Here is a 53,619-nt window from a genome sequence, read left to right as displayed (position 1 = left end):
CTTTGGGGTGGCCCCCCCAAAGGAACACAACGTGCGTTTTCCCCTTCTTCCAAAGAGGCAACCTCCCGCCGTCGTGCTTCAAAACTGTCAGAAGAAGGGAAGACTATGCGTCTTCGTCTTCCTCATCCTTCTTGTACGGATCCGCTTCGCCAGCGAACTCCGCATTGGCGGAGATCTCAGCAAGCTTGGCGTCGCGTTCCTTAGCTACCCGCAGGAGCGCTTCCAGGTTGGAGGCGTTCTCGGGGATAACGTCAGCAATGAACTCCAGCGTGGGCGTCAGGCGCACGGTGATGTTCTTGCCAACCTCGGCACGCAGCACGCCCTTAGCGCGCTCCAGACCGATCTTGGCTTCGGAGCTAGCGGTCTCGTCACCGAAAACCGTGTAGTAAATGGTGGCGTGCTGCAGATCGTTGGTGACGCGTGCATCGGTGACAGTAATGCCCTCGACACGGGGGTCCTTGACCCTGGAGCGAAGACCCTCGGCCACCACAACCTTGATGCGCTGCGCCAACTTGGACGCGCGGGCTGAATCAGCCATGATGTTCTCCTTCAAACTTCTAAGACGTGAGACGGCGGTAAAACCATCTTAGGGAAAACAAAGCCGGTTGGGTGCCCAAGTGGACACCCAACCGGCTATGCAGTGCTATACGCGGGGCTTCTCGCGCATTTCGAACGTCTGGATGATGTCCTCGGGCTGCAGATCGTTGAACGATCCCAAACCGATACCACACTCGAAGTCGGTACGGACTTCAGTTGCGTCATCCTTGAAACGCTTGAGCGAGTCAATGGTGAGGTTGTCACCAATGATCTTGCCGTCACGGAGCACACGAGCCTTGGAGTTACGGCGGATGATGCCGGAACGTACGATCGAGCCGGCGATGTTGCCATGCTTGGAGGAGCTGAATACTTCGCGGATTTCCGCGGTACCCAACTGAGCCTCTTCGTACTCAGGCTTGAGCATGCCCTTGAGAGCCAGCTCAATGTCATCGATGGCGCCATAGATGACCGAGTAGAAGCGCATATCAACGCCTTCGCGGTCAGCCAATTCAGCAACACGCTCAGCAGGCTTGACGTTGAAGCCGATGATGATGGCGTTATCAACGGTGGCCAAGTTGACGTCGTTCTGCGTGATGGCACCCACACCGCGGTGGATAACGCGCAGCTGCACGCCTTCGCCAACATCGATCTTGAGCAACGAGTCTTCCAGTGCCTCAACAGCACCGGAGACGTCACCCTTGAGGATGAGGTTAAGTGTGTCAACCTTGCCGTCAGCAACGGCCTGGTCGAAGTCTTCCAGGCTGATGCGCTTGCGACGCTTGGCCAGTGCTGCGTTACGGTCCGCTGCTTCACGCTTTTCAGCGATCTGGCGGGCCGTACGCTCGTCTCCGGTAACGAAGAACGTGTCACCTGCACGGGGAACGTTGGACAGACCCAAAACCTGGACCGGACGGGAAGGTCCGGCTTCGGAGATGACGTCACCGTTCTCATCGAACATGGCACGAACACGGCCATGGGCGGTACCGGCAACGATCGTGTCACCGACGCGCAAGGTACCGGACTGAACCAGAACAGTTGCCACGGAACCGCGACCCTTATCCAAGTTCGCTTCGATGGCGATGCCTCGAGCGTCCTTGTTCGGGTTGGCACGCATGTCCAGTGCAGCATCAGCAGTCAACAGCACAGCTTCGAGGAGTTCCTCGATGTTGATGTTGTTACGTGCGGACACGTCAACGAACATGGTGTCGCCACCGTATTCTTCCGGAACCAGACCGTACTCGGTCAGCTGGCCACGGATCTTCTCCGGGTTGGCGCCGTCCTTGTCAATCTTGTTCACGGCGACCACGATCGGCACACCAGCAGCCTGAGCGTGGTTGAGTGCTTCAACGGTCTGAGGCATAACGCCGTCGTCCGCTGCAACAACCAAGATGACAATGTCAGTGACCTTGGCACCACGAACACGCATGGCGGTGAACGCCTCGTGACCGGGGGTGTCAATGAAGGTGATCTTGCGATCTGTACCTTCGTGCTCGTGGAGAATCTGGTAAGCGCCAATGTGCTGGGTGATGCCACCGTGCTCGTCGGCAACAACGTCCGACTTACGGATGGCGTCGAGCAAGCGAGTCTTACCGTGATCGACGTGACCCATGACGGTAACAACCGGCGGACGAACCTCAAGGTCCTCGTCGCCTTCTGCTTCGAGTTCGGCCTCAAAGTCGATGTGGAAGCTGCTGAGCAGTTCGCGCTCTTCGTCCTCGGGGGAAACGACCTGGACCTTGTAGCCCAGCTCAACACCCAAGAGTGCGAAGGTCTCTTCATCCAGTGACTGAGTAGCGGTAGCCATTTCACCGAGGTGGAACAGAACCGTCACCAGTGCTGCAGGGTTGGCTTCAATCTTGTCGGCGAAGTCGGTGATGGAAGCACCGCGGCGCAAACGCACCACAGTCTCGCCGTTACCGCGGGGTACCGATACGCCACCAAGTGAAGGAGCGCTCATCTGCTCTAGCTCTTGGCGCTTGGCACGCTTTGACTTACGCTGCTTGCCACGGCCTGCGCCGCCCTTACCGAAGGCACCCTGGGTACCGCCGCGACCGCGACCACCCTTGCCGAAGCCACCACCGGCGGGAGCTCCGCCTGGAGTTGCTCCGGGAGTTGCGCCCGGAGCACCGGGGCGTCCACGGCCGGGAGCACCCGGACGATCGTTGCCGCGGCCGGGCGCAGCGGGGCGCTCGGTGCGGTTAGGCATCATGCCGGGAGTGGGGCGGGCGCCACCGGGACGCGGAGCGCCCGGACGGGGACCACCTGCACCTGCAGCACCTGCCGGACGCGGAGCGCCCGGACGGGGTGCGCCTGCCGGCGGACGGGGACCACCGGGACGGGGTCCTGCAGCGCCAGCTTCGGCACTGCGCGGAGCACCCGGTCGGGGCATGCCCTGAGAGGTTGCAAACGGGTTGTTTCCGGGGCGGGAGGCACCGGCACCAGCGGGACGCGGAGCACGGTTGTCACCGCCGCGGCTTTCGCCACGGTTGTCATTGCTACGGTTGTCGCTGCCACGGTTGTCGCTTCGCTCGGTGCGTGCACCGGAGCGGGGCATACCCTGTGAGGTTGCGAAGGGGTTGTTTCCGGGGCGCGGAGCACCAGGTGTTGCGGCCTTCGGAGCCGGGGCAGCCTGCGGTGCCGGGGTTGCTGCAGCAGCCTCGACGGGAGCCGGAGCTGCCGGGGTTGCTTCAGCGGCCGGGGCAGCAGGTGCAGCCGGAGCTGCGGGTGTTGCCTTGGCGCCGGGCTTTGCAGCGGCCTTAGGGCCGGGCACTGCTGCTCCGGGAGTTGCTGATGCATTGGGGGCCGCAGTAGCTTTGGGAGCGGCCGGGGCAGCATCTGCCTTCGGCGCTGCTGCCTTTGGCGCTGCTGCCGGGGCAGCTTCTGCAACCGGGGTTGCCTGAGGGAACGCGTCGCGAAGTTTCTTCACGACGGGGGCCTCAATGGTTGAGGAAGCTGAACGAACGAATTCGCCCATTTCCTGAAGTTTACTTACTGCCTCTTTCGAGGTGATGCCGAGCTCTTTTGCAAGCTCGTGTACGCGGGCCTTGGCCACATTTCTCCTGTCTCGGCCCGCACCGGACAGGTACGAACCGCTTAATTCTTACTGCGACGTTCCATGTCGGAACGCGCGGCGTGAGAGCACATGAAATTGCTCATTTTTGGGCACTCATCGCTGGGTACTCATCGGGTTTCCATCGGTTTTCTGACCCGCTTTCACAAAAGGGACAATTGGTTCGTAACTTAATTACTCTGCCGAAGGTGGCAAATTCTCTTGCGCAAACGCCTCGACGTCGGACAATTTAGTGACCCCCGGAAGGGCCCTGCCAACGGCTCGTCGTCTAAGCGCTAAGTTCCAGCATTCAAGGTTAGGGTGCAGCCATGCTCCCCGTCCAGGCATGCGACGAGCAACATCAACCAACGCTTCCAGTTCACCGGAAGTGTTGCTTGACCTCACTAGACGCACTAGTTGGAGCCGGTCTGATGTTTTCCGGCACCCGATGCATGTCCGCACAGCAATTTTTGACTCAGTAAACTTAGAGTCAGTTGCATCGCTGTGCGCTGCCACTGCTTTCTGAGCCAATTTCTACTATGCCTTCACACTATTTGGGTGTCGGGGCCAATTCAGGCCCGGTTCTCTTCATTCTAACGCGCAGCCTGACTGCTTACCTAAACCGCCGCGGCGTCAGAGACGATGTCGATGCGCCAACCAGTGAGCTTGGCGGCCAGACGTGCATTCTGGCCTTCCTTGCCGATAGCCAAAGACAGCTGATAATCAGGGACAACAACCCGTGCGGAGCGTACAGCCTCATCGATGATGGTGACTGAAATCACCTTCGATGGGGAGAGTGAGTTAGCGATGAAAGTTGCCGGATCTTCATTGAAGTCGACGATGTCAATCTTCTCGTCGTTGAGCTCAGTCATGACGGCCCGTACGCGCGAACCCATTTCGCCAATGCATGAACCCTTGGCGTTGACGCCGGCCTTGTTGGCCTGCACGGCAATCTTGGTGCGGTGTCCTGCTTCACGAGCTAGGGCAACGATTTCTACGGTGCCGTCAGCAATCTCGGGAACTTCCATTTCGAAGAGCTTGCGGACCAGTCCCGGGTGTGAACGGGACAAGGTGATAGCAGGGCCCTTGGTGCCGCGGTGGACATCCACCACAAAGGTGCGGATGCGGTTTCCGTGGCGGTAACTTTCGCCCGGAACCTGCTCGTTCGGAGGCAGTACACCTTCAACAGCACCCAAATCGATCTGGATCATGTTGGGATTGTTGCCCTGCTGGATCTGGCCAGAGACCAGCTCGCCTTCCTTGCCGCGGTATTCACCCACCACGTTGTCATCTTCGGCGTCGCGGAGACGCTGCAAGATGACCTGGCGTGCCGTGCTCGCTGCAATGCGACCGAAACCCTTGGGTGTGTCATCAAATTCGCCAATGGCAGCACCGTCGTCGTCGAGCTCTGCAGCCCAAATGGTGACGTGTCCGCTCTTGCGATCAATCTCGGCACGGGCGATATCGTGGCAGCCCGGTGACTTGTGGTAGGCCATCAGCAGGGCCTGCTCAATGGTGGGGATTAGCACATCCACGGGAATTTCCCGTTGGCGCTCCAGCTCCCGCAGCGCACTCATATCTATGTCCATAGTCAGCTTCCCTCTCCATCGACGACGTTGCCGCCGGTCGCTTCAAATTCCAAGTCCAGCTCTGCCTCGTCCAGGCGAGCAAATTCAAGTTCTACAACACCGCGGCGGATGGCTGAAAACAGTACTTTTTCAGGTTCGCCTTGCTTGGCCTTCATACCCTTTTTGACGGGTAGTTCGGGCTTGAACAACACGCCCTCGTCGTCCACGTCTAGAACGCGTCCCATGAAGTTCTCCCGATCCACGGCGTTGACTTTGACCATGCGGCCCAAAGCCCGTCGCCAGTGGCGGGGCTCAGTGATGGGTCGGGTGGCTCCGGGGGAGGAAATTTCCAAGTCGTAGGCTTGGCCGTCGTCGTTGGGGTCTGCATCCATGGCGTCGGAAAGCACTCGGGAAACGGCGGAGATAGCATCCAGGCCCACACCGCCGCTTTCTCCGTCAGCTAGATCGACGACTACGGAGACTGTGCGGTGGGTGCCAGCAAAGTGAACCTTGATTTCTTCAAGGAACAGTCCGGCGGCAGCCACTGTGGGGGCGAGAAACGCGTGCAGCCTCTGGGCTTCAGCTACTGAGTCCATGGCTGAGGGCGTGTTCCCTGAGCGTGCGGCCATTTTGGGCCTGTCCGGCTTCGTCATAAAAACGCACGCCTCCCTATTGATGATGTTGTAGATATACAGACTACCGAGTTTCCAGTGCCTCCGCTGAACGGAAGAGGTGTGAGTATGGACGCATTTTACGAGAGTAGACCTGGCCTCTAGCAACTGGGAAGGACCTTGGAGGTTGGTGACGCTGGCTCCCGACGCATGATGGTAGGGAGGACAGCTGGCCGCTGGCGGACGGAAGTGTGCACGGTAATGGGCAGTCATGAGATGATCAAAGGTTGTGACCCATCCCAATCCCCCGGCTGAGCCTAAATCTCCGACTGAGCCCGAAAGCACCCTTGAACCCGTTGCCTCCGGAGCTACTAAAGCCCGTGAAGCTACTGGCAAGCCAGCCCGCAAAGCTCCCCGCCGTGTCACAGCAGCGGCAGGTGCCCCAGCTTCGACGCGCTCCTCGGCTCCAGCCATTCTGGTGTTTGATGCCAATGGGATGATGGTGCCAGCCACTGCGACTCCCACAGATGAGCAACCAGCCAAGCCACAGGACCCCTCCGACGCCGAGAACTCCCCTGCCGCCGATGCCGCACCGCTTGAGGTGGCTGAGTCAGAATCACCAGCGCCGGAGGCTGTGCCCGTACCAGTACCAGTGGACGCATTGCCCATCGCGGTCACAGACAGTGCGAGTGACACCGAGAGTGCAATCGAAACTCTAAGCACATCGGTGGAAGCCGTGGAAGTTCCTGCCTCACAATCTCGCCGCGAACGACGACTGGCGGAGCAACAAGAAGTGGACGGCACGACGTCGGCCGCGGTTGTGCCGACTGATTCGGGAAGTACGGCCTTAGACACTACGGACTCAAAAACTACCGATACAGATAGTCCAAGATCCAGGGAAGAAACAGCTCATCACGCGGAGCTGAACAGCTCGGCGAAGCCGCCCAGGAAGCGCAATCGTTTGATAGCTTTCTTCCGGGGATTATTTTTCCTCGTGGTCATTTCAGCGCTTGTGGTGGCCATGGGTACGGTTCTGTCGGGGCCGGATGTGAATGCTGGTGACCAGTCGCCGACCCAGGCCCAACGCCAGGTGGCATGGGAAACAACAACCAAGTTACACAGCGAAGCCCTCCTGTTGGCCGATGCAAGCAACTCATCTCAATTACAGAAGGCACTGTCCACTACCGCTGAACACTTGGGACTCCAAGCTGCAGCACTCAGTGATGGTCTCCCCGCCCCTGCTCCCACCGCAAGCTCCACCTCCACAGCAACAGAACTTGCATCAGCACCGTTATCCATCACCGGACTGGTGCAGGATCTTTCCGCCAATGCCGAGACATTGCTGGGCAACGCGTTGACCGCCGAGCACTCCATGGGCCGCGTTTTTGCTTCCGTGGGCACTAGCCAACTCCTGCAGTCAGCCGAGCTGGCAGCCGCGGCCGGGAGCGGTGCTCCCACATCGAAATATGTGCCAGCACTCGTTGACTTCCCCTCTGCTTCAGGCCCCTCCTGTACCTCGACACTTGAACCACGCCCGGGTGTCACCGTTGATTCCGCGTTGAGAGCCGTCGCTGTGGCCGAGCAGAAAGCCGTTTACGCCTACCAAGTCGCTTCAACTCGATTCGCCGAACCGCAATTTAGCAAGGCCACAGGATTCTTGGCCCGGCATCAGCAAAAGTTGGACCTGCTCAACGCAGAGTTGCGCCTTCGTTGTCTTCCCCTGGCAGATCCCGTGGCAGGCTTCGACCTGGACTCCACCTTCACCACCTTGCCGAAACAAGCACTCAGCATCCTGGAAGTTCAGCTGAGCTTCATCTATGGTGAGCTGGCTGCTTTGAGTACCGCCCCGGAGGGAACCGCCCCGGACGCGGATCGAAGCGCCACCGCCGCGGAGTCGGCAGCACTGTCCTCCCCGGCACCCGTATCCACTGAAGATCCACTCAAGGGCAGCCGGCTTCGTGAACTTGCGGTTCTGTGGCTGTTGGACTCCACCCAGGCGCATACCTCGTGGGGTGGAGCTGTGGAGGCTTTGCCTGGCATCGCACCAGTGCCGGTAATCTCCCCAGCTCCTGCGGGCTAACTGAGGGCAGGCATGCCTTCGCGAGGACATCCTTTCCTTGCTAGCGGAGATTTTCAGTCAGTGATTTGCTTGAAACATGAAGCAAACGCCAGAGCTGGTACTACCCCGGGAGCTCTCTAAAACAGGGGAAATCGCACAGCGCCTGAATTGGTTGCGGGCCGGGGTACTCGGCGCCAACGACGGCATCGTTTCGGTGGCCGCAGTCGTCGTCGGCGTGGCCGGAGCCACCCAAAGTACGGGCCCCATCCTTACCGCCGGGATGGCAGCTCTAGTAGGTGGAGCCGTCTCCATGGCCTTGGGCGAGTACGTGTCCGTCAGCAGCCAAAGTGACAGCCAAAAGGCCCTGATCGCCGCCACCGAAGCCTCACTCCAACAGGCGCCGGAACAGGGCCGGGCTCAGCTGGTCAAGACGTACGAAGATAAGGGGCTCTCCCCCGCCACAGCTGCTCTTGTAGCGCACGAGCTCAGCGAACACGACGCCCTCGGAGCGCACCTATCGGCTGAACTCAACCTCCATTTCGATGACGTAGTCAGTCCGTGGCATGCAGCTTTCGCCTCAGCCATCGCCTTCACCCTCGGCGCCATTTTGCCGATGCTGGCCATCATGCTGCCCCCTGAGTCAGTGAGGGTCCCGGTGACGTTCGTTGCCGTGCTGTTGGCCCTGGGCATCACCGGCTGGATCGGTGCCATGATCGGCGGCGGCTCCCGGGCCAAGGCCGCTGTCCGGGTGGTCCTTGGTGGCGCGCTCGCCCTCGCAGCCACCTTCGTAATCGGTACCCTACTGGGCTCAAGCGGTTTAGTGGGTTGACCGGTTGCTCTGGGGCTCGTACTGATCTGTGCTTTTTTCACCACTGAAAAGTGCTATGGCGATGGGCTGGCCTAGCGTCAGAGGCTAGGCTCAATGCTGTGAGCATCAACCTAGAGATTCCCGAGCCGCTGTTGCGGCGGTACCGCCAGAGCCATGAAGGCCGGGCGTGGCTGGGGCATCTTCCCGGCTTCCTCAACGAGTCCTTGGAACAGTGGCAGCTTCTTGTAGACCTACCCTCTGGCGCGACGCCTTGGTACGGGCACACGGCTGTGGTGGTTCCTGTGTTCACCAGCCATGGAACTCAGGCTGCACTCAAGCTAGCTTTCCCGAATGATGAATCCATCCAGGAACCTCTGGCGCTGACCTTGTGGAACGGGCGAGGCGCGGTGGCATTGTTGGACAGTGACGCCACCCGCGGAGCGTTGCTGTTGGAACGTCTGGATCAGACGCGCGCCCTTTTGGATCTGCCCATGGATGAGGCCATCGCTGTGTGGGGAAAGCTGGCTCAAGATCTGGCAATTCGCCCCGACGCTCGCCCCGAATGGCGGCTTCTTCCACACATCGCAGCCACCGCCGAACGGTACTGCGACGAACTCCCCCAGCGCTGGAGCGATCTGGCTGAACCATTTCCTCGATGGCTGCTTGAAGCCGCGCTGGAAGTCTGCCAAACCCGGGGAGCGGTGTCCCTCCGCAGCAGCAATGACGTTTTGGTCCACACAGACCTGCACTACCTGAACATTCTTGCCAAGCCTGGAACCGGCAACTATGTGGCCATCGATCCTCAAGCCCAAGTGGGTGACGCGGAATTTGCCGTGGCTCCGTGCTTGTGGAACCGGCTGCAGGCTTTACCGCACCGAAACGCCGAAGCCGGGCTCCGGCGTCGTGCTTCAGAGCTTGCCCAATCCGCAGGGCTCGATGAAGATCTAGTGGCGAGCTGGACAGTGGTCCGTGAAGTGGAAAATGCGCTGTGCTATTTGGAGGAGGTTGGGCACAGTGGCGATGCCCAACGATCGCTCTGGGTGGCGAGCACCATGGCGGGTAAGACGTTGCCGGATCTGCCCGCAGCGCATGATCTCAAAACCCTCCACTGACGGGCAGCGCTAGGGGTTGAGGAAATTCTCGTTGACCACGTCGAAGCCGAGTTTCACGATGAGCACGGCGACGACGGCGAGGAAGACGATTCGGATGAATTTACTGCCCTGCTTCACAGCCATACGTGCGCCGAGGTAGCCGCCGGCCATGTTGGCTCCGCCCAAAATCAGGCCGATCCCCCACAGCAGTGAGCCGTGCGGGAGGAAGAACATCAGGGCGCCGGCGTTCGTGGCTAAGTTCACGATTTTCGCTTTGGCGCTGGCTTCCAGGAATGCGTAACCCATGAGGCTGACCATGGCGATAACGAGGAAAGATCCGGTGCCGGGACCGATCAGGCCGTCGTAGAAGCCGATGATTCCACCGATGCATGCGGCGACAATGTAGTGTTTTCCGCCATCATGTCGCAGGGCCGTTAGCTCGCCCATGCTCGGTTTGAATGCTGTGAACGACAGCACCGCAATGAGCGCAACAACAATGATGGGTTTGAACACCGAGCCCGGCAAACTGACCGCCACCACGGCACCGCCCACGCTGCCCAGCAGCGCCACCCCCGCCATGGGCAAGGCTGTGCGCATGTCCGGTTTCACGCGCCGGTAATACGTCACGGAGCTGGTGGCGGTTCCAAAGATGGAGCCCATTTTATTGGTGGCCAGCGCCTGCACTGGCGTAATCCCGGGGATCATCAACATGACCGGCAGCTGAATTAGCCCACCCCCGCCCACCACGGCATCGATCCAGCCCGCAGCGAATCCGGCCACAATGATCAATAAAATGGTGGCCATCGTGATGTTCTCAAAACCGGAAATCATGGGGTCCTAAATTAAAGTCGACGCGCAGGAGACGGCCCTGAGGTGAGCACGGTCGGAGCCGAACCCCTCGCGAGCAGAAAGATTTTTTGGCGCTCGTTCCTCGCGGAAAAATCCGTGCTCACTCCGGGGCACGACTCCCGACCTAAGCTCATCTGGACACCAGCAGAGAAGCCTTAACGCTGGTGAGGGGCTGCGCTCCGCAGCCCCTCGCGTCGAGCGGTGTTACTGCTGGTCGAGGATGTACTGCACGGCCTCGGCTACGGCGATGTTTTCGGCGACGCCGGTTGCACGGTTCTTGATTTCCACGACGCCGTCCACGAGTCCGCGGCCAACGGCCAAGATGGTGGGAACGCCAATGAGCTCAGCATCGCCGAACTTCACGCCGGGGGAAACCTTAGGGCGGTCATCGTAAATGACCTCCAATCCCTTGGCTTCCAGATCCGCGGTGAGCTGCGCAGCTGCCTCAAAGATTTCATCGCCACGGCCAACGGCCACAACATGAACATCGGCGGGGGCCACCTGAGCGGGCCAGATCAGGCCCTTGTCATCGTGGTTGGATTCGGCCAGGGCCGCAACGGCGCGGGTAACACCAATGCCGTAGGAGCCCATGGTGACAACGGAGAGTTTGCCGTTCTTGTCCAGAACCTTCAGGCCCAAGGACTCGGCGTACTTGGTGCCCAGTGCGAAGATGTGGCCCATTTCGATGCCGCGGGCGGCTTCCAGGGGACCGGAACCGTCGGGTGCGGGATCGCCTTCGCGAACCTGTGCAGCCTCAACGGTGCCATCCCAGGTGAAGTCGCGACCGGCTACGAGGCCAAAGACGTGCTTGCCTTCTTCGTTGGCGCCAGTGATCCAGGTTGTGCCGGAGACCACGCGGGGGTCAACCAGGTACAGGATCTTGGTGGCCGATTCCGTGCCGAGCACAGCAGCATCCGGGCTCAAGCCTGGGCCAATGTATCCCTTGACCAGCAGAGCGTGCTTCTTCAGGTCAGCTTCACCGGCGGCTTCGACGCCCACTTCTCCGCCGATGGGAAGGTGTGCGCCAATGTTGGCTTCAATGCGCTTGAGGTCAACGTCGCGGTCGCCGGGCAAGCCCACCACCACGATCTGGCGTTCACCGTTGGGCAGGTCCACAGCCAGCACCACGTTCTTCAGCGTGTCAGCAGCACTCCATTCACCTTCGGCGCGCGGAGCGAGCTGGTTGGCTGCAGCTACCAAAGTGGCAATGGTTGCAGTGTCAGGGGTGTCAAGAACCTGAGCCGCCGGAGCGTTGCTGAAATCAATATCTGCAGGGACCACGGTGGTGACGGCTTCAACGTTGGCAGCATAGCCTCCGGGTGAGCGCACAAAGGTGTCTTCGCCAACGGCCATGGGGTGCAAGAACTCTTCGCTCTTGGAACCGCCCATGGCGCCGGCAGTGGCGGCGACGGGGATAATTTCTAGGCCGAGGCGCTCAAAGATACGCACGTAGGCACCACGGTGAGCCATGTAGCTGGCGTCCAGTCCGGCGTCGTCCATGTCAAAGGAGTAGGAATCCTTCATGATGAACTCGCGGCCACGCAGCAGTCCGGCGCGCGGACGAGCCTCGTCACGGTACTTGTTCTGAATCTGGTACAGGCTCAGCGGCAGGTCCTTGTAGGAGGAGTACAGGTCCTTGACCAGTAGCGTGAACATTTCCTCATGCGTGGGGGCCAACAGGTAGTCGGCGCCCTTGCGGTCCTGCAGGCGGAACAAGTTATCGCCGTATTCCTGCCAGCGGTTGGTGGCCTCGTACGGTTCGCGGGGCAGCAGTGCCGGGAAGTGCACTTCCTGGGCGCCGATCGCGTCCATTTCCTCACGCACAATGGCTTCGACCTTACGCAGCACGCGCAGGCCCAACGGCAGCCACGTGTAAATGCCAGGTGCCGCGCGGCGGATGTAACCAGCGCGCAGAAGCAGCCGGTGGCTGTCTACCTCGGCGTCTGCGGGATCTTCACGCAGGGTTCGTAGAAAGAGGGTGGAAAGGCGAAGTGCCACGCGAAAATTTCCATTTCTTGAAGAGGGTGGGCGCCGTCCTCATTCAGGACGAACAGGTACTAATCTACCGGTTCAGGTGGAGCACTGACACACCGGGCGTGACAGCGGGGATGGGCGGCTTTGCTGGAGCCTGCCCCGCGGACTTCCTCACGCTCATCACCAGGGCCCACCCCACGGTCATCACCAGGCTGGCGGATGGATGCTGGACAGGGCATCACTGCGGGTCTAGTTTGAAGTCAAACGTCCACGAACCCGCAGGCCAGGAGCAGCTGATGTCCCACCGAGCAGCTATGCCGGAACTTCCTCCGGCCCCGGTCCCGGCTGATCCAACTGGTGCGGCCGGCCCTATCTGCGTCAACATTGAGGGGCTCTGGGTGCACCGCGGGAAAGTCACGGCTCTGGCCAATATCACCGCCAATATTCCCGAAGGGCGCATCACAGGGTTACTGGGCCCGTCCGGCAGCGGCAAGACCACGTTGATGCGGGCCTTGGTTGGGGTGCAGAAAATCACTGCCGGGACGCTGACCGTGCTGGCCCGTCCAGCAGGGTATCCCCTCAACAGGCACGACGTCGGCTACGTCACCCAGGCGCCCAGCGTCTACAAAGACTTGAGCGTCGTGGAGAACGTGCGCTATTTCGGCTCCGTCCACGGCGCGAGCCGGGCAGACGCGCAGGCGGTGCTGGCCGCCGTCGGACTTTCTGATTTTGCCAAGCGCAAGGCTGGAACTTTGTCCGGTGGACAGTTCAGTAGGGTCTCCTTGGCTTGTGCTTTGGTAGGAAAACCACGGCTGTTGGTGCTGGATGAGCCCACAGTGGGCCTGGACCCGGTATTGCGGGCAGATCTGTGGGGACAGTTTGCCGCGCTGGCTGCCGAGGGCACCACACTCATTATTTCCAGTCACGTCATGGAGGAAGCTAGCCACTGTGATTCGTTGCTCCTGCTGCGTGAGGGGATGCTGTTGGCGCAAGTGACCCCTGATGAGTTACGGCACAAAGGTGAAACGGACGATCTTGAATTGGCGTTCCTGCGGCTAATCCAGTCGGCCGGTTCTGAGGGGAGGACGGCCTCATGAACCTTGCCATGATGTGGTCCACGTGTCGGCGAGTTCTGCTTCAACTGCGCGGCGATCCCCGGAGCATCGCGATGATTTTGGTGGTGCCCGCCGTACTGCTCTCGCTAGTTTATTGGCTGTACCAAAATGAAACGCTGACTCCAGGGATGCCACGCACCTTTGACCGGGTGGGGCTCATGATGCTGGGCATCTTTCCCTTCGTAGTGATGTTTCTGGTCACCTCCATCACCATGTTGCGTGAACGCACCTCCGGAACCTTGGAACGGTTACTGAGCACTCCTCTCCACAAGGCCGATCTCCTCGTTGGCTACGCGCTGGCGTTTTCAATCATGGCCACCGCGCAGGCCTTGGTGGCCACCGGAACCGCGTATTGGGTTTTTGGCATGAAGATTACTGGTAATACTGGCTGGGTAGTGCTGATCTCGGTGCTGACAGCTGTCCTGGGCGTGGTGCTGGGCCTGCTCTGTTCAGCCTTCGCCACCACCGAATTTCAGGCGGTGCAATTCATGCCTGTTGTGGTGATCCCACAGATTCTGCTGTGCGGCTTATTCGTTGCCAGGGATCAGATGAACGGTGCCATGGAAGCGGTCTCCAATGTTCTGCCGCTCAGTTATGCCGTTGACGGCTTGCAACAGGTAGCCGCTTATGCCAGCCCAACGTCTCAACTGATTCAGGATCTTATGGTGATCGCCGGTTTTGTACTGGCCGGGCTGCTGTTGGCATCTTTGACCTTGCGCCGGCGAACTCCCTGAAACCAGCTCATGGGTACCTCTGTCCATCGCTTGCAGGAGATCCGATGAGCAACACCCTGCATGGCGGGGACCCGGACGAGTTGCGAGATTTTGCCCGGGAATTCGAACACGCGTGGCGTTGCTCCTATTCGCCGGTCATCACCCAGACCGCCACGATGCTCGAAAAAACCGCCGCCGCTATTAAGGCCCAGGCCGCTGGGCGATGTCGGCCAGCGACTGCTGGCACCATGCCAACCACGACTTCTCATAGGCGATACCCGCCCGCACCACGGCCAGCTGCAGTTCTTCCGCCGTCGACCGCGACTGGCCTGATTGAGCAGATTGGCCTGATTCGACAGGATCTGATTCGACGGCGCCTGATTCGACAGCCGCAAAATCCCGTTTCTCAATGGCCTCGTAACGCCGTAAAACCTGCTCGTGAAGCACACTATGACGCCGCATTTGATCCATGACGGCCACAGAGTCCTGCTCTGTTCCAAGGATGGCGGCAGCCCGCATTCGCACGAGCAATGAATCCCGGATGGGGCGTATCTCCCCTTCCTGCGCGCACCAGCTGGCTAATTCCTCGCGGCCATCCACCAACACCTCAAACTGACGTTGTTGGCCACGGGAGGTGGGCAAGCCGTGAGCCTGAATCAGGCCAGCGCCCTCCATCTTTCCCAGCTCCCGGTAAATCTGCTGATGCGTGGCCTGCCAAAAGAAGCCCAGAGACTTATCAAAGCGTCGCGCCAATTCAGCCCCGGTGCACGGCTTTTCCAACAGCGAGGTCAGGATGGCGTGAGTGAGCGACACTAGAGCCGCGCAGCCAAACGTGTCCCCTGATCGATGGCCCGCTTGGCGTCCAACTCGGCAGCCACATCTGCCCCTCCAATGAGATGGACGACGGCGCCCCCAGTTTCCAAGGCCTCTTGCAGTTCACGCCGGGGGTCCTGACCGGTGCACAGGATGACCGTGTCTACGGGGAGGACCGTGTCGGTGCCGTTGACGCGCAGGTGGAGTCCGGCGTCGTCAATCTTTTGGTATTCCACGCCGGGAACCATCTGCACACCCTTGTATTTCAGGGCGGTGCGGTGGATCCAGCCGGTGGTCTTACCCAGCCCGGCACCAACTTTGCTCTCTTTGCGCTGGAACAGGCCGACGCGGCGCAGGGGCTTCTCGGGGGCGGGATCAGTGATGCCGCCGGCGTTGGCGTAGTCGGTGTCGATACCCCACTCCCGGTAGAACTTCTCGGGGACGAGCGTGGCACTGGGAGCGCCGGCTGTGATGTATTCGGCCACGTCAAAACCGATGCCACCGGCTCCTAGGATGGCGACGTTGGCACCCACCTCCGCCTTATCGCGGAGCACATCGAGATACGTCAGGACGCTGGGATGATCCACACCGGTAATCGCCGGAATGCGCGGGGTGACGCCGGTAGCCAGAATAATCTCGTCAAATCCGCCGTCCAGCAGCTTCTGGGCGGTTGCTGTGGTGTTTAGCGCAACGTCCACCCCCAGCAGCTGAAGTTGGCGCTTGAAATAGCGGATTGTTTCCTGGAATTCTTCTTTTCCCGGAATCTGTTTGGCGATGTTGAACTGTCCGCCAATCTCCCCGGAGCTTTCCATGAGGGTGACTTGATGGCCTCGCTGTGCCGCTGTGACGGCGAAGGCCAAGCCGGCCGGACCTGCTCCGACCACGGCGAATTTCTTGGTTGCGGGCGTCGCTTCGATGAGGATTTCTGTTTCATGGCAAGCCCGCGGATTCACCAAGCACGAGGATGTTTTACCGACGAAGGTGTGGTCCAGGCAGGCTTGGTTGCAAGCGATGCAGCTGTTGATTTCATCGCTGCGGCCATCGTAGGCCTTGCGCATGAAGAAGGCATCGGCAAGGAATGGCCGGGCCATGGAAACCATGTCAGCTGTGCCGTCGGCGAGGAGCTGCTCGGCGACGTCGGGGGTGTTGATGCGGTTAGTAGTGATCAGCGGAATGTTGACCGAACCCATGACCTTCTTGGTGACCCACGCGTAACCGGCGCGTGGCACCGAGGTGGCGATGGTGGGGATGCGGGCTTCATGCCATCCAATGCCCGTGTTGATAATGGTGGCGCCTGCCGCTTCCACGGCCTGGGCCAGAGTGATAACTTCGGGCAGTGTAGAGCCGTCTTCAACGAGGTCCAGCATGGAGAGCCGGTAGATGATGATGAAGTTCTCGCCTACGCGTTCGCGGACGCGGCGGATGATCTCCACAGGGAACCGGATGCGTTTTTCATACGATCCGCCCCATTCGTCGCTGCGGTGATTGGTTCTCTTGGCAATGAATTCATTGATCAGGTAGCCCTCTGAGCCCATGATTTCCACGCCGTCGTACCCGGCCGATTGCGCTAGTTGGGCTGCAACAACGAAGTCTTCGATGGTTTGCTCCACTTCCTCGCCCGAAAGCGGGTGAGGGGTGAGTGGGCTGATGGGTGCCTGCACCGCACTGGGCGCGACCAGGCCACGCTGCGATGCGTAACGGCCAAAGTGGAGTAGTTGCAGGGCGATCTTTCCGCCCTGGGCATGCACAGCTGCTGTGACAACCTTGTGCTGTTCTGCCTCTTCTTGCGTGGAAAGTTTGGCACCGCCCTTCATAGGCCGGCCTGCCTCATTAGGTGAGATGCCTCCGGTGACCATCAGGGCCACTCCCCCGCGGGCTCGTTCGGAATAGAACGCCGCCATACGGTCGAACCCACCCGGAAGTTCTTCCAGGCCGACGTGCATGGAACCCATCAACACACGGTTGGGCAGCGTGGTGAATCCTAAATCAAGTGGGGTAAAGAGATTGGGGTATTGGCCAGCGTTCATCAATGCACTCCTTTGCGCAACAAGTTGCATAAGCGTAGCGCAGGTTTCGTGGCAATGGGAGGTGCATCACACTCGAGGGGAGCGACCCATTACAACGACAATGATCCGAAGGCACGGCTGACAGGAACCAAGTGAGCCCTATAACAGGACTGTGGCGAAGGTGCCGACTTGTTCAAAACCCACACGTTCGTACAACGCCCTAGCCGCAGTGTTGTAATCGTTGACGTAGAGGCTGGTCACCGGCGCATGCTTTTGTGCCAAAACCACCACAGCGGCCATATATCCGGCACTCAAACCACGGCCCCGATAGCGCGGATTCATCCACACGCCTTGAACTTGAGTGGCGTGTTCTGTCACGACGCCCAGATCGGCCTTAAAGATGACTTCTCCGTCAGGCTCGACATCGCTAAAGGAGTAGCCGCTGCTGATCAGCCAGGCAACCCTTCGACGATAGTTGGCCTCGCCTCCAAGGTATGGCGAGTACCCAACTTCCTCTTCAAACATGGCCGCAGCAGCCACTAGAACTTCGTTGAATTGTCCGCTTTGACTGGCCGCCAAGGCCAGATTGGGCTCGATCCGAGGTGGGCCGGCAATAGTGAGCAAAGGCTGGTTCGCTCTAATCTCTTGGACTGAGATACCAGCATTGTGGAGCACACCCACAATGCCCAAAGTGGATTCTGCTGGACCAAAGATGGAGGCATGCCGCTGCCAATGATCCACAATCCAATGCCCGAAGGCTTGGGCATGCTCAGCCGTGGCCTCTATCGGGACCACATTGGAACCTACCCAGCAAGCGGCAGCCAAGCTCACGCCGTCGTCCGCGAAAAAACCCAACATGACGGCGCCTTGAATGCCCGGCACCGCACTGTTGTTCTGAATGAGGAGCGATTCCGCGAACACATTAACTACTCGGTCGCGCGCAATCAAGGCCCGGAGCGCGTCCGTGTCGGCGTGGCCGAGGACGCGCACCGGCTCGTGGCGGGCTCTCCTAGGAGACGCTAACCACGGGGCCACCCTGGAGAGTCGTGTCATCCGCGTCGGACTCCATCTCTTCGGCAATTTTCATGGCTTCTTCAATGAGTGTCTCAACAATTTGATCCTCAGGAACAGTCTTGATGACTTCTCCCTTCACAAAGATCTGCCCCTTGCCGTTTCCGGAGGCAACGCCAAGGTCAGCCTCACGGGCTTCGCCGGGACCGTTGACAACGCAGCCCATGACGGCAACGCGCAAGGGAACTTCCATTCCCTCCAAGCCGGCAGTGACTTCTTCGGCCAACTTGTACACGTCAACCTGGGCACGGCCACAGGAGGGGCAGGAGACAATTTCCAGCTTGCGCGGACGCAGGTTCAACGACTGCAGAATCTGGTTGCCGACCTTGATTTCCTCAACCGGCGGAGCGGAGAGAGAAACACGGATGGTATCGCCAATGCCCTTGGAGAGCAGGGCACCGAAAGCAGTGGCGGACTTGATGGTGCCCTGGAAGGCAGGCCCGGCCTCGGTGACGCCGAGGTGCAAGGGCCAGTCACCCTGTTCAGCAAGCATCTCGTAGGCAGCAACCATAATGACGGGGTCATTGTGCTTGACCGAAATCTTGAAGTCGTGGAAGCCGTGCTCTTCAAAGAGTGAAGCCTCCCAGACAGCCGATTCCACGAGCGCTTCAGGAGTGGCCTTGCCGTACTTCTTCATGATGCCCGGCTCCAGCGAACCGGCATTGACGCCAATGCGAATGGAGGTGCCGTGGTCCTTGGCAGCCCGTGCAATTTCCTTGATCTGGTCATCAAATTTGCGGATGTTGCCAGGGTTCACACGAACCGCTGCACAGCCAGCTTCAATCGCCGCAAAGACGTACTTGGGCTGGAAATGAATGTCAGCGATCACGGGGATCTGCGACTTGCGGGCAATGATCGGCAAAGCGTCTGCATCGTCCTGCGAAGGGCAAGCCACGCGGACAATGTCGCAGCCCGACGCCGTCAGTTCAGCTATCTGCTGCAACGTCGCGTTGATGTCAGTAGTGGGGGTGGTGGTCATGGACTGCACGCTGATGGGCGAATCCGAGCCCACACCCACGGGGCCGACCTTGATTTGCCGGGTCTTGCGGCGGGGCGCAAGAACGGGCGGTGGCAACGGCGGCATGCCGAGACTGACGGAGGTCAAAATATGCTCCTAGGAGTTCTTTATATTCAAATGGTGCGGCAGTAGCGCCGTTGATTGGCGTCACTAAAGGAATCTCGCAGCATCTACCTTCGATTGTAGGCTCGATGGCTGCTTTTCACGCTCTGGCGGAGATTGGTTATCAGTGAGGTTTATCCCAAGTAACCGCTGAGCTTGCCAATCCCCGGGTTCCAGCCGGAGATCTTCAATCCCGTAACACCGCCGCCAAGGGTTATCGGATCCTGGGCGACCAGTTCCTGAACGACTTCTTGACTCTCGGCGCGGAAGATCAGCAGGGCGCCTGCGCCATCGGCGTAAGCGCCGGATGCGAGTACCACCTCAGCCGCGGCCAATTCAGCCAACCATTCGCGGTGCTTGGGGCGGTGCTCAATGCGGGCTTCTTCAGCCTCTGGGCCATAAACGTATTCGACAGCAAAGATAGACATGCGTTCACCCTATAACAGGAGAGCTTTCGCGAGCACCGCAACACTGGCAGCCCACAACATTGAGGTCAAGGTGCCAATGATGAACCGTTCACTTGCAGCGGGCGTGTCCTTCAGCTCCGGATACCGCCCCAACCCTTTGATGGCGACCACGTACGCGATCGCCACAGGCTGGCCGGCGAGGATCGCAACAGCCACAGCCGCACGTTCCAGACAGCCGATCAGCAGGCCTCCACGGAGCACCTCGGTTTTCGGCGTAGGCGACGTCGGCGGCGACGCTGGCGTCTGTGCTGGTGGCTCCGCTGCTGGCTCCGCCGGTGAGATGGACTGTGCGACGAGTTCGACGTCGGGCTGGCTCTGCTCTGCATTTGAGGCTGAGGCTGCAGCTCGCTCTGCTTGCTCGGCTTGCTCTGCTTGCGCAGTTTGCTCTGCTTGCGCAGTTTGCTCGGCTTGCTCTGGGGCCGGGCTTACGCTTTCAGTTCCATCTCCGCGCGTAGCTTCTGCCGCATCTGCGGCACGCACGGTCTTGGATCTGGCGAGTTTGAGAATGCCAGCTGTCACAGGCCAGCCGCCCACAACAGCAACCAACAGTGCCGCAGCTATCCATAGGGCTTCCATCTAACCTCCTCAGCGTCAGCAGCCATCCGCTGACATGTCCATAGCTAGAATCTAGCCTCCAGCACTGACATTGACGGCGTGTTGGGCTTCCCGAAGAAGAAGGGCGGCGGCACGCCGCCCGGCCATCTCTTCCTGCCGGCCCGAGCGGTATATTGCCTTGCTGACAGCTTGAGGGCTGATCTGAAGACGCTTCGCGATTTCCTTTTGAGCTAGGCCAGGTGCGGCCTCCAACGCATCAAGGACCCGCCACTCGGCCTCTGAGCGTTTGCGAACCACATCGCCAAGGAGTACCAGGACCCCCTCCGCCCCAGCAGTCCATTGCATTGCTGCCGGAACGGGGGTGCGAACACGCAGCGGCACCCGCTCGCCCGTCTTCTTGGCTAATTCAACGGCCTCCCGTGCCGCAATAAAGGCATCGCCGGAGGCTTCTCGGGAATTTTTTGGTAACGGCAGATCGACCGCAGCGATTCCAATGCCGATATACCAGTCCTGATCGCGAAGTACCCGCGCAACAGCTTCGACAACCACATCAGGATCAGTGAGCACGCCTTGAATTTCATCGCCCACGGAACGCTCGAATTCCAGCACAGAATCCAGATCAGACAGTAGGCTCAGCAGTTTTGGAACCCTGTCGCCATGAGTGCGGCTGCCGCGTTGGTCAATGGTCAGTACAAACATAACTAAACCATATTTGATTGTTTGGGATATATCAACCATTTTAAGGTGCTACGCGGAGGGTGGCAGGATCAGGCTTGGAACCGACTCACAACCAAGCCCGGCATCTTCCCAGCCTCAGAAGGTTCCTAGCCGAACAGATTTACCGGCTTTACAATATCGGCGTAGATCAATAGCGCACCCATGGCGATCAGTGCCACTGCGGCCACGTAGGTCACGGGAAGCATCTTGGCGATGTCGAACGGTCCCGGATCCTTGCGTTTGAAAACCTTGGCAACAAAGCGCCGCACCCCTTCATAAAGCGCACCGAGGACGTGCCCGCCGTCGAGCGGCAACAGCGGGATCAAGTTAAAGACGAACAGGGCTAGGTTTACCCCGGCCATCAGGCTGATCAGGGTGGCAACCCGAGAACTCAAAGGAATCTGCTCCATGGCAGCGACCTCACCGGCTACGCGTCCAACTCCAACCACTGAAATGGGCCCATTGGGGTCACGAGGTTCAGCGCTGAACGCCGCCTGGGCCACGCCCACCAGCTTCTGCGGCAGCTGGAAAACAACGCCGCCAATCTGAACAATGTTCTCCCCCACCGTAGGAAGAACGCTCGATGCCGGTTGGGGAACCATGGCTGAGGTGGGCCCAACGCCGAGGAAGCCAGCCTGAACCGTGACTGCGGTCCCTGAATCGTCAACTTCAGCCTGGCCGTTGGAGCCAATGACGGGGCGGGCTGTCAAGACCGGAGTAATGGTCGTGGCCACAGATTCGCCAGCGCGTTCGTAGACCAGCGGGACCGTCTTGCCAGCGGAAGCACGCACGTGGTCGGTGAACGCATTCCATTCGGTGACTGCCTTGCCATCAAAGGAGGTGATGACATCTCCGGGTTGCAGGCCTGCTGCGGCGGCAGGAGTCTTGGTGCAGTTAGTCAAGTCCTCGGGAACCGGGTCACCGTAGGCAACTTGGCAGGCGTTGACTGATGACACGGTTGTGGTTGGCTGGGCCATGCCAAATCCCATGAGCAAGACGCCCATCAGCACCACCCCGATCAGCAGGTTCATGAACGGCCCGCCAAGCATGATGATGATTTTTTTCCACACGGGAAGCTTATAGAAGACTCGGTTTGAATCCTCCGGACCTACTTCTTCATGGGCGGCACTGCGGGCCTCGGTGGCCAGCGTCTGGAACATGCCCGTACTGGAAGGCCGCACGCTACCGTCGGTGGGATTCGGCGGGTACATGCCCACCATGGCCACATAGCCTCCTGCCGGAATGGCCTTGACGCCGTACTCGGTTTCGCCTTTTTTCCGTGACCAGATGGTGGGGCCAAAACCGATCATGTACCGGGTGACCCGGACCTTGAACAGCTTGGCAGGCAACAAGTGCCCCACCTCGTGGAGCGCGATGGAAAGGGCAATGCCGACGACGACAAAAAGCACTCCGCCAATGAAAAGCAATACAGTCACAATTTACTTCCTGCGTTGAATAATTCTTGGGCACATCCGCGTTCTAACCTTTAGCGGCGAGCAGCTCGTTGGCGCGTTCGCGGGCCCACACTTCAGCTTCCAACACAGTGTGGAGCGTCAGCTGCGAACTGGGTGTGTGTTCACTGAGAACTTGCGCAATAGTATCCACAATGTCCAAGAAGCCTATCCGCCCTGCATGAAAGGCATGGACAGCCTCTTCATTGGCGGCGTTGTAAACGGCGGGGCAAGTGCTCCCCCGCCGGGCAGCCTCCTTGGCAAGTTCGACGGCGGGAAACGCCACGTTATCCAGTGGTTCAAAAGTCCAAGTGGCTGCCTTGCTCCAGTCGCAGGGGTGAGTGGCACCGGGAACCCGATCCGGCCAGCCCATTCCCAAAGCAATAGGTAAGCGCATATCCGGCGGAGATGCCTGCGCAATGGTGGAACCATCGGTGAACTGCACCATGGAATGAATCACCGATTGGGGGTGGACCACTGCTTCGATCCGATCCAGCGGAACATCGAAGAGCAGGTGGGCTTCGATGATTTCAAGGCCCTTGTTGACCAGCGTTGCCGAGTTAGTGGTGACCATCTTGCCCATGTCCCAGGTGGGGTGCTTGAGCGCCTGCGCCGGCGTCACATCCGCAAGTTCGTCCCGGTTACGGCCACGGAACGGTCCACCGGAAGCGGTCACAATGAGCTTGTCCACCTCGCCGGCCGTCCCGGAACGCAGCGCCTGGGCCAGCGCGGAATGCTCGGAGTCAACGGGCACCAACTGCCCGGCCGAGGCCGCATCTTTGACCAACGCACCACCCACAATGAGCGATTCCTTATTGGCCAGCGCCAAAATGGCGGGCGTCCCCAGGGCTGCGAGTGTGGGCGCGAGACCAATGGATCCGGTGATCCCATTAAGCACGACGTCGGCCGCGTCGCCTGAGCCCGCGCCCCAAGCCGCGATCACGGTTGAGGCATCCGGACCGGTAAAAATCTCGGGCTTGAAATCACCCAAGCCAGCGGCGGTGGCACAGGCCTGGATCTCCGAACGCAAGGTCCCGGCGTCGTCCGCGGCAGTTCCCACAGCTAAAACCCGCAGGTGGACGGCTTGCTGGGCCAGTAATGGCAGATTCCCTCCGCCGGCGCTGATGGCTGTGACGCTGAAGCGCGGGGTGCCGTCGGGGAGCGTGGCGCGGTCGACGACGTCAATGGCCTGCGTGCCGATAGAACCTGTTGAACCGAGGATGATCACTTTTCGATGTTGCATACCTGACAGTATTCCGCACTTGCGCCGTGATGGGGGTAGCCGTTCGCTTCGCCGGCCGCCGGTTTCCCGCCTTCACGTCACTTACCAGAGGCCGCGTTCGATGGCGGCGTCGCGGATTTTGCGTAGGGAGGTGCGTAGTTGCACTTGCTCCTCAGCGGTGAGCGGATCAAAAACTACTTCGCGCACCATGGCGACGTGCCCCGGCGCCGCGGCCCTGACAACGTCCCAACCCTGCGGCGTGAGCGTAATCTCCTGCCCGCGTCCGTCGGCACTGGCAGCGCACCGCTCCAGGACTCCTTTTGATTCCATGCGGCGCAGCAGGTGTGAAACCCGCGACTTTTCCCACCCGAGGATCTTGGCAAGGTCTCCTGAGCGGACGCCATCGGCCGGAGCCTCTGAGACTGCGGCCAGCACAGCATATTCTCCGCCGGACATCTTGGCTTCTTGATGCAATTGCCGGTCAGTGGCGCGCGGCATACCGGAGTAGAACTCGCGCAGCTCCAACCAGGTGATTTGCTCCTCGGGGCTGAGCCAACGGGGCTCGGACATGACGTGTCTCACAATCTAAAAAAAGTAGTTGACACATCAATCTTCTCGCGCAATGATTGAAACATCAAGTTTTAGTTGACACGTCACCTACCCGCTTGTTGGGGGGCAGGGTACGGGTCTAAACCTCTCAAGGAGCATCTCACATGACCAAGATCGCCATCGTCACAGGTTCAACCCGTCCCGGCCGCAATAACTCAGGTGTTGCAGAGTGGGTTCTGGCCCAGGCCCAGTTGCGCGGCGACGCCGACTACGAACTCGTTGACATTGCCGATTTCAACCTGCCGGTTCTGGATGAGGCGTACCCCGCCGGCTACCAGAACTACCAGAACGACCACACCAAGGTCTGGTCGGCGAAGATGAACGACTTCGACGGCTACATCTTCATCACCGGCGAATACAACCACTCGGTCCAGCCGGCTCTGGCCAACGCCATTTCCTACTTGAACGTAGAGTTCAACAATAAGGCTGCCGGCATGGTTGGCTACGGTTCGGCCTACGGTGTCCGCGCCATGGAGCACCTGCGCGGTATCCTCTCCGAGCTGCAGGTTGCCCACGTTCAGAAGACCGGCATGTTCTCCCTGTTCACCGACTTCGAAAACTACTCCGTCTTCAAGCCGACTGAGCAGCAGGCGGCCTCGGTTGAGCCCATGTTCGATCAGCTCATTTCCTGGACCCACGCCATGAAGAGCGTGCGCGAAGACGCCCTGGCTGCTGTCTAAGGACTTCCGTCGCCGCCGTCGAACTGCTCTAAAAACACATCAAAAACGCTATCCCACCTATGGCTAGAAAGTCCGGAACGCTATCCCACTTGGGTGGGATAGCGTTCCGGAAAATCGCACCAAGGGTGAGATAGCGTCTGTTTTAACGGCCGGCGCGGCTTAGGGTTTGCCTCGCGTGCAGCAGAATGGGCCCGTCTACCATTTGACCCTTGAAGGCAAAAACTCCCGTACCGGCCGCGTCGGCAGCAGCCAATAGCTCCTGCGCGGCAGCAACCGAGGCCTCTGAGGGCCGGTACGCGGAACGAATCACGGCCACCTGCGACGGATGAATGCTCGCCTTGGCGCCGAACCCGCTCGCCACAGCATCTTCAGACTCTTGCGCCAAACCCTCAAGGTCGGCAAAGTCTGCGTAGATGGAATCGATGGCTACCTTGCCCGCCGCCCCGGCAGCCAATAAGAGCTGCGAGCGCGCCTGCAGCGCCACTGCCCGGTAGCCGCCAGCGTTCGGGCCGGACACGAAACGGCTAGAGGTTCCACCCAAGGACGCCACGAGGTCTTCGGCTCCCCACATGAGCCCCACTACATTGGGCAGTTTCGCTAACTCCGGTGCCGCCATGATCCCTGCTGCGGTTTCGCACAGCACCACCACGGCGTACTCGGACAGTGCGGCAATGGCGGTCGGATCGGAGGCTTTGGCCACCATGATGGTCCGGAAGGGGCTGCGCGCCAGCGCGGCGAGGTCCAAGGCGGAGTCGGCCGTGTCCAGAGCGTTGATGCGCACCATGGTGGTGGCCGGGTCTAAGGTAGCGGCGATCATATTCTCCCGGGCCGCCGCTTTGGCCTCAGGCGCGACGGCGTCTTCAAGGTCGATGATCACGGCGTCGGAGCGTTCGGCCGCCTTGGCAAAGCGTTCGGGGCGGTCGGCCGGAGCAAACAGCAGTGCCGGGCCCATGATGAATTCCTGGCTCACAGAAATAGTGAACTCCTTAGTGTTGAGCGCTTGATATTGTATTAGTCTTCATTGCTTGGCTTGAGCCAAAAGAGTGCTGTGCGGCTGGCTTTTCCAACCACGACGCCGGATTGGTTCCGTCCCGTATGTTCCATCACTACGATCCCCTGTCCTGGCCGGGATGCCGAAAGCCGCTTCTGCACCACCACGGTCTCGGTGTACAGGGTATCGCCATGAAACACCGGGTTGGGGAAGGAAATATCGGTCATACCCAGCTGGGCCACAATGGTGCCCTGGGTCAGCTGAGCTACGGACTGGCCCACCATGGTGGACAGTGTGAACATGGAGTTCATGAGCCGTTGCCCGAAGGGCTGCTCGGCACTCCACGCCGCATCCAGGTGGAGGGCCTGGGTGTTCATGGTCATGGTGGTGAACTGAACGTTATCCGCCTCCGTCATGGTGCGCCCGGGACGGTGCTGATACACCGTGCCGATCTGCAACTCGTCGAAGTACAGCCCTCGCTGCGTCACCACGTGGGGCTCCACCGCTTGATCCTTCGGGTAACCTGCGTGTCCCTCACTCATACGTTGTCCACATCATGCATCTCCACGTTCAACGGGGCTCCCGTGGCAGCCACAATTTGTTCAACTGTGACACCGGGAGCCAATTCCTTCAACACCAGTCCATCAGGGTTCACTTCAATGACCGCTAAATCGGTGACGATCAAATCGACGCACTTTTTACCGGTCAACGGCAAGGTGCATTCAGACACGATCTTGGGATTGCCATCCCTATCCGTGTGTTCCATCATGACGATGAGCTTCTTGGCACCGAAGACCAGATCCATGGCGCCGCCCATGCCCTTAACCATCTTGCCCGGGATCATCCAGTTCGCCAGATCCCCATTGGCGGCGACCTGCATGGCGCCCAGCACGGCGACATCCACGTGACCCCCGCGCACCATACCGAAGGAGAGCGCCGAATCGAAGAACGCTGCACCCTTATTGACGGTCACCGTTTCCTTGCCAGCGTTGATCAGATCAGGGTCGACGTCGGACTCGGCCGGGTAGGGACCTGTCCCCAAAATACCGTTCTCGGAATGGAGCACCACCTCCACCCCGGCAGGAATGAAGTTGGGGATCAGCGTGGGCATGCCAATCCCGAGATTCACGTACTGCCCGTTGTGTAGCTCCTGCGCCACCCGGGCCGCCAGTTCATTGCGCGAAAGTGCCATGATTACGCTCCCTGTGCGGTTGTTGAGACGTCCTGCTGCGTCGGTACGCTCACGGTGCGCTTCTCAATGCGCTTCTCACTTCCGGGGGTGCCGGCAGGAACGTGGACCACACGTTGAACAAAGATGCCGGGAACGTGGATGTGTTCAGGATCTAACTCCCCTGGTTCCACAAGTTCTTCTACCTCGGCGATGGTGATTTTCCCTGCCATGGCGCACAGCGGGTTGAAGTTCATGGCCGTAGCGTGGAAGATCAGGTTCCCGTGACGATCACCCTTCCACGCGTGGACCAGCGCAAAGTCCGGGGTGAGTGATTCCTCCAGCACAAACTCGTCCGTCCCAAAGGTGCGCACCTCCTTGGGCGGCGAGGCAATCGCAACTCCGCCGGCGCCGTCGTACTTACGCGGCAAGCCGCCCTCGGAGACCTGCGTGCCCACCCCGGCGGCCGTATAGAAGGCCGGGATACCAGCGCCGCCAGACCGCAACTTCTCCGCGAGCGTACCCTGTGGCGTCAACTCCACCTCAAGTTCGCCGGCCAGGAATTGACGGGCAAACTCCTTGTTCTCCCCCACGTAGGAGGAGATGGTGCGGCGGATCCGGCCGTCGGAGAGCAAAATGCCCAGGCCCCAATCGTCCACGCCGCAGTTGTTGGAGATGGTCTCAAGTTGTGAGGTGCCTGCGTCGTGTAGGGCTGCGATGAGCGCCACGGGGATGCCGCACAGGCCAAACCCTCCGACGGCGAGCGAGGCGCCATTGTGAATGTCATGGACGGCGGCGGCCGGGGATGCAACGACTTTGTTGATCATGGCGAGTGCCTTTCGGGTGGCTTAGAGGCCCAAATCGCGGGCGATGAGCATCAGCTGAACTTCTGTGGTGCCTTCGCCAACCTCCAGGATCTTTGAATCGCGGTAGTGGCGGGCCACGGAGAATTCGTTGATGAAGCCGTAGCCGCCGAATACTTGTGTGGCGTCGCGGGCGTTGTCCATGGCAGCCTCACTTGCCACCAGCTTAGCGATGGCAGCTTCGGTCTTGAAGGGCTTGCCAGCGAGCATGCGGGAGGCGGCGTCATAATAGGCCAGACGTGCAGTGTGTGCGCGGGTCTGCATACGGGCGATCTTGAAAGAGATGCCTTGGTAGTGACCAATATTGTGGCCGAAGGCGCTGCGTTCCTTGGCGTAACGGACGGCCTCATCCACACAGCCTTGCGCTGCTCCGGTTGCCAGGGCTGCGATGGCGATGCGGCCCTCATCCAGGATGGACAGAAAGTTTGCGTAGCCGCGGCCGCGCTCTCCCAACAGGTTCTCCTCGGGGACGCGGGCTCCGGCGAACGTCAACGGGTGGGTATCGGAAGCATTCCAACCCACTTTGTTGTAGGCCTTTTCCACCGTGAAGCCGGGGGTACCGTTAGGCACGATGATGGTGGAAATTTCTTTCTTCACCGAGCCATCTGCGCGTTCGGAGCTGCCGGTGACCGCGGTAACCGTGACGAACTTTGTGATGTCAGTGCCGGAGTTGGTGATGAACTGCTTGGCGCCATCAATGACCCATTCGCCGTTCTCGACCCGAGCCTTGGTGGCCGTACCGCCGGCGTCCGATCCGGCGTCGGGCTCGGTCAGACCAAAGCCTGCGAGCGCGGAGCCGGAGGTCAGCGACGGAAGCCAAGCCTCCTTTTGGGTCTGGGTGCCGAAACGGTGGATAGGCATGGCCCCGAGCGAGACCCCTGCTTCAAGGGTGATAGCCACCGATTGGTCCACCCGCCCCAACTGTTCCAGTGCAAGCGATAGCGCGAAGTAGTCCCCGCCCATGCCGCCGAACTCTTCAGGGAAGGGTAGTCCGAAGAGGCCCAGCTCCCCCATCTGCGCCGTGATTTCGTAAGGGAAGCTATGTTCCTCGTCGTGTTTGGCGGAGACCGGAGCCACCACGGTGTCAGCAAATTCGCGCACCATGTCGCTGAGAGCCTGGTACTCCTCGTTCAGTTCAAAATTTGGCACTGTCATTCCCCTTCAGGAGTATCTTCTTGGATGCTTGCAACAATTTGGTCAGCCTTGACCAGCCCGCCCACTGCGACAGCGATATGCACTATCCCGGCCATGGGGGCTGTGATTTGGTGTTCCATCTTCATGGCTTCCACCGCGAGCAGCACGGTGCCAGCTTCAACCCGCACGCCCGTGGCCACATTAACCACGGTGACGGTGCCCGGCATGGGACTGCGCAGCTGCGGATCGGCCGCGGCGTCTTCGCGCTCCAGCCCGGCGAGCATGCGCGCCGTGGCCGCGTCCCGATCGAGCTGTTGTAGGGGTGCACTCCAACCGCCGCTGCCCAAGAACACGGTGTCCCCGGCCATCGCAATGACATAGCCGTCCATGGTTGCGGGCACCTCTTGGGTCTCCCCCAGTCCACTGACACGTACGACGCCGGACTCATCAGTTCCGCTGCTCCCCCGGGTTCCGCTGACCGTCACCACCCCAGTGCGGCCTGGTGCGGCGAAGCTGCTGCGCCAAGTGCTGTGCTCACCCAGGCGCCACCCGTCGGCGCGAGCCCATGGGCGGGCCTGCGAAGGATCCGGGGTTTCCGTAGGCGGCGTAAAGGAGAGCGAGGCCGCCCGCGGCCGATTGCTCGGATAGTCCCCAGGCGCTCCCACTGCTCGCAAGCTCGCATCGGGTCCCTCGCGCCAGTGGGCCCAGCCGAGGGAATGCCGGTCCGAAGCAGACACGGCCAGCGCGGCTGCGGCGTATTCGTGGGCCGATACTGCGCGAAAGAGCATGTCCGGCAGTTTGCGTTCAATCATGTTCGTGTCCAGGCGCCCGGCCTGCACATCGGGATCAGCCACGAGGAGGCGCAGGTACTCGACGTTGGTGGGCACACCTAGGACCACATAGTCGGCGAGAGCCGCATCGAGGCGGTTCAGTGATTGGGCCCGGTCCGTTCCCCAGGCAATGACCTTAGCCAGCATGGGATCGTAGTTGGCAGAGATTTCCAGTCCCTGCAGAAGGCAGGAATCCACGCGAACGCCGTCGCGAGCCGCAATGGATTCATCCAGCAACACCACGGTTCCGGTGGCTGGCAGGAATCCCTCGGCGGGCTGCTCTGCATACACACGGGCCTCGACAGCGTGGCCTTCGAGGGTGACGTCATCTTGACCGAAGTCGAGTTTTTCCCCGGCGGCAATGCGGACCTGCCAGTCCACCAGGTCCAGGGATTCTCCACGGACACGGGCCACCATTTCGGTGACGGGGTGTTCCACCTGCAGGCGGGTGTTCATCTCCATGAAGAAGAACTCACCCGGGTTGTCATCCGAGACCAAAAATTCCACGGTCCCGGCACCGGTGTAGTTGACGCTGGCCGCAGCGGCACACGCTGCTGCTCCAAGGCGTGCACGGATGGCTGCACCGTCATCCAGAGAAGAGAGCAGGGGCGAGGGCGCCTCTTCAATCACTTTTTGGTGCCGGCGTTGCAGCGAACATTCGCGCTCACCCAGATGAACCACGTTGCCGAAGTTGTCCCCAAGGATCTGCACTTCAATGTGGCGCGGATTGGCTACGAGGCGTTCCAGGAATAACGTGTCATCGCCAAAGGAGGCTGCGGCCACGCGCCGGGCCGTGGCCAAAGTGGCGGCCAGCTCATCATCGTTGAAGACGCTGTGCATGCCTTTGCCCCCGCCCCCGGCCGAGGGCTTGATGAGGATGGGGTAGCCAATGTCCGGCGCAGCGGCCATCAGGTCCGCATCCGTGAGTCCGGGCGCGGAAATGCCAGGCACCACGGGGACCCCGGCCTCGGCCACATGGTTTTTGGAGCGGATCTTGTCTCCCATGACATTCAGGGCCTCAATATTGGGGCCAATGAACGTGATGCCCGCGTCGGCGAGCGCCTGGGCGAACTCAAGGTTTTCGGACAGGAAACCATAGCCGGGGTGGACAGCTTGGGCGCCAGTGCCACGGCAGGCAGCGAGCACGGCCGCAATACTCAGGTAACTCTTGGAAGCCGCTGCGGGACCGATGCACACGGCTTCGTCCGCTTCACGCACGTGACGAGCTCCGGCGTCGGCCGTTGAATATATGGCCACGGAACGGATGCCCAAATCACGCAGGGTGCGGATCACGCGGCAGGCAATCTCGCCGCGGTTGGCCACCAGGACGGTATCAAATAATGGTTTCACGTCAGGGGCTCACATTCTAAAGAGACCGAAGGCGGTCTCGGGCAGCGGGGTGCGGGCGCAGACGTCCAGGGCCAGGCCTAGGACGGTGCGGGTGTCGGCGGGGTCAATGATGCCGTCGTCCCAGAGGCGGGCGGTGGCGTAGTACGGGCTGCCCTGGTCCTCGAATTGGGACAGAATGGGCGCCTTGAATTCCGCCTCGGCTTCGGCAGACCACTCTTCACCGCGGCCCTCGAGCTGATCGCGCTTGACCGTGGCCAGCACGGAGGAGGCCTGATTTCCACCCATGACCGAGATCCGCGAGGCCGGCCAGGTCCACATGAAGCGGGGGCTGTAGGCGCGTCCGCACATGGAATAGTTGCCGGCGCCGAAGGAGCCACCCACAATGACCGTTAGTTTGGGCACGCGCGCTGTGGCGACGGCCGTGACCATCTTGGCGCCGTGCTTGGCGATGCCGCCGTGCTCGTAGTCTTTGCCCACCATGAAGCCGTTGAGGTTTTGCAGGAAAATCAGCGGAATGCCGCGCTGATCGCACAGTTCAATGAAGTGGGCACCCTTGAGCGCCGATTCACTGAACAGCACGCCATTGTTAGCGACGATGCCCACCGGGTGCCCATGCAGCGTGGCGAACCCGGTAACCAGCGTGGTGCCGTAATTCTTCTTGAACTCGTGGAACTTGCTGCCGTCCACAATCCGCGCGATGATCTCGCGGATGTCGTACGGCGTGTTCAGATCCGTGGGCACGGCCCCGTAAATTTCCTCAAGGTCGACGGCGGGAGCTTGGCTCTGTGCCACGGCCCAGGCAGGTGCGGGGTTGCGCGGCAGGGTGGAGACGATGTCGCGAATGATGGCCAGGGCGTGTTCGTCATTCTCTGCCAGATGGTCAACGACGCCGGAGATCCCGGCGTGCACGTCCCCTCCACCGAGTTCCTCGGCCGTGACGATTTCGCCGATGGCCGCCTTCACCAGCGGCGGGCCGCCCAGGAAGATGGTGCCTTGGTTGCGCACAATGACCGTCTCATCGCTCATGGCCGGCATATATGCGCCACCGGCCGTGCAGGAACCCATGACAGCGGCAATCTGCGGGATCTTCTTCGCCGACATTTGCGCCTGATTAAAGAAGATCCTGCCGAAGTGCTCCTTGTCCGGGAACACCTCATCTTGTTTGGGCAGGAACGCTCCGCCGGAATCCACCAAGTAAATGCACGGCAGCCTGTTTTCGAGGGCAATTTCCTGCGCTCGCAGATGCTTCTTCACCGTCAGCGGGTAGTAGGTGCCGCCCTTGACCGTGGCGTCATTGCACACGATCATGACGTGGCGGCCCTCCACCAGACCAATGCCGGCGATGACTCCGGCACCGGGGGACGCGCCGTCGTACATGCCGTGGGCGGCCAGCGGGGAGACCTCCAGGAACGGGCTCCCCTCATCCAACAGGTGCTCGATCCGGTCCCGGGGCAGCAACTTCCCGCGCGCCACGTGACGTTCGCGCGACTTTTCCGGCCCGCCGCGAGCGGTCACCCGCAACTGCTCGCGCAGCTCCGCCACCAAGGCACGCTGTTGAGCGTCGTTGCGAGCGAACGCCTCGTGCGCGGGCTCAATCTGGCTTTGCAAAGTCTCCATCGACCCTCATCTACTCCGTGAGCGTTACACTAAGTTAATAACCACTAACTGAGTTTCAGGTTAGTCTGAGAATTCTGTGATGTCCAGCACTGACATCCGGATACGAGGAGGACCCATGACGGCGCAACCAACCACTGCCCGCACGCAAGCCAAGGCCGAACGCCGCTCCGTCCTATTGAGATCCGCCGCCACTTTGTTCGCCCAGCGCGGCTTCAATGGCGTCTCGATCGAGGATCTAGGCGCCGCAGCCGGGGTCAGCGGCCCCGCCGTCTACCGTCACTTCCCAGGAAAGCAAGCCCTATTGGGGGCGTTGCTGGTGGGTGTGAGCGAAGATTTGCTGGCCGGTGGACGCGCTGTCCTAGCCCAGGAGTCTGACTGCGCCGCCGCCCTCCGCGGGCTGATCGCCTTCCACGTGAATTTCGCTCTGACCCAGCCAGAGGTGATCCGGGTTCAAGACCGGGATTTTGACAGCTTGGCCGACGCCGAACGTGCCCAAGTACGGAAATTGCAGCGCGCTTACGTTGAATTATGGGTGGGCGTTCTGGGCGAGCTTTACCCAGAGCGCCCAGTCGCCGTGCACCGGCTGCAGGCACACGCCGTGTTCGGCCTCATCAACTCCACCCCTCACAGCGTGCAAATGCATGGACGCGCCGATGCCAATGCCAGAGCGATCCTCGAAGCCATGGCGTGGGCAGGACTGGCCGGAACGTAACCCGTTTCCGCTTCACGCCCCTATCGACTTCCTGACTTCTTGTTTTCCTGAGAATGTTCGCCCCACCAGCAAAGGAGCATCCCGTGACCCGATCACTGACCTACCGACACCTCTTTGGCCCCGGCCCCAGCAACTGCTACCCGGAGGCTATCTCCGCACTGGGCCACCCGGTCCTTGGCCACCTTGATCCCTTGTTCATTGAGATCATGGACAGTACCTGTGGCAACCTGCGCCAGGTGTGGGGTACGGAAAATTCACGCACCCTGCCACTGAGTGGAACCGGCTCAGCTGGCATGGAAGCTGCGTTCGTTAACACCGTTCAGGCCGGGGACGTTGCGGTAGTTGCCGTCAATGGCCTCTTTGGCGTACGCATGTGCGAGGTGGCACACCGGGCCGGCGCCGAGGTGGTGCGCGTGGATCACGAGTGGGGTACCCCCATTGACCCCGAGCGTGTTGCCAGTGCGCATCCGAACCCGAAGGTCATTGCCGCCGTGCACGCTGAGACGTCCACGGGCGTACTCTCCGATATTGCCGCGCTGGGCAAGCTCAAGGGAGATGCGTTGCTCATTGTCGACGCCGTCACCTCCATTGGCGGGTTGGAACTGTTGGCAGATGACTGGGGAATCGACGTCGGCTATGCCGGCACGCAAAAGTGTTTGGGTGTGGCTCCGGGATTGGCACCCTTCACCATGTCTGATGCCGCGTTTGAGCGCCGGATCGTTGATCCGCAATCTTGGTACCTAGACATGGGTCTGTTGGGTGGATATGTCGGCGCCGCCAGTGGTAGCAAGCGCACCTATCATCACACAGCTCCTGTAACCATGATCGGCAGCCTCGAGGCTGGCCTTAACCGAATCCTGGATGAAGGTTTGGGCAACGTCCAAGCCCGGCATGCCAAGGCCGGCCGGGCACTGCAAGACGGACTGGAAGCGATGGGCCTTGAACTGTTCGTCGCAGAGGATTCCCGCTTGCCCAGCCTGACCACAGTCAAGGTGCCGGAAGGAGTCAATTCCGCAGCGGTGCGCGCCTACCTCCTGGAACACTTCAACTTGGAGATTGGCGCCGGCGTCGGCCCCTTTGCAGACACCGTGTGGCGGATCGGCATGATGGGCCCCAACGCCAACCCTGCCTCCGTCGTTCTGGTGCTGGGCGCGCTGGCCGAGGCCATCAAGCTGGCCTGATGTAGTTAGCTGGCAGCCACTTATTGACGCACCGGCTGGTGGCTTGTGCGTGGCCCGCAGGCGGAACCCTGAGAGGGACAGTATTTTAACCTTCTGCGGGTGGTGCCTTGATTCTTGGCAAAAAATGGTCTTAGAGTTCAACCGAAGATCGTGACCAACCATGCTAAATACCCAATGAACACGACCCCGGTCGCAAATGCGATTGTCATCCGGGGAGGCAAACCGTGTCGTCGCGCCATGGACCACGTACCCCATGCCGCGGCGGCCAACACGGCCAGACCCGAGACTAAGCCGATTATTGTTGCCCAGGTCTCCTCCCCGTCGTTCGAAGTTGGATCACCAACCGTGATCCCCAGTTTCCCACCCAACGCTTGGACACCGAAGCCCAAGAACAGTGCTGGAACTAGCAGCAGCACAGCAGCGCCGGCATAGATAAGCAACAGATAGACGATCCCCAGCAGCTTCTTGTCTCGACGTGTTGGGATATTGGTTTCAGACTCCATGATCTGAATCATTCCACGGACTTCGCCGCGGACCTCATCGGATGTGTTCATGCCAGATAAAGACCGCCAACACGGCATCGTTGGGCTGAAAACGCATGAAAAGGCTTGTCCTGAAGCCTCTTGGACTGTCCCTTAGTCGAACGCCAAGTGGGGTACCGGGGTGACCGACAAGCGGAAGCGTCGACGGGTGGTGGTCAGCGTTCGTAGACGTTGCTGCGATGGCCGAGTGTAATCACTGCTACAACGAGGACATCGTCCTCGACAGTGTAGACGATGCGATAGTCACCGATGCGAACTCTCAGGCCGGGTCGCCCTTGGAGAGCTTTGGCGCCTGGTGGCCGTGGATCCTCACCGAGGAGCGCGATCGCCCCGCGAATACGGTCGCGATCCTGATGGTCAACTCTTTTCAACGCGCGAACTGCAGCAGGACGCAACTCGACTTGGTAGGTCATACCCAGCCAAGATCGGCTTTCACCTGCGCCCAAGGGATATTGGGACCTTCCTCTGCCATCGCCTCGTCAAAGGCGGCGACATCTTCGGCTTCTTCCAGAGCTTCGAGCATCCGCTCGTAGTGCTCAGGACTGACAACCACAGCGGCGCGCTGACCACGGCGCTCGATGAACACCGCTTCGGTCTTCGCGCGATCGATGACGTCTGAAAAGTGGGTGCGTGCTTCTGCGACACTGACAATAGACATATTCAAATTGTACATTCCACATCGTGAAATGTACATGAGGAAAAGTCTCTCGAAAGAAAAACCATGCAGATGGCGACGCCCACTCAAGGAACGCGGAGCGGGCATATATAAAGAACTACGGGGCTCCAGGAATTTCCGCTCCAACTGAGGCGCCTACGTGCCATCTTGTAGTCTCAAGACATGAAGAATCGTCGCGCACTCGCTCTTGCCGGATTCGCAACTTTGTGCGCAGTAGCCTTGAGTGGGTGCTCCGTAGACTCCCTAATTTGGGGGAACGACGGTGCTCAAGTTATCCAAACTACCGAGAACCTCATCAAAGACCTCGCTTCTGGCGGAACATCTGATCTTCTCTGCGAAGACGCCGAAGCCGACCTCGGTACGGCAAAAGATTGGGAAGGCCGCTCCGCAGGTGAGCCGGAACGGTTCGTTGCCGACTACTGGGATGAACAAGTACCACTCGAACCGCAGTGGAACATCAATCTGGAGGGTCTTCCCGAGGGTTCGACTCCCGGTGACAAGCACCCCGGAGACGTCTTTTACCGCGAAACTGACGATGGTTTCTGCGTGATCGATGTCGCCTGGTCAACACTCATCGCCGTCGGCTGACACAGCCGAATTTTCCCGCTCACACCTGTGACTATTGAAGAAGAGTGGCGGTGCTCTAATTCCGCAGAATAGCGGCATCGCCGCCGAGGAGGGGAACGTCTAACGGGCGTAGGTGGCACAGAAATGGATCATTTAGTTGCTATGAGTTCGATTTCGAAGCCATCGGAGTTCACTAGGTAGGCAGCGTAGATTTCATGACCGCCAGCATGAGGGTACTTTTCTGCAAATAGCGGCCGCCAACCGTGGAGCTGGCTCTCAGCCATCAGGGCATCGACCTTTTGTTGACTTCCGGCATGAAATGCTAGGTGATTTAATCCCGACGCTGTTCGTTGATGCTCTCTACTCGTCAGTGGGTTACGTCCCGCTGAGTGCTGGTGATTCCTCGGCGACTATATAGGTGGTACCTCGCCGCCAACTAATTCCTTGATCCCAATTCTGGTCCGGTGAGTATCCCAAACTGGTCAGAATCCATCCACATTCTTCCCTGGCGCGTTCTAGGCTTGGCACCCACAGCTCGACATGGTGCAGGGAACCCTCTAGATCTTCGTCCACCTCCCAAGTCTCACACAGCCGACCGCTAGCGGAACGTCTTGAGGGGCGCTTGATACGCTGAGTTTCATGCTTAAACTTGTCGACCCGGCCATCTCTCTCCATCAATCATGGGTGGAAGCTAAGGGCGAGTGGCCAGATGGTCACCAGGACGGGTCAGGTATCCGTCCTGGTGACCGGTTCGAAACGGCTGAGGACTTCGAAGCGTGGATAAATCGCCTGACCATGCCAGCTGATCCTGCAATGCTGTTCGACGGGGTGCAAGTGACCGCGAACAGGTTTTGGATTGTGGAGCACGAAAACTATCTCGGAGCGATCGAGCTCCGGCACGTTCTAACGCCTCTCATGCTCGAAGCGGTCGGTCACATTGGCTACAACGTCCGACCAACAGCTCGCGGACGTGGTATCGCGACCTGGGCCCTCAAAGCTATCCTCCCTCACGCCCGCAGCGTTGGCCTGAAACGGGTTCTGCTCACCTGCGATGAACAGAACCTGCCATCAGCACGAACAATAGAGAAAAACGGCGGCGTCCTTGAAGACGTACGCAGTACGGAAATTGGCGTCAAGCGCAGGTATTGGATCGACCTGACAGGCTATTCCTGGGATCAAGCAGGCGAGGAATCAAACTGCGGCGAAAGCAATGAGGCGTAGCCACCTAACGCGGACTTGAACAAGAGCGGGGTATCCATTCAGGGAACCCTGACCGGGCACCTTGGCTGCCATCCAACAATGTAAAGTACAAGAAAGGCCAAGGCCTTTCCGGCTACGATCTGTTCAGCTGGTGCTAACGCCGATACGATCGCAGAATGAACGCTGAGACGGAGCATAAGGGAAGAATTCCTTGGGGCATCGCCCGATTTATAGCTGCGGCTCTGGGCGTTGGCATCGTGTTCCTTGTTATCGGATACGTTGTGGGTTTGCGGAACATGACCCCTCAATATGCTTGGATATTAGGCGGCGCGCTCATTTCTTTTGCAACGGCTCTCATTGTCCTGATGCAAAATTTCATAAGGCAGGCACGCGGTCTCACCGGTTCACTTCCCCGATCTTCTGGATGGATCGTCGGCGGGCTGATGGCCTTATCAGGAGCACTCGTGGTGTGGGGAACTTTCGTAGATCAGATCTCTACCTAAGCAGGATGGATTTCTGCCCAACCCAGATCGAGCCTGCCCGAAGGCGGAACGTTGAGCGGGACAAGGAGCTGTGCATTCTTCTTCGCATTGGCGGGGACGTACTTCGGCCCTAGGCGTTTCCTTGGCAACGTGGCTCTAGACGGCTGCGTAATCGCAGATTATGCTCGGGATAATTTATGAACTCTCAGCTACGTTTTGCGCGGATCCTTACCTATCGTGGGCCTTGGGAGTTAGCAGGGTTCCCACGTCGGATTGAGGAGTTGAGAACGCGGCTAAGTGAACCCGAGGCTAAAGCGCACAGATAATACTTGGTTCCCTGGCTTTGGCCAGGCGGCATTCGCGGCCGAGCATGGGGCATCTTTTGTTTGTCTGTAGCGTAGGCAATAAGGCCAAAAAGGGGACCTTGGGATGAAGTTTCACAGGCGGTTCAGGAGTTCCAACTGGAAAATATATGCAGGGCTCGTTGCTTGGCTGCTGTTTTTGACTCTTTACCGGCTGCTACTTCCGCAACTGGTGGCACTTGGTGGATACCTGTTGGCCAATTCAGTACTGGGGGCAGGCTATGTAGTCCTGTGCATTGTTGGACTACGTTTCACTCGTCGGCTTTACCAGAAGACGGAACTTGCACAGGATCCCGAACCACTCATGCAATCTTGGGAGTACGAATCCACGGCTAAAACCGGGCTTGTCATTTTGTGGGTCGTCGCTCTCGTATCTTGGGTCATGGGAGTAGGACTTTGGTGGACAGGCAATTTTTCATACCTTGCTACTTTCCCCATCATTGGGACCTTCATGATCGTTGGGGGCTATATGAACCTTCGACACGCCAAGCTGCTCCAGGTACGAATCAATAGTAAGTAGTTGACGAAACCAACCAATTTTCGGCCTCTACCCAGGCTCTTCAGCCGACGGGCGGCAGTACATCAACGGCGACTCTTGCAGTATCAAGACCTATGGGGTTTGAGGCACCTGGCTTATGAGAGACTCCAGGGTCGTCTCTGCTCCATCCGTGCTGTCCCTTCAGGAGCCGCCTGCACAAATTTCAGTACTCGTGTGCTCAGCTTTCTTATGCCCGTAGGTGGAACCTTCATCGGGACGGCCGATGCTTTGGCTATGCCCTGTCGGCTAGCTCTTTCATCCGCAGACGCTGCTCTTCCCACTGATTGGGCGTGAGATCTGGAATGTTAGGCGCGGATGGGCGCAAACCGATGAAGCCGTCTAACTGCTCGCGCACGATATCCAAGTGTCCGGCATGACGGTGAGACTCGGCGATCATGTGCACCAGGAGACGTTCTACCGTAGTGTGCCGATGCTTTATCCACCACGGCACCACGGCCGGGGAATCCAGTTCCATTTCGTCGAGTACTGCATCGGCTGCGGCGGTTGTCTCCCGATAGATCTCAACCGCATCGTCCAGCGTCATATTAGGCGGAGGGAGGAAGTCTGCCTGAGCGTCCTCTGCCGCGATGATGCCCCGGATAACGGGGTTCTCAATTTCCCGTCCAAGACATGCAATGAAATATTCGGATTCAGTGACGGCCAGATGGAGAAGTAGGCCCATGACATGGGTGCCGGTTGGAGTCAGGGGAGTACGCGCTTGGGTATCACTCAAGCCCTCACATTTCCACAAGATTGCTTCGCGGGCATCGTTCAGATATTCACGAAGCTGTGGCCCGCTGGCGTTTTTATCAATTGACATGAACTGAGTCTAATATTGCTGTCATTCTCAGTACCCGTCTGCACAGCCCCCGCCTGTCCGGAGTGTAGCCTGCTGCGGGACAGTGCTGCATACGGGGTCTCTTCGAAGGCTGTCACTTCATTGGGCTTCACGTCTGTCCAGACAAGGGTCAGGCAACAAGGCCATCTTGGAGAACTAGTTTTTGCAGTTTATCTAGAGCCAAAGGTTCAGCGGCGATTTCCACGGTGCCATGGGGCAGGGCCAGTGTCTGAACCATCAGACCCGGAGGCAGGTGACCCTCCTTGCCTCCAGAGACGCGCTCAGGAGGGCCGGGGGCGCTGACGACTTCCAAGGTTGTGGGCCTACCCAGGGAGACATCGGAGCCGGACATGACCTCTTGGAACAGGATTCGATGTGGGCTACATGTCGCAGTTCCGCCGGCCCATATGTCCTGTAACGATCCCGGTCGGGAACCCGGATACCTTAGATAGACGAAGAGGCCCCGCTTTTCCAGTTCGTTCTTCCGCTTCTTGGCTTCCCTCGTGTACAGGTAATACAGTCCGCCCCACCATATGAGATTGAACAGAGTTGAGAACAGCCCAAAGGACCAAGGGTTTCCGCTGGCCCTGTAGGCGAGGAGTGACACCAAAGCCATCAGTACTATTGCCAGCGGAGTGACGGCCATCCTGTGCCGCCAGAGCCATTCCCTCATGTCTCGACCAAACTTTCCGTGGAGGATAGCCAATCTCCTGACCCATTTCTGACACTCGGTGTTTCCAGAACCGCACCAGTATAAGGCTGTGATTCAGTTCAGTTTAGCTTTGTTCGCTTGTTCATGGGTGGACGTCCTGCGCGCCCGTCCCAAGGTGAGAATCGGAGCTATGTGGCTGCCTCTCGCCCCTCTGGGATTAGTCAAAATCTCCAAACGTGACGTCCAGTGGGACAGCCGAGGGTTACAGTCAGGCATGACGCATGTTCCAAAGAAACGCACCATTGCAATATTGAGTTTCGTCGCTCTTGGGTTCATGGTGACCAGCCTTGCGCTAAAGGTATTTCTTAACGGCGTAGAGCCTTGGTCATGGATGGCGGCTGGTTTTCAAGGTCTGGCGGTCGTTATCGGTGTCTTACTGCTAGTACGAGTTGTTCGCGGCCAGCGCGACGATTACTGGCGAGAACGAGGCAAAGGCACCAATGGTCCATGACAAGTCCGATGCGTGTTCATTCCATATCGGGAACCCTGAGCGGACAATTTTGGCGGATAGATTTTGGCCGTCGCCATATCGATTCTTTTTGGCCTGAATCTGCCAAGAGCATGGTCCGGCGGTAAATCTGCTTGTCGATAATCAGTGCGAGACGTCAGTCGTGCGCCCCACTTGCCATTCGACTACTGGCGGAGGCTCGGCGATGAACGGGGTACCGTCCGGGAGTACGCCCGATTTAGCCGGAGCCGAGGAAACCTTGGCCGGATCCGTCAAAAACACATGGACGATCCCATCTCTGTCAAGACCACCGCCTTGGGGTGCTGAGCCGAAGTAAGGCGTCCACTTTTCGGGGTTCGTCGAGATCTGTCGAACGAGCGACGAGCGTTGCCTATCGCTCCAATTCACAGGTTTCCACACCAACTTGAGCTGCGAAGGGACGAGTGCGTCGACTCGACTGACGGCTGCCAGGAAGGCTGCCTCCTGGGCAGGGTCTGCGCCGGTGTAGTAGTCCTGCGTCGCAGTCCCCGACTTTTCGTCCCAGGCGCCCTGTCCCACAATGTCGGGGAACGAATTGATGAGCCCACCCATGGGCTGACTCATAGTCTCCTGCCAGAGTCTTTGGTTCGGAGGTACCGTTGCCGCGTCGACGAGGCCGGGCGTGTGGTTGACCAGGTACGTTTTCGCGTCGATCGGCGCCGGTGAGGGCACAGGATTCGTCGCGCCCACCGCCAGGGGTGAGCCGGCAAGAATCACGGCGAGTAAAGATGCTCCTGCGAAAACCGTTCTGGAAACTTTGCGCGGGATGTACATGGGCGTACCTTTCATTGAGATGTCCTCAGCTTAACCGGGCATGTTCGGCCTGACTAATGTCTTCGAGTTGACGCGTAGTAGCCCTGGACGACCCAGTATTCCTATTACTGTCCCCGGAATGGCATGTAGCCTGGTGGGTTGCTTTGCGGAGTGGACGGATTGATAGCCGGCGCCTGGAAAATTGTGGGGTCGGTAGGCCTCAAATATTGCGACGTCGTTCCGAAGGACGTATCCCGTATAGACATTGCCAATGTCCCGCAAGACGGTCGCTCGCCCGGGCGAGTGCAGTCGATGTCGGAAAGTTTCGAATCGTGTCATTTTCAGAAGTCGTCTGCACACGTCCCGGTGGAGGACCGGCTTGCGGGACTTTGTTGGCTTCCATGCGGGCGACCCCTTACGGCCCATCCCTGCCCTAGGTCTGACTTGCGCGCCACTCTTGTTTTCCCTCCAAAACGTGGGTAGACATAGCCCATCACTTCACTTCGTTTGAGGGATAACGATGTCTATGAAACTCTGCGTAAGTCCCTGCCCGTCAGCGCCACTTAACAGCGGCCCAACCATCGAATTCACGGAACAATACGGGTCTACATCGGAGCCAGATTATGCCGTACCAGAGGCATGGTCGCCGGGACCGCAGCAGTGGCGTTTATCCCGCCAATTAACCGACTAGCTTCCAGGAGATTCAAATTGTCTACAGCCATAATATTGGGCGGGATCGTCGGCGTTCTATGCGCCCTCATCGCAATGTTCGTGTTGAAGCGACGCAGAAATAAGTGAATGATCTGCCAATCATGCTGACGCAGCGATCGCCACCTGGACATAGGATTTCACCCCCCCCGACCAATGGGGCTGAGATGAAAGTGAATCTACGTCTGCCCGGTCAAGGAAATCCTTGAGCACCACGTCCACCCTAAGCTCAGCTCAAAAAGTCAGGGTCCCAAACCTAACGGAAGGACTTGGTGCGAACTTTCCTCGACTTCATTGGGATTACCCGACAGAACGGAGAACCATCATGGTTCACGCGCCTCACGCGCCTCACGCGCCTCATGCGCTGGTCGCGGCACGGGCACCGCGCCCGTTCGAGGTTCCGCTTACGGGCAGTCCCGGATGGGTAATCGACAACAACGGCGTGGTTTAGTGTATTCATGCCGACGAATATCGAAATCAAAGCCCGCGTTACCAGCGTTGAGGCGTTGCTTCCAGTGGTCGCGTCTTTGGCAGATGCAAGGCCGGAGCATGTTGCCCAGGACGATACCTTTTTCGTTTGCCCCAACGGCCGGCTCAAGCTCCGAGTCCTTGACGATGAATACGGCGTGCTGATCTTCTATCGCAGGGCAGATCAGCTCGGCCCGAAATCATCCTTCTACATCCATTCGGAAACTGCTGACCCCGAGGGATTGCGCTCAGTCTTGGCCCTTGCCTACGGCGAGGCCGGGCAGGTTCGGAAGCATCGCATGGTGTTTAAGATCGGTCAGGCCAGGGTGCACCTCGACCGCGTTGAGGGACTTGGAGAGTTCCTGGAACTAGAAGTGGCCGTGGGGGACAAAATGGGGCCCGAGGCAGCAATTTCGGAAGCACACCGCCTCGTTGCCGCATTCGGAATTGAGGAAAGCGCGCTCGTGACCGGTGCATACATCGACCTGCTCAAAGCAGAGACCGACCAAGCCTCATAAGAGGCTCCTGAGAGAAGCCCACGATCTAGAGACTTTCATCCCAGCGAAAGCTCCCGCTACGGGCATATGCAGGCTGTGCAGACGAGTATTGAAATTTGTGCAGACGAGTGCTGAAAACGACACCTGACTAGCTCCGTGAGTCGATGGCCGAATTCTGCTGTAGCGACTCTTGGGACAGCGGCGGCAGATCCCGGACTAAGCAATGCGGCAGCAAAGAAGTCGGTTTGGAACTGCTCCCCCACTAAAGAAGAACCGGGCCACAAAAAGAAGCGCCGGGATTCCCGGCGCTTCTTTAGGGTGAGTTGACTTGGTCAGTGTGCTGCCGCTCCCCCGTGGTGCCCTTCGGCATGTCCATGCATGCTTGGTGCCAGAGCAAGCACTCCGACAAGCAAGGCCACGCCCCCGGCGATCCACGACGTCCATGCAGCAACGGTGAGTCCCGTGTAGCCCATGAGCCACGGGGAAACAAACAACAGTGCACCCAAGACCATCTGTACCCATTCGCCCACCGGTTGCCCGGGGCTCATCAGGTTCCAAACGCCAGATGCCATCAGCAGTACACCGCAACCAATCATCATGATCATGGATCCAGACTGCTGAGTGGTCCACAGAGTGGACAGTGCAGCAACCAGGCCTGCCATCACGGCAACGTAGTCCTGCCAGCGATTCCATGTCTTCATCGATACCAACCTCCTTCAAGAGTTGGCTCCCATAATGGGGGTCACTTAAAATATACGTCCGTGAACCCCTACGGAACCAGAGCCTAAAGGTTGCAATACTTAGCCCAAAACCAGCGCCATCGCCGGGTCAGCCATCATGGCCCCAACGTCTGCCAGAAAGCGCGATCCTTGTGCACCGTCCACAAGACGGTGATCAAAGGAAAGGCTCAACGTCATCACCTGCCGCAGGGCAATCGAACCCTCGTATTCCCACGGCACGCGACGCACAGCACCGAGGGCCAAAATGCCAGCTTCGCCCGGGTTCAAGATGGGAGTGCCGGCGTCAATGCCAAACACGCCAATGTTGGTAATAGAGAAGGTGCCACCCGCCAGATCCTGCGGCGGGGTCTTCCCATCCCTGGCCTTTTTCGCTAAGTCACCCAACGCCACGGCGAGCCCGCGCAGCCCCAGACCCTGAACATCCTTGATGTTGGGCACCAACAATCCACGGGGTGTGGCCGCTGCGATACCAAGATTGAGGTAGTTGTAAGTGACAATCTCCCCCCGCTCCTGATTCCACCGCGAGTTCAGCGCTGGTTGACGCGAAATCGCCAGCGTGACTGCCTTAGCGGCCAGTGTCAGCGGGGTGACCTTCACGCCGTCGAACTCCTTGAACGTGCGCAACTTGGCGAGAAAATCCATCCCCGCGGTGACGTCCACGGTTAAGAATTCGGTGACGTGCGGAGCCGTGAAGGCACTCGCCACCATGGCCTGCGCCATCAATTTGCGGACCCCCTTGATGGGCGTACGCACTTCCCGCTGACCTTCCCCATGAGCTTGCCCATGAGCCTGCCCATGACTTGGAGCGGACGACGCCGCACCCTCCACCGGGCTTGGGGCACCTTGAATCGGGTCCCCGGCAAAGGTGACCACGTCCTGGCGGGTAATCAGTCCCCGTTCACCGGTCCCAGTCAGGAGTTCCAACTCGATCCCCAAATCCCGGGCCAGCTTGCGCACCGGCGGCGTGGACCTGGGCCGATCGCCCTGCATCCGGGCATCCGGGATGGCATCGAGCCGAGCCGGCGAAGTCGCGCGGGCTCCGGCAGGCCCACCTGCACCCGCCATGACACGTACCCGCCGCGCAGGCCGCTTCGAGGATTCCGGATCAGCACCATAACCAACAAGAGTAGGTACCCGCTTCGGGGCCTCCTCACCGTCGGCTACTTCAGAGGCAGTTTCCGTCGCAGGCCGCTGCGACCCACCGGCCGGGCCAGCTACCTCGAAGGCGATGATGACTTCGCCAACCTCCACCATGGTTCCGGGCTCATGGGTGATGGCCGTGACCACGCCAGCATAGGGCGAGGGTAGTTCAATCACGGCCTTGGCTGTTTCCACTTCGCCTAAGACCTGGTTCAGGGTCACGGTGTCCCCCACACGCACCTGCCAACTGACAATTTCAGATTCGGTCAGGCCCTCACCCAAGTCGGGGAGTTTGAATTCAGCGATCATGTCAGTCCTCCATGCCGGTCTGTGAGTTGGTACGTCCCAAGGCGCGGTCGACGCCGTCGAGTATCCGGTCAAGATCCGGGAGGTGGTGCTTTTCGAGTTTGGATGGCGGGTACGGGATATCGAATCCAGTGACCCGAACTGGGGCGCTTTCCAGGTAGTTGAAGCAACGCTCGGTGATGGTGGCGGCAACTTCAGCGCCGAGTCCCATGGTCTGGCTAGCCTCGTGAACTATGACGAGCCGTCCGGTGCGCCGCACCGATTCCAGCAACGTTGGGTAGTCAACGGGTGAGAGGGAGCGAAGATCGATGACTTCGATCGAGATTCCCTCATCGGCCGCTGCGCTGGCAGCATCCATCGCCGTTTTCGCCATGGGCCCATAAGCAACAAGGGTGACATCGGTGCCTGCGGAAACAACACGAGCAGACCCCATCTGCGGTGCAGCGGACAACGGTGCAGCCAGATCCACCTCACCCTTGGTGTGGTAGCGGCGCTTGGGCTCGAAGTAGAGGACCGGGTCATCGCTGGCGATGGCTTGACGCAGCATGGTGTAGGCATCCTGCGGGCTGGAGGGACTGATGACCCGCAGCCCTGAAGTGTGCACAAAATAGGCTTCCGGCGATTCGGAGTGGTGCTCCGGGGAACCAATGCCGCCACCAAAAGGTACACGGATGGTCAATGGCATCCGCACCTGACCGTGAGTTCGCATGTGTAGTTTGGCCACCTGGGAGACGATCTGATCGAACCCCGGGTAAATGAAACCGTCGAACTGGATCTCACACACGGGCCTAAAGCCGCGGTAGGCCAAGCCCACAGCGGTTCCGATGATGGCCGATTCTGCCAGCGGAGTATCGATGACGCGATGGGAGCCGAAGTCCTTCATGAGTCCGTCGGTGACGCGGAAGACTCCTCCCAAGGTGCCAATGTCCTCACCCATGAGAACTACCTTTGGATCGTCTTCCATCGCCTGGCGAAGTCCGGCGTTGATGGCCTGTGTCAGGCTCAGCTTGCTCATGATGCGCTCCCTTCATACTGGGTCAAGTACCGCCGGTACTGCTCGCGTTGGCGATCTAGTACGGGATGAGGTTCTACGTAGACGTTGTCAAAAGCGCTCATTGGCTCCGGGTCAGGAAGGTTGATGCAACCATCCCGTAGCTCGGCGGCCACAGCGTCAGCCTCTGCTGCGATCGCGGCTTCAGTCTCGGCGTCGAGCATTCCAGCGTTAACAAGGTAGGTCCGCAGTCGGGCGAGCGGGTCCTTGGCGGCCCATTCCTCCAGCTCGGTGACGCCGCGGTACCGGGTAGGGTCATCGGCGGTGGTGTGCGGACCCATCCGGTAGGTGACCGCTTCAATGAAGCTGGGGCCTGCGCCAGTACGGGCGCGGCGAGCGGCCCACCGGGTGGCGGCCAGCACTGCTAAGACATCGTTGCCGTCCACTTGCAGGCTGGGAATGCCGTACCCGGGGGCGCGACCGGCCAGCGGCAGGTGCGATTGCAGGCCCACGGGTTCAGAGATGGCCCAGTGGTTGTTTTGGCAGAAGAAGATCACCGGCGCTTGGAAGCTGGCGGCGAAGACCATGGATTCATGGACGTCACCCTGGCTCGTGGCACCGTCCCCCAAGTAGGCGATGGAGAGAGTTTCCTTGCCCTCCATCGCAATGCCCATGGCATACCCGGTGGCGTGCAATGTCTGCGCACCGATGATGATCTGCGGGGTGGCCATGTTGAATTCGTGCGGATCCCAGCCGGTATTGGCGCTACCACGCCAGGTGCTCATGATGCCGGCAAGATTGGCGCCCCGGATGTAGGCAACCCCGTTTTCCCGGTAGGTGGGGAAGATGAAATCGTCCGTTTCCAGTGCTCGGACGGAGCCAATCTGTGCCGCTTCCTGCCCCAACATGGGCGGCCAGAGGGCCAGTTGACCCTGGCGTTGGAGTGCTGTGGCTTCGAAGTCGATGCGCCGAATCACCAGCATGTCGCGGTACAACCCACGCAACGTTTCATGGTCAACATCGCTGACAAATTCATCCAACAGCGCGTCGCTTTGTCGCTCCCCAGTAGCCGTCATGAGCTGGTGCATATGCATACCTGCAGGGACCGGGGTCCCATGGCGCGAATCATTCATGGCGCTCGCCTCCTTGCGTGCCGACCGGACAAATCCCTATGAGTGTGACCCTACTCACGCAATACATCCGGCGCAATAACCAAGAAAATAGTTGAGCATAGTGCCAAGCACAGCCCGCTCTAACCGTGCTAATCTGCGCACTATGCCCCATATAAATGAACTTGACGGAACAGACGCTCGGATCCTGCTGGCCCTCATTCAAGATCCCGGACAAACCGTGGTCGCCATGGCCACCCAGCTGGGCCTCTCCCGCAACACGGTACAAGCCCGCATGGCCTCATTAGAGAAGCGCAAGGCGTTCTTGCCGTTTGACCACCGCATCAACCCCACCACACTGGGCTATCCACTCTCGGCATTCATTTCAGTCCACGTCCAGCAGCAAAAACTTGCCGCTCTGGCTCTGTCCTTGGCCGCCATTCCTGAGGTGGTGGAAGCCCACGGACTCAGTGGCCGTGCGGATCTTCTGGTGCGGGTGGTGTCCACCGGAGCCGAGGACTTGTTCCGCATCAACGGCAAAATCTTGGCCTGCGAAGGGGTTGAGCGGACCGAGACCTCGCTGTCCATGCAGGAACTGGTCCCCTTCCGCATGACCCCACTGTTGGAGCGGGATCGACAGAAATAATCCCCTGTCCCTAACTACTACTGACCCTTGGTCACTCTAGGATTTCAGCGAGGCTGCAGACTCCGCGCCCATCCGCCACATCCGCCCCCGCTCAACCAGGCGCACTGGCGAGAGAACAGCACAAGGCCCCGTCCGCCGTCGTACTTCCTTACGGAAGAGAGGGTGAACGGGGCCTTTTGGTGGGGATTAGTGGTCGGAGGCCTTCTCGGCTCCAACACCGGTGAGTGAACGGACGTCCATCTCAGCCTGGATGCGCGGGTCCTCGGTATTCTTGTCCATAACCGTTCCCAACCAGCCCAGGAAGAAGGCGAGCGGGATGGAGATGATGCCGGGGTTGGCCAGCGGGAACCAGGAGAAGTCGGCGCCGGGGATCATGGCAGTGGGGCTGCCGGAGACCACTGGCGAGAACGCGATCAGCAAGATGGCCGAGGCCAGACCGCCGTACATGCTCCACAATGCGCCCTGGGTGGTGAACTTCTTCCAGAACAACGAGTACACAATGGTGGGCAGGTTTGCGGACGCGGCGATCGCGAAGGCTAGTGCTACCAGGAACGCAATGTTCTGACCGTTGGCCAAGATTCCGCCGCCAATGGCGACTAGACCGATCACGATGACGGTGCGTCGGGCCACCTTGACTTCCATTTCAGGCTTCGGTTCGCCCTTGACGATCACGTTGGAGTAGATGTCGTGAGCGAAGGAGGCCGCTGCCGTGATGGTCAAACCGGCTACCACCGCGAGGATCGTTGCGAAGGCAACAGCGGAGATGAAGCCCAGCAGCAGTGGGCCACCAATCACGAAGGCCAGCAGCGGGGCCGCAGCGTTCACGCCACCGGGAGCGGCGAGAATAGCTTCCTTACCAATGAGAGCACCGGCTCCGTAGCCGAGCACCAAGGTGAAGATGTAGAAGCCACCGATGAGCCAGATGGCCCAGACCACTGACTTGCGAGCTTCCTTGGCGGTGGGAACCGTGTAGAAGCGCATCAGTACGTGCGGCAGTGCAGCGGTGCCGAGTACCAGAGCCAGGGCCAGCGAGATGAAGTCAAGTGGAGCCTTGCCGTAAGCGGCGCCCGGGTTCAGCAGGGCCTCGCCCGCGCCGCCTTCATTGATGGAGGTCTGAACTGCGGCATCCATGAGCGTAGAGAGGTTGAAGCCGTGCAGGGCCAAGACAATGATGGTCATGAGGCCGGCGCCGATGATCAGCAAGAACGCCTTGATGATCTGCACCCAGGTGGTGCCCTTCATGCCGCCGATCAGTACGTACACGATCATCAGGACGCCGACCACGGCGATGACGATGTTCTGGCCTACCTTGTTGGAGTTATCCAAGCCAAGCAGCAGTGACACCAGACCACCGGCGCCGGCCATCTGGGCCAGCAGGTAGAAGAAGCAAACCACCAGCGTGGTGGTCGCAGCCGCAATGCGCACCGGGCGCTGTTTCAGACGGAAGGAAAGCACATCCGCCATGGTGAACTTACCCGTATTGCGCAGCAGCTCGGCCACGAGCAGCAGTGCCACGAGCCAGGCGACGAGGAAGCCAATGGAGTAGAGGAAGCCGTCATAGCCGTTGATGGCGATGGCTCCGGTAATACCCAAGAAGGATGCGGCTGAGAGGTAATCGCCGGCAATGGCGGTACCGTTCTGACCGCCGGAGAAGGACCGGCCTGCTGCGTAGTAATCGGCCGCGGTGCTGTTATTGCGACTTGCCCGAAACACCACAATCATGGTGACGGCGACGAACGCAATAAAGATCAAAATGTTGATCCACGAGTTCTCTTTGGTTTGGTCACTGAGCGAGGTCTCCAGTGGCGCGATGGCGAGAAGTGCTGAGGACAGGCTCATGTACTAAACCTCTTCCTTGGTCATGCCGGATGCATCGATCTGAGCTTCCAGGCGTGTGCGAATAACAGCAGCCTGGGGATCGAGCTTGCGGTTGGCGTAGGTGACATACCAAGTGGTGATGCCAAAGGTGGTGACGAACTGGAGCAGACCCATGACCAGGCCAATGTTGAGGTTGCCCCAGACCTTGATGGACATGAAGTCATGGGCGTAAGCGGCCAAGAGGACGTAGGCGAAGTACCAAACCAAAAATCCAATAGCTACGGGGAAGACAAAATTCCTGTGGGACTTCTTGAGCTGCTTGAACTCTTCCGAGTTCTGTTCAGCAATAAAGTCCACTGGTCCTTCGTGACTTGCTTGGGCAGAATTACCCATCATTCCTCCTTGAGTGATGTGATCCCTTCCACTATGAAGTGCGCCAGCTCACATTCGGAACCGCTGTGGGCGGTGCCGCGGTGAATGGCATTGTCAGTGCGCCGAACGGTGGTGTGGCGGCTATTCTTTACAGCATGTCCACTCCCCTGTTGAGCGATTCAACACTCCTGCTCATAACCGCCATCGCCGTGGTGGTGGCTGCTGCCGCCGTCGTGGCAGCGGTCGGGTTCCGACTCTCGCGCTCACACCGCGAATTGGGCACGGAGGCTGAGCACGCCACGTTTGCTGCCCTGCATTCGGCGGCGGCAGCCGGGGAACAACTCCGGGACGGCTTGGAGCCCGCCGGGGCGCTGAAGGCGAGCAGGCAATTGCGCACGCTGTTGAACTGTGCAGCCTTCGCCATGACCGATGACTCCCGTCTGCTGGCGTGGGACGGGACAGGTGCCGCTGCACGCCAACCCGAGTCCGACGTCGTTATGGACTTGGTGGCTAATGCGCTGGCTAACGGCCGGACCCAGGTGGCAACGCTGGACCCGGTGTTGCGCGATGCCTTGGGCCTGCCAGCGGACAGTGACATGAAGGCGGCCGTGATCTGCCCGCTCAAAGTTGATTCCCGCGCCGTGGGATGTGTGATGATCCTGTCCAAAACACCCACTGCCGGGCTGGTACGTGCCACCAACGAGGTGGCAGCCTGGGTCTCAGCACAGCTGGAATTGGCAGAATTGAGCGCATCACGCACCTTGCTAGCCGAGGCTGAAGTGCGTGCCCTGCGCGCCCAAATCAGCCCGCACTTCATCTACAACTCGCTCAATGCCATCGCCTCTTTCATCAACACCGATCCGCAACGTGCCCGGGACCTGGTGGTGGAATTCGCCGATTTCACCCGCTACTCCTTCCGCCGCCACGGAGACTTCACCACCCTCGCCGAAGAACTCCGCTGTATTGATCGCTACCTGTTGCTGGAAAACGCCCGTTTTGGGGATCGACTCCAGGTCAGCTTGCAAATTGCCCCCGAGGTCCTCAGCACGGTCATCCCCTTCCTCAGTTTGCAACCCCTCGTGGAGAACGCGGTTCGGCACGGTTTCGAAACCAAGCCAGGAAAAGGACTGGTGCAAATCAGTGCCCGTGACCTCGGCGCCTACACCGAGGTCACCATCGAGGACGACGGCGTGGGGATGGACCCCGAACAACTGCGGCTAGTTCTCGCTGGGCGCCATGATGGGACGCACGTGGGCCTGCGCAATGTTGATACCCGTCTGCGCCAGGTTTACGGGGACGATCACGGCCTCACCATCGACACCGGCGTCGGACACGGCATGCTGATCACCATGACCGTACCGAAGAACCAGCCAGGCCATGACGCATAACCCTCCGCAGGCCGCGCCGACCCGTACCCTTGGATACATGATTAATGTCCTCGTGGCTGATGATGAGCTGCCTGCCGTGGAAGAGTTGGCGTTTCTTTTGGGTCGTGACCCGCGGGTGGGCACCATTCATCGAGCCATGAGCGGTGCCGAAGCCTTGGATCTGCTGGCCATACATACCGTGGATGCGGTGTTTCTGGACATCCACATGCCCGGCCTCACCGGGCTTGAGCTCGCCGCAGTCATTGGCCAACGCGCCAACCCTCCCGTCGTGGTTTTTGTAACGGCCGACGACGACCGGGCTCTGGAAGCTTTCGAGCTCGCGGCAGTGGACTACCTGCTCAAGCCGCTGCGCACCGAAAGGCTCACTCGCACCGTGGACCGGGTTGTGGAACTGGTGACCCACCCCGCCGTCGCCGCCGATGACGTGGAGATGATCACGGTCGATCAAGGTGGCATCAGCCGGATCATCCGCCTCGATGAAGTGAAGTTTGTTCAGGCGCAGGGCGATTACGCCCGGCTGCACACTGCTGAAGCCAGTTACCTCATCCGGGTGCCCTTGGCGGATTTGGAACAACGGTGGGCCGAGTCCGGCTTCATTCGCATCCACCGTTCCTACCTGGTGTGCATGTCCTTTGTTACCGCGTTGAAGCTCAGTGCCGCCAAGCCAACGGTGCTGGTGGGTAACTCAGTATTGCCCGTGAGCCGCCGGCACGTGCCAGTATTGCGTGACCATTTACAAGCCACGCGTGTCCGGCCTGCCCCATGAGTGTCGGCCCTAACCGCCCCCCGGCCCAGGGTCCTCCGGCTCAGGGTCCTCCAGCCCAAGGCCCCCCAGCCCAGGGCCGCGTCCGAGTTTCAGCCCCCCGCGCCCAAGCCCGTTCCATTCCCGCCCGAACATCCGTTTCGCAGGAAGTTGCCGAGCAGTCGGCCGTGGGCGAGGTCATGGTGCGGTCCCTTATTCGCTCACAGTTGCGGCTGGCCTTGGTGGTGACCGCCGGGTTTATGGCCTCGCTCTTGGTGTGCTGGGCACTGGTTCGCTGGGTGCCGCTCTTCACAGATTGGCGCATCCTTGGCATACCCGCACCATGGTTGCTGCTCGGGGTAGGCGCCTACCCGATCATCGGGATCTGCGCTTGGCTGTATGTCCGCGCCGCCACCAAAAACGAGGCTCAGTACCGTGACCTCGTGGAGGAGAAATGAATCCCGCAATTGGATATACAGCGCTGATCGTCGTTTCGGTGGTAACCGCCGTCATTGGCTTTTATGGGCTGCGGGTCTCACGCACCACCAGCGATTTCTATGTGGCCTCACGTACTGTCAAACCGTGGTGGAATGCATCTGCTATTGG

54 protein-coding genes (1 of these 54 cut by a window edge) are annotated in these 53,619 nt (G+C 59.7%); 18 read left to right on the top strand and 36 right to left on the bottom strand.

What is annotated here, in order from left to right:
* Positions 1 to 103: 103 nt before the first annotated feature.
* The 5 genes from rbfA to ACX80D_RS04010 all read right to left on the bottom strand — a co-directional run bounded on the left by rbfA (position 104) and on the right by ACX80D_RS04010 (position 5,807).
* Positions 104 to 538, bottom strand: a complete 435-nt coding sequence (rbfA, locus tag ACX80D_RS04030) for a 30S ribosome-binding factor RbfA (protein ID WP_459321335.1) — start codon at positions 536 to 538, stop codon at positions 104 to 106.
* Positions 539 to 643: 105 nt separating this feature from the next.
* Entirely contained in the window at positions 644 to 3,589 is a 2,946-nt protein-coding gene (gene infB / locus ACX80D_RS04025; protein WP_459321334.1) for a translation initiation factor IF-2, read from the bottom strand.
* A gap of 192 nt (positions 3,590 to 3,781) precedes the next feature.
* Positions 3,782 to 4,048: a YlxR family protein gene (locus ACX80D_RS04020; protein ID WP_459321348.1), complete on the bottom strand. Its 267-nt coding sequence runs from the start codon at positions 4,046 to 4,048 to the stop codon at positions 3,782 to 3,784.
* A 155-nt stretch (positions 4,049 to 4,203) separates the two neighbouring features.
* The gene (nusA, locus tag ACX80D_RS04015) at positions 4,204 to 5,175 is read right to left on the bottom strand and encodes a transcription termination factor NusA (protein WP_459321333.1); all 972 of its coding nucleotides are present in this window, start codon (positions 5,173 to 5,175) and stop codon (positions 4,204 to 4,206) included.
* A gap of 2 nt (positions 5,176 to 5,177) precedes the next feature.
* Positions 5,178 to 5,807, bottom strand: a complete 630-nt coding sequence (locus ACX80D_RS04010) for a ribosome maturation factor RimP (RefSeq protein WP_459321332.1) — start codon at positions 5,805 to 5,807, stop codon at positions 5,178 to 5,180.
* 247 nt (positions 5,808 to 6,054) lie between these two features.
* Here ACX80D_RS04010 and ACX80D_RS04005 point away from each other — a divergent pair, with 247 nt between their 5' ends.
* The 3 genes from ACX80D_RS04005 to ACX80D_RS03995 all read left to right on the top strand — a co-directional run bounded on the left by ACX80D_RS04005 (position 6,055) and on the right by ACX80D_RS03995 (position 9,744).
* A complete protein-coding gene (locus ACX80D_RS04005) occupies positions 6,055 to 7,845 on the top strand; it encodes a DUF4439 domain-containing protein (protein WP_459321331.1) in 1,791 nt (596 codons plus the stop codon).
* Between the two features lie 76 nt (positions 7,846 to 7,921).
* The gene (locus ACX80D_RS04000) at positions 7,922 to 8,653 is read left to right on the top strand and encodes a VIT1/CCC1 transporter family protein (RefSeq protein ID WP_459321330.1); all 732 of its coding nucleotides are present in this window, start codon (positions 7,922 to 7,924) and stop codon (positions 8,651 to 8,653) included.
* 98 nt (positions 8,654 to 8,751) lie between these two features.
* Positions 8,752 to 9,744, top strand: a complete 993-nt coding sequence (locus tag ACX80D_RS03995) for an aminoglycoside phosphotransferase family protein (protein WP_459321329.1) — start codon at positions 8,752 to 8,754, stop codon at positions 9,742 to 9,744.
* A 9-nt stretch (positions 9,745 to 9,753) separates the two neighbouring features.
* On the opposite strand, the gene ACX80D_RS03990 is transcribed toward ACX80D_RS03995, so the two are convergent.
* Together ACX80D_RS03990 and ACX80D_RS03985 are read right to left on the bottom strand one after the other, a co-directional pair.
* On the bottom strand, positions 9,754 to 10,554 hold the full coding sequence (locus ACX80D_RS03990; RefSeq protein ID WP_459321328.1) for a sulfite exporter TauE/SafE family protein: 801 nt from the start codon (positions 10,552 to 10,554) through the stop codon (positions 9,754 to 9,756).
* A gap of 222 nt (positions 10,555 to 10,776) precedes the next feature.
* Complete coding sequence (locus ACX80D_RS03985) at positions 10,777 to 12,570, bottom strand: proline--tRNA ligase (RefSeq protein WP_459321327.1); 1,794 nt, start codon at positions 12,568 to 12,570, stop codon at positions 10,777 to 10,779.
* Here ACX80D_RS03985 and ACX80D_RS03980 point away from each other — a divergent pair.
* Complete coding sequence (locus ACX80D_RS03980) at positions 12,564 to 13,643, top strand: ABC transporter ATP-binding protein (protein WP_459321326.1); 1,080 nt, start codon at positions 12,564 to 12,566, stop codon at positions 13,641 to 13,643. The two genes, ACX80D_RS03985 and ACX80D_RS03980, sit on opposite strands and share 7 nt — an antisense overlap.
* The gene (locus ACX80D_RS03975; protein ID WP_459321325.1) at positions 13,640 to 14,395 is read left to right on the top strand and encodes an ABC transporter permease; all 756 of its coding nucleotides are present in this window, start codon (positions 13,640 to 13,642) and stop codon (positions 14,393 to 14,395) included. Before ACX80D_RS03980 ends, ACX80D_RS03975 begins: the two co-directional genes overlap by 4 nt.
* A gap of 180 nt (positions 14,396 to 14,575) precedes the next feature.
* On the opposite strand, the gene ACX80D_RS03970 is transcribed toward ACX80D_RS03975, so the two are convergent.
* The 10 genes from ACX80D_RS03970 to ACX80D_RS03925 form a co-directional block, all read right to left on the bottom strand.
* The gene (locus ACX80D_RS03970) at positions 14,576 to 15,187 is read right to left on the bottom strand and encodes a PadR family transcriptional regulator (RefSeq protein WP_459321324.1); all 612 of its coding nucleotides are present in this window, start codon (positions 15,185 to 15,187) and stop codon (positions 14,576 to 14,578) included.
* Positions 15,187 to 17,214, bottom strand: a complete 2,028-nt coding sequence (locus ACX80D_RS03965; RefSeq protein ID WP_459321323.1) for an oxidoreductase — start codon at positions 17,212 to 17,214, stop codon at positions 15,187 to 15,189. Before ACX80D_RS03965 ends, ACX80D_RS03970 begins: the two co-directional genes overlap by 1 nt.
* 138 nt (positions 17,215 to 17,352) lie before the next feature.
* On the bottom strand, positions 17,353 to 18,246 hold the full coding sequence (locus tag ACX80D_RS03960) for a GNAT family N-acetyltransferase (RefSeq protein ID WP_459321322.1): 894 nt from the start codon (positions 18,244 to 18,246) through the stop codon (positions 17,353 to 17,355).
* Complete coding sequence (gene ispG / locus ACX80D_RS03955) at positions 18,203 to 19,369, bottom strand: flavodoxin-dependent (E)-4-hydroxy-3-methylbut-2-enyl-diphosphate synthase (protein WP_459321321.1); 1,167 nt, start codon at positions 19,367 to 19,369, stop codon at positions 18,203 to 18,205. Before ispG ends, ACX80D_RS03960 begins: the two co-directional genes overlap by 44 nt.
* 149 nt (positions 19,370 to 19,518) lie before the next feature.
* Positions 19,519 to 19,812 (bottom strand): YciI family protein, encoded by a 294-nt coding sequence (locus ACX80D_RS03950; protein ID WP_459321320.1) that lies wholly within the window; start codon positions 19,810 to 19,812, stop codon positions 19,519 to 19,521.
* Between the two features lie 9 nt (positions 19,813 to 19,821).
* Positions 19,822 to 20,427, bottom strand: a complete 606-nt coding sequence (locus ACX80D_RS03945) for a hypothetical protein (protein WP_459321319.1) — start codon at positions 20,425 to 20,427, stop codon at positions 19,822 to 19,824.
* 51 nt (positions 20,428 to 20,478) lie between these two features.
* Positions 20,479 to 21,105, bottom strand: coding sequence for a MarR family transcriptional regulator (locus ACX80D_RS03940; RefSeq protein ID WP_459321318.1), 627 nt, complete (start codon positions 21,103 to 21,105; stop codon positions 20,479 to 20,481).
* Between the two features lie 125 nt (positions 21,106 to 21,230).
* Complete coding sequence (locus tag ACX80D_RS03935; RefSeq protein ID WP_459321347.1) at positions 21,231 to 22,562, bottom strand: M50 family metallopeptidase; 1,332 nt, start codon at positions 22,560 to 22,562, stop codon at positions 21,231 to 21,233.
* Positions 22,563 to 22,602: 40 nt separating this feature from the next.
* Positions 22,603 to 23,817 (bottom strand): 1-deoxy-D-xylulose-5-phosphate reductoisomerase, encoded by a 1,215-nt coding sequence (gene dxr, locus ACX80D_RS03930; RefSeq protein WP_459321317.1) that lies wholly within the window; start codon positions 23,815 to 23,817, stop codon positions 22,603 to 22,605.
* An 81-nt stretch (positions 23,818 to 23,898) separates the two neighbouring features.
* Positions 23,899 to 24,366 (bottom strand): MarR family winged helix-turn-helix transcriptional regulator, encoded by a 468-nt coding sequence (locus tag ACX80D_RS03925; RefSeq protein WP_459321316.1) that lies wholly within the window; start codon positions 24,364 to 24,366, stop codon positions 23,899 to 23,901.
* 143 nt (positions 24,367 to 24,509) lie between these two features.
* On the opposite strand from ACX80D_RS03925, the gene ACX80D_RS03920 reads away from it, so the two are divergent.
* Positions 24,510 to 25,085, top strand: coding sequence for an NADPH-dependent FMN reductase (locus tag ACX80D_RS03920; protein ID WP_459321315.1), 576 nt, complete (start codon positions 24,510 to 24,512; stop codon positions 25,083 to 25,085).
* Positions 25,086 to 25,227: 142 nt separating this feature from the next.
* On the opposite strand, the gene ACX80D_RS03915 is transcribed toward ACX80D_RS03920, so the two are convergent.
* The 7 genes from ACX80D_RS03915 to ACX80D_RS03885 are packed head-to-tail and all read right to left on the bottom strand — an operon-like array spanning position 25,228 to position 33,038.
* A complete protein-coding gene (locus tag ACX80D_RS03915) occupies positions 25,228 to 26,037 on the bottom strand; it encodes an HpcH/HpaI aldolase/citrate lyase family protein (protein ID WP_459321346.1) in 810 nt (269 codons plus the stop codon).
* Positions 26,038 to 26,096: 59 nt separating this feature from the next.
* Positions 26,097 to 26,618, bottom strand: a complete 522-nt coding sequence (locus ACX80D_RS03910; RefSeq protein WP_459321314.1) for a MaoC family dehydratase — start codon at positions 26,616 to 26,618, stop codon at positions 26,097 to 26,099.
* Complete coding sequence (locus ACX80D_RS03905) at positions 26,615 to 27,268, bottom strand: CoA transferase subunit B (RefSeq protein WP_459321313.1); 654 nt, start codon at positions 27,266 to 27,268, stop codon at positions 26,615 to 26,617. The genes ACX80D_RS03910 and ACX80D_RS03905 overlap by 4 nt, the downstream gene beginning before the upstream one ends.
* Before the next feature lie 2 nt (positions 27,269 to 27,270).
* Entirely contained in the window at positions 27,271 to 28,071 is an 801-nt protein-coding gene (locus tag ACX80D_RS03900; protein WP_459321312.1) for a CoA transferase subunit A, read from the bottom strand.
* 21 nt (positions 28,072 to 28,092) lie between these two features.
* Entirely contained in the window at positions 28,093 to 29,256 is a 1,164-nt protein-coding gene (locus ACX80D_RS03895) for an acyl-CoA dehydrogenase family protein (RefSeq protein WP_459321311.1), read from the bottom strand.
* Positions 29,257 to 29,258: 2 nt separating this feature from the next.
* Positions 29,259 to 31,421, bottom strand: a complete 2,163-nt coding sequence (locus ACX80D_RS03890) for an acetyl/propionyl/methylcrotonyl-CoA carboxylase subunit alpha (RefSeq protein WP_459321310.1) — start codon at positions 31,419 to 31,421, stop codon at positions 29,259 to 29,261.
* Positions 31,422 to 31,430: 9 nt separating this feature from the next.
* Positions 31,431 to 33,038 carry a carboxyl transferase domain-containing protein gene (locus ACX80D_RS03885; RefSeq protein ID WP_459321309.1) on the bottom strand — a complete coding sequence of 536 codons (1,608 nt, stop codon included), beginning with the start codon at positions 33,036 to 33,038 and terminating at the stop codon, positions 31,431 to 31,433.
* A gap of 115 nt (positions 33,039 to 33,153) precedes the next feature.
* On the opposite strand from ACX80D_RS03885, the gene ACX80D_RS03880 reads away from it, so the two are divergent.
* Entirely contained in the window at positions 33,154 to 33,750 is a 597-nt protein-coding gene (locus tag ACX80D_RS03880; RefSeq protein WP_459321308.1) for an SACE_7040 family transcriptional regulator, read from the top strand.
* A 53-nt stretch (positions 33,751 to 33,803) separates the two neighbouring features.
* Positions 33,804 to 34,931: a pyridoxal-phosphate-dependent aminotransferase family protein gene (locus tag ACX80D_RS03875; protein ID WP_459321307.1), complete on the top strand. Its 1,128-nt coding sequence runs from the start codon at positions 33,804 to 33,806 to the stop codon at positions 34,929 to 34,931.
* Between the two features lie 137 nt (positions 34,932 to 35,068).
* Here the strand turns inward: ACX80D_RS03875 and ACX80D_RS03870 are convergent, their stop codons facing one another.
* From ACX80D_RS03870 to ACX80D_RS03860, 3 genes are all read right to left on the bottom strand, one after another.
* Complete coding sequence (locus ACX80D_RS03870) at positions 35,069 to 35,485, bottom strand: hypothetical protein (RefSeq protein WP_459321306.1); 417 nt, start codon at positions 35,483 to 35,485, stop codon at positions 35,069 to 35,071.
* A 143-nt stretch (positions 35,486 to 35,628) separates the two neighbouring features.
* Positions 35,629 to 35,886, bottom strand: coding sequence for a type II toxin-antitoxin system RelE family toxin (locus tag ACX80D_RS03865; RefSeq protein ID WP_459321305.1), 258 nt, complete (start codon positions 35,884 to 35,886; stop codon positions 35,629 to 35,631).
* Positions 35,883 to 36,131 (bottom strand): type II toxin-antitoxin system Phd/YefM family antitoxin, encoded by a 249-nt coding sequence (locus tag ACX80D_RS03860; protein ID WP_459321304.1) that lies wholly within the window; start codon positions 36,129 to 36,131, stop codon positions 35,883 to 35,885. The genes ACX80D_RS03865 and ACX80D_RS03860 overlap by 4 nt, the downstream gene beginning before the upstream one ends.
* 180 nt (positions 36,132 to 36,311) lie before the next feature.
* On the opposite strand from ACX80D_RS03860, the gene ACX80D_RS03855 reads away from it, so the two are divergent.
* The 3 genes from ACX80D_RS03855 to ACX80D_RS03845 all read left to right on the top strand — a co-directional run bounded on the left by ACX80D_RS03855 (position 36,312) and on the right by ACX80D_RS03845 (position 38,419).
* A complete protein-coding gene (locus ACX80D_RS03855; RefSeq protein ID WP_459321303.1) occupies positions 36,312 to 36,737 on the top strand; it encodes a hypothetical protein in 426 nt (141 codons plus the stop codon).
* Positions 36,738 to 37,355: 618 nt separating this feature from the next.
* Positions 37,356 to 37,937, top strand: a complete 582-nt coding sequence (locus ACX80D_RS03850) for a GNAT family N-acetyltransferase (protein ID WP_459321302.1) — start codon at positions 37,356 to 37,358, stop codon at positions 37,935 to 37,937.
* A gap of 155 nt (positions 37,938 to 38,092) precedes the next feature.
* The gene (locus ACX80D_RS03845; RefSeq protein ID WP_459321301.1) at positions 38,093 to 38,419 is read left to right on the top strand and encodes a hypothetical protein; all 327 of its coding nucleotides are present in this window, start codon (positions 38,093 to 38,095) and stop codon (positions 38,417 to 38,419) included.
* Between the two features lie 1,111 nt (positions 38,420 to 39,530).
* Here ACX80D_RS03845 and ACX80D_RS03840 read toward each other — a convergent pair.
* Both ACX80D_RS03840 and ACX80D_RS03835 read right to left on the bottom strand, forming a co-directional pair.
* On the bottom strand, positions 39,531 to 40,118 hold the full coding sequence (locus tag ACX80D_RS03840) for a DinB family protein (protein WP_459321300.1): 588 nt from the start codon (positions 40,116 to 40,118) through the stop codon (positions 39,531 to 39,533).
* 148 nt (positions 40,119 to 40,266) lie between these two features.
* Positions 40,267 to 40,809: a hypothetical protein gene (locus tag ACX80D_RS03835; RefSeq protein ID WP_459321299.1), complete on the bottom strand. Its 543-nt coding sequence runs from the start codon at positions 40,807 to 40,809 to the stop codon at positions 40,267 to 40,269.
* Between the two features lie 253 nt (positions 40,810 to 41,062).
* Here ACX80D_RS03835 and ACX80D_RS03830 point away from each other — a divergent pair, with 253 nt between their 5' ends.
* Complete coding sequence (locus ACX80D_RS03830) at positions 41,063 to 41,299, top strand: hypothetical protein (RefSeq protein ID WP_459321298.1); 237 nt, start codon at positions 41,063 to 41,065, stop codon at positions 41,297 to 41,299.
* A 141-nt stretch (positions 41,300 to 41,440) separates the two neighbouring features.
* Here ACX80D_RS03830 and ACX80D_RS03825 read toward each other — a convergent pair whose 3' ends face one another.
* The gene (locus ACX80D_RS03825) at positions 41,441 to 42,124 is read right to left on the bottom strand and encodes a hypothetical protein (RefSeq protein ID WP_459321297.1); all 684 of its coding nucleotides are present in this window, start codon (positions 42,122 to 42,124) and stop codon (positions 41,441 to 41,443) included.
* Between the two features lie 1,130 nt (positions 42,125 to 43,254).
* Here ACX80D_RS03825 and ACX80D_RS03820 point away from each other — a divergent pair.
* The gene (locus ACX80D_RS03820; protein WP_459321296.1) at positions 43,255 to 43,782 is read left to right on the top strand and encodes a class IV adenylate cyclase; all 528 of its coding nucleotides are present in this window, start codon (positions 43,255 to 43,257) and stop codon (positions 43,780 to 43,782) included.
* 311 nt (positions 43,783 to 44,093) lie between these two features.
* On the opposite strand, the gene ACX80D_RS03815 is transcribed toward ACX80D_RS03820, so the two are convergent.
* The 4 genes from ACX80D_RS03815 to pdhA form a co-directional block, all read right to left on the bottom strand.
* Positions 44,094 to 44,462 (bottom strand): SPW repeat protein, encoded by a 369-nt coding sequence (locus ACX80D_RS03815; protein WP_459321295.1) that lies wholly within the window; start codon positions 44,460 to 44,462, stop codon positions 44,094 to 44,096.
* 99 nt (positions 44,463 to 44,561) lie between these two features.
* On the bottom strand, positions 44,562 to 45,950 hold the full coding sequence (locus ACX80D_RS03810) for a dihydrolipoamide acetyltransferase family protein (RefSeq protein ID WP_459321294.1): 1,389 nt from the start codon (positions 45,948 to 45,950) through the stop codon (positions 44,562 to 44,564).
* Between the two features lies 1 nt (position 45,951).
* Entirely contained in the window at positions 45,952 to 46,962 is a 1,011-nt protein-coding gene (locus tag ACX80D_RS03805) for an alpha-ketoacid dehydrogenase subunit beta (RefSeq protein WP_459321293.1), read from the bottom strand.
* Positions 46,959 to 48,071: a pyruvate dehydrogenase (acetyl-transferring) E1 component subunit alpha gene (gene pdhA, locus ACX80D_RS03800; RefSeq protein WP_459321292.1), complete on the bottom strand. Its 1,113-nt coding sequence runs from the start codon at positions 48,069 to 48,071 to the stop codon at positions 46,959 to 46,961. The genes ACX80D_RS03805 and pdhA overlap by 4 nt, the downstream gene beginning before the upstream one ends.
* 151 nt (positions 48,072 to 48,222) lie before the next feature.
* Between pdhA and ACX80D_RS03795 the strand changes: the two genes are divergently transcribed.
* Positions 48,223 to 48,693, top strand: coding sequence for an Lrp/AsnC family transcriptional regulator (locus ACX80D_RS03795; protein WP_459321345.1), 471 nt, complete (start codon positions 48,223 to 48,225; stop codon positions 48,691 to 48,693).
* A gap of 186 nt (positions 48,694 to 48,879) precedes the next feature.
* Here the strand turns inward: ACX80D_RS03795 and ACX80D_RS03790 are convergent, their stop codons facing one another.
* Together ACX80D_RS03790 and ACX80D_RS03785 are read right to left on the bottom strand one after the other, a co-directional pair.
* On the bottom strand, positions 48,880 to 50,532 hold the full coding sequence (locus ACX80D_RS03790; RefSeq protein WP_459321291.1) for a solute symporter family protein: 1,653 nt from the start codon (positions 50,530 to 50,532) through the stop codon (positions 48,880 to 48,882).
* Between the two features lie 3 nt (positions 50,533 to 50,535).
* Positions 50,536 to 50,904: a DUF485 domain-containing protein gene (locus ACX80D_RS03785; protein ID WP_459321344.1), complete on the bottom strand. Its 369-nt coding sequence runs from the start codon at positions 50,902 to 50,904 to the stop codon at positions 50,536 to 50,538.
* 149 nt (positions 50,905 to 51,053) lie between these two features.
* Between ACX80D_RS03785 and ACX80D_RS03780 the strand changes: the two genes are divergently transcribed.
* The 4 genes in view from ACX80D_RS03780 to ACX80D_RS03765 are tightly spaced (at most 37 nt apart) and all read left to right on the top strand, a layout consistent with a single transcriptional unit that may run on beyond the window.
* The gene (locus ACX80D_RS03780; RefSeq protein WP_459321343.1) at positions 51,054 to 52,271 is read left to right on the top strand and encodes a sensor histidine kinase; all 1,218 of its coding nucleotides are present in this window, start codon (positions 51,054 to 51,056) and stop codon (positions 52,269 to 52,271) included.
* A 37-nt stretch (positions 52,272 to 52,308) separates the two neighbouring features.
* Positions 52,309 to 53,037: a LytR/AlgR family response regulator transcription factor gene (locus ACX80D_RS03775; RefSeq protein WP_459321290.1), complete on the top strand. Its 729-nt coding sequence runs from the start codon at positions 52,309 to 52,311 to the stop codon at positions 53,035 to 53,037.
* Complete coding sequence (locus ACX80D_RS03770) at positions 53,034 to 53,471, top strand: hypothetical protein (protein ID WP_459321289.1); 438 nt, start codon at positions 53,034 to 53,036, stop codon at positions 53,469 to 53,471. The genes ACX80D_RS03775 and ACX80D_RS03770 overlap by 4 nt, the downstream gene beginning before the upstream one ends.
* Positions 53,468 to 53,619 carry the start of a sodium/solute symporter gene (locus tag ACX80D_RS03765; RefSeq protein ID WP_459321288.1) on the top strand. It continues 1,336 nt past the right edge of the window, so only the first 152 of its 1,488 coding nucleotides appear in the window; its start codon is at positions 53,468 to 53,470; its stop codon lies beyond the right edge, outside the window. The genes ACX80D_RS03770 and ACX80D_RS03765 overlap by 4 nt, the downstream gene beginning before the upstream one ends.

This window comes from Arthrobacter sp. Sr24, assembly GCF_054511175.1.
The sequence above is the reverse complement of the archived record's forward strand: the minus strand, read 5'-3'. Positions and strand labels throughout refer to the sequence as shown.

Coding starts and splice junctions, on each gene's coding strand:
- rbfA (WP_459321335.1), bottom strand. CDS start 538: ATGGCTGATTCAGCCCGCGCGTCCAAGTTGGCGCAGCGCATCAAGGTT.
- nusA (WP_459321333.1), bottom strand. CDS start 5,175: ATGGACATAGATATGAGTGCGCTGCGGGAGCTGGAGCGCCAACGGGAA.
- ACX80D_RS04010 (WP_459321332.1), bottom strand. CDS start 5,807: ATGACGAAGCCGGACAGGCCCAAAATGGCCGCACGCTCAGGGAACACG.
- ACX80D_RS04000 (WP_459321330.1), top strand. CDS start 7,922: ATGAAGCAAACGCCAGAGCTGGTACTACCCCGGGAGCTCTCTAAAACA.
- ACX80D_RS03990 (WP_459321328.1), bottom strand. CDS start 10,554: ATGATTTCCGGTTTTGAGAACATCACGATGGCCACCATTTTATTGATC.
- ACX80D_RS03975 (WP_459321325.1), top strand. CDS start 13,640: ATGAACCTTGCCATGATGTGGTCCACGTGTCGGCGAGTTCTGCTTCAA.
- ACX80D_RS03965 (WP_459321323.1), bottom strand. CDS start 17,214: ATGAACGCTGGCCAATACCCCAATCTCTTTACCCCACTTGATTTAGGA.
- ACX80D_RS03960 (WP_459321322.1), bottom strand. CDS start 18,246: ATGACACGACTCTCCAGGGTGGCCCCGTGGTTAGCGTCTCCTAGGAGA.
- ACX80D_RS03950 (WP_459321320.1), bottom strand. CDS start 19,812: ATGTCTATCTTTGCTGTCGAATACGTTTATGGCCCAGAGGCTGAAGAA.
- ACX80D_RS03945 (WP_459321319.1), bottom strand. CDS start 20,427: ATGGAAGCCCTATGGATAGCTGCGGCACTGTTGGTTGCTGTTGTGGGC.
- ACX80D_RS03940 (WP_459321318.1), bottom strand. CDS start 21,105: ATGTTTGTACTGACCATTGACCAACGCGGCAGCCGCACTCATGGCGAC.
- dxr (WP_459321317.1), bottom strand. CDS start 23,817: ATGCAACATCGAAAAGTGATCATCCTCGGTTCAACAGGTTCTATCGGC.
- ACX80D_RS03925 (WP_459321316.1), bottom strand. CDS start 24,366: ATGTCCGAGCCCCGTTGGCTCAGCCCCGAGGAGCAAATCACCTGGTTG.
- ACX80D_RS03920 (WP_459321315.1), top strand. CDS start 24,510: ATGACCAAGATCGCCATCGTCACAGGTTCAACCCGTCCCGGCCGCAAT.
- ACX80D_RS03915 (WP_459321346.1), bottom strand. CDS start 26,037: ATGGGCCCGGCACTGCTGTTTGCTCCGGCCGACCGCCCCGAACGCTTT.
- ACX80D_RS03910 (WP_459321314.1), bottom strand. CDS start 26,618: ATGAGTGAGGGACACGCAGGTTACCCGAAGGATCAAGCGGTGGAGCCC.
- ACX80D_RS03905 (WP_459321313.1), bottom strand. CDS start 27,268: ATGGCACTTTCGCGCAATGAACTGGCGGCCCGGGTGGCGCAGGAGCTA.
- ACX80D_RS03900 (WP_459321312.1), bottom strand. CDS start 28,071: ATGATCAACAAAGTCGTTGCATCCCCGGCCGCCGCCGTCCATGACATT.
- ACX80D_RS03885 (WP_459321309.1), bottom strand. CDS start 33,038: ATGGAGACTTTGCAAAGCCAGATTGAGCCCGCGCACGAGGCGTTCGCT.
- ACX80D_RS03880 (WP_459321308.1), top strand. CDS start 33,154: ATGACGGCGCAACCAACCACTGCCCGCACGCAAGCCAAGGCCGAACGC.
- ACX80D_RS03875 (WP_459321307.1), top strand. CDS start 33,804: ATGTTCGCCCCACCAGCAAAGGAGCATCCCGTGACCCGATCACTGACC.
- ACX80D_RS03870 (WP_459321306.1), bottom strand. CDS start 35,485: ATGAACACATCCGATGAGGTCCGCGGCGAAGTCCGTGGAATGATTCAG.
- ACX80D_RS03865 (WP_459321305.1), bottom strand. CDS start 35,886: ATGACCTACCAAGTCGAGTTGCGTCCTGCTGCAGTTCGCGCGTTGAAA.
- ACX80D_RS03860 (WP_459321304.1), bottom strand. CDS start 36,131: ATGTCTATTGTCAGTGTCGCAGAAGCACGCACCCACTTTTCAGACGTC.
- ACX80D_RS03855 (WP_459321303.1), top strand. CDS start 36,312: ATGAAGAATCGTCGCGCACTCGCTCTTGCCGGATTCGCAACTTTGTGC.
- ACX80D_RS03850 (WP_459321302.1), top strand. CDS start 37,356: ATGCTTAAACTTGTCGACCCGGCCATCTCTCTCCATCAATCATGGGTG.
- ACX80D_RS03845 (WP_459321301.1), top strand. CDS start 38,093: ATGAACGCTGAGACGGAGCATAAGGGAAGAATTCCTTGGGGCATCGCC.
- ACX80D_RS03840 (WP_459321300.1), bottom strand. CDS start 40,118: ATGTCAATTGATAAAAACGCCAGCGGGCCACAGCTTCGTGAATATCTG.
- ACX80D_RS03835 (WP_459321299.1), bottom strand. CDS start 40,809: ATGAGGGAATGGCTCTGGCGGCACAGGATGGCCGTCACTCCGCTGGCA.
- ACX80D_RS03830 (WP_459321298.1), top strand. CDS start 41,063: ATGACGCATGTTCCAAAGAAACGCACCATTGCAATATTGAGTTTCGTC.
- ACX80D_RS03825 (WP_459321297.1), bottom strand. CDS start 42,124: ATGAAAGGTACGCCCATGTACATCCCGCGCAAAGTTTCCAGAACGGTT.
- ACX80D_RS03820 (WP_459321296.1), top strand. CDS start 43,255: ATGCCGACGAATATCGAAATCAAAGCCCGCGTTACCAGCGTTGAGGCG.
- ACX80D_RS03815 (WP_459321295.1), bottom strand. CDS start 44,462: ATGAAGACATGGAATCGCTGGCAGGACTACGTTGCCGTGATGGCAGGC.
- ACX80D_RS03810 (WP_459321294.1), bottom strand. CDS start 45,950: ATGATCGCTGAATTCAAACTCCCCGACTTGGGTGAGGGCCTGACCGAA.
- ACX80D_RS03805 (WP_459321293.1), bottom strand. CDS start 46,962: ATGAGCAAGCTGAGCCTGACACAGGCCATCAACGCCGGACTTCGCCAG.
- pdhA (WP_459321292.1), bottom strand. CDS start 48,071: ATGAATGATTCGCGCCATGGGACCCCGGTCCCTGCAGGTATGCATATG.
- ACX80D_RS03790 (WP_459321291.1), bottom strand. CDS start 50,532: ATGAGCCTGTCCTCAGCACTTCTCGCCATCGCGCCACTGGAGACCTCG.
- ACX80D_RS03785 (WP_459321344.1), bottom strand. CDS start 50,904: ATGGGTAATTCTGCCCAAGCAAGTCACGAAGGACCAGTGGACTTTATT.
- ACX80D_RS03775 (WP_459321290.1), top strand. CDS start 52,309: ATGATTAATGTCCTCGTGGCTGATGATGAGCTGCCTGCCGTGGAAGAG.
- ACX80D_RS03770 (WP_459321289.1), top strand. CDS start 53,034: ATGAGTGTCGGCCCTAACCGCCCCCCGGCCCAGGGTCCTCCGGCTCAG.